At 47.9% G+C, this 55,844-nt stretch carries 59 protein-coding genes and 2 tRNA genes (1 of these 61 only partly in view); 29 read left to right on the forward strand and 32 right to left on the reverse strand.

What is annotated here, in order from left to right:
- A protein-coding gene (locus CD05_RS0113860; RefSeq protein WP_028510980.1) for a tyrosine-type recombinase/integrase crosses the window boundary here: on the forward strand, positions 1-567 show its 3' portion. It extends 846 nt beyond the left edge of the window; 567 of the gene's 1,413 nt are visible here — the last part of the coding sequence; its start codon lies off the left edge, out of view; the stop codon is at positions 565-567.
- A gap of 236 nt (positions 568-803) precedes the next feature.
- Here the strand turns inward: CD05_RS0113860 and CD05_RS0113865 are convergent.
- The 9 genes from CD05_RS0113865 to CD05_RS0113905 all read right to left on the reverse strand — a co-directional run bounded on the left by CD05_RS0113865 (position 804) and on the right by CD05_RS0113905 (position 5,412).
- A tRNA-Arg gene (locus CD05_RS0113865) sits at positions 804-880 on the reverse strand.
- Positions 881-985: 105 nt separating this feature from the next.
- A complete protein-coding gene (locus CD05_RS0113870; RefSeq protein WP_028510981.1) occupies positions 986-1,384 on the reverse strand; it encodes a hypothetical protein in 399 nt (132 codons plus the stop codon).
- A 41-nt stretch (positions 1,385-1,425) separates the two neighbouring features.
- On the reverse strand, positions 1,426-1,596 hold the full coding sequence (locus tag CD05_RS20725) for a hypothetical protein (RefSeq protein WP_156947500.1): 171 nt from the start codon (positions 1,594-1,596) through the stop codon (positions 1,426-1,428).
- Positions 1,597-1,617: 21 nt separating this feature from the next.
- Positions 1,618-2,001: a hypothetical protein gene (locus CD05_RS0113880; RefSeq protein ID WP_028510982.1), complete on the reverse strand. Its 384-nt coding sequence runs from the start codon at positions 1,999-2,001 to the stop codon at positions 1,618-1,620.
- Positions 2,002-2,194: 193 nt separating this feature from the next.
- Entirely contained in the window at positions 2,195-2,764 is a 570-nt protein-coding gene (locus CD05_RS0113885; RefSeq protein ID WP_028510983.1) for a hypothetical protein, read from the reverse strand.
- A 17-nt stretch (positions 2,765-2,781) separates the two neighbouring features.
- Positions 2,782-3,447 (reverse strand): hypothetical protein, encoded by a 666-nt coding sequence (locus CD05_RS0113890; RefSeq protein WP_028510984.1) that lies wholly within the window; start codon positions 3,445-3,447, stop codon positions 2,782-2,784.
- 4 nt (positions 3,448-3,451) lie between these two features.
- Positions 3,452-4,153, reverse strand: coding sequence for an ABC transporter ATP-binding protein (locus tag CD05_RS0113895; protein ID WP_028510985.1), 702 nt, complete (start codon positions 4,151-4,153; stop codon positions 3,452-3,454).
- Between the two features lie 113 nt (positions 4,154-4,266).
- Positions 4,267-4,812 carry a hypothetical protein gene (locus CD05_RS0113900; RefSeq protein WP_028510986.1) on the reverse strand — a complete coding sequence of 182 codons (546 nt, stop codon included), beginning with the start codon at positions 4,810-4,812 and terminating at the stop codon, positions 4,267-4,269.
- Between the two features lie 156 nt (positions 4,813-4,968).
- On the reverse strand, positions 4,969-5,412 hold the full coding sequence (locus CD05_RS0113905; protein ID WP_028510987.1) for a hypothetical protein: 444 nt from the start codon (positions 5,410-5,412) through the stop codon (positions 4,969-4,971).
- A gap of 142 nt (positions 5,413-5,554) precedes the next feature.
- On the opposite strand from CD05_RS0113905, the gene CD05_RS18830 reads away from it, so the two are divergent.
- Positions 5,555-5,875 (forward strand): helix-turn-helix transcriptional regulator, encoded by a 321-nt coding sequence (locus CD05_RS18830; protein ID WP_198021599.1) that lies wholly within the window; start codon positions 5,555-5,557, stop codon positions 5,873-5,875.
- 63 nt (positions 5,876-5,938) lie between these two features.
- Here the strand turns inward: CD05_RS18830 and CD05_RS0113915 are convergent, their stop codons facing one another.
- Together CD05_RS0113915 and CD05_RS20055 are read right to left on the reverse strand one after the other, a co-directional pair.
- Positions 5,939-6,895 carry a dockerin type I repeat-containing protein gene (locus tag CD05_RS0113915; protein ID WP_028510988.1) on the reverse strand — a complete coding sequence of 319 codons (957 nt, stop codon included), beginning with the start codon at positions 6,893-6,895 and terminating at the stop codon, positions 5,939-5,941.
- Between the two features lie 38 nt (positions 6,896-6,933).
- Positions 6,934-11,367 (reverse strand): leucine-rich repeat protein, encoded by a 4,434-nt coding sequence (locus CD05_RS20055; protein WP_051589039.1) that lies wholly within the window; start codon positions 11,365-11,367, stop codon positions 6,934-6,936.
- A 260-nt stretch (positions 11,368-11,627) separates the two neighbouring features.
- Between CD05_RS20055 and CD05_RS0113925 the strand changes: the two genes are divergently transcribed.
- The 6 genes from CD05_RS0113925 (at position 11,628) to CD05_RS0113950 (ending at position 15,991) form a co-directional block, all read left to right on the forward strand.
- Positions 11,628-12,083 carry a MarR family transcriptional regulator gene (locus tag CD05_RS0113925; RefSeq protein ID WP_028510989.1) on the forward strand — a complete coding sequence of 152 codons (456 nt, stop codon included), beginning with the start codon at positions 11,628-11,630 and terminating at the stop codon, positions 12,081-12,083.
- A 121-nt stretch (positions 12,084-12,204) separates the two neighbouring features.
- Positions 12,205-14,115, forward strand: coding sequence for a GGDEF domain-containing protein (locus tag CD05_RS0113930; protein ID WP_028510990.1), 1,911 nt, complete (start codon positions 12,205-12,207; stop codon positions 14,113-14,115).
- A gap of 67 nt (positions 14,116-14,182) precedes the next feature.
- Positions 14,183-14,755: a zeta toxin family protein gene (locus CD05_RS0113935; protein ID WP_028510991.1), complete on the forward strand. Its 573-nt coding sequence runs from the start codon at positions 14,183-14,185 to the stop codon at positions 14,753-14,755.
- Entirely contained in the window at positions 14,752-15,003 is a 252-nt protein-coding gene (locus CD05_RS0113940) for a hypothetical protein (protein ID WP_028510992.1), read from the forward strand. Before CD05_RS0113935 ends, CD05_RS0113940 begins: the two co-directional genes overlap by 4 nt.
- Complete coding sequence (locus CD05_RS0113945; protein ID WP_028510993.1) at positions 15,003-15,446, forward strand: MaoC/PaaZ C-terminal domain-containing protein; 444 nt, start codon at positions 15,003-15,005, stop codon at positions 15,444-15,446. The genes CD05_RS0113940 and CD05_RS0113945 overlap by 1 nt, the downstream gene beginning before the upstream one ends.
- Positions 15,443-15,991: an alpha/beta hydrolase gene (locus CD05_RS0113950; protein WP_028510994.1), complete on the forward strand. Its 549-nt coding sequence runs from the start codon at positions 15,443-15,445 to the stop codon at positions 15,989-15,991. Before CD05_RS0113945 ends, CD05_RS0113950 begins: the two co-directional genes overlap by 4 nt.
- 162 nt (positions 15,992-16,153) lie before the next feature.
- Here the strand turns inward: CD05_RS0113950 and CD05_RS0113955 are convergent, their stop codons facing one another.
- A complete protein-coding gene (locus CD05_RS0113955; protein WP_028510995.1) occupies positions 16,154-17,086 on the reverse strand; it encodes a zinc ribbon domain-containing protein in 933 nt (310 codons plus the stop codon).
- Between the two features lie 268 nt (positions 17,087-17,354).
- On the opposite strand from CD05_RS0113955, the gene CD05_RS0113960 reads away from it, so the two are divergent.
- A tRNA-Pro gene (locus tag CD05_RS0113960) sits at positions 17,355-17,431 on the forward strand.
- Between the two features lie 149 nt (positions 17,432-17,580).
- Positions 17,581-17,937 carry a four helix bundle protein gene (locus CD05_RS0113965; protein ID WP_037323038.1) on the forward strand — a complete coding sequence of 119 codons (357 nt, stop codon included), beginning with the start codon at positions 17,581-17,583 and terminating at the stop codon, positions 17,935-17,937.
- A 293-nt stretch (positions 17,938-18,230) separates the two neighbouring features.
- Here the strand turns inward: CD05_RS0113965 and CD05_RS0113975 are convergent, their stop codons facing one another.
- The gene (locus CD05_RS0113975; protein WP_037323039.1) at positions 18,231-18,956 is read right to left on the reverse strand and encodes a hypothetical protein; all 726 of its coding nucleotides are present in this window, start codon (positions 18,954-18,956) and stop codon (positions 18,231-18,233) included.
- Between the two features lie 369 nt (positions 18,957-19,325).
- Here CD05_RS0113975 and CD05_RS0113980 point away from each other — a divergent pair, with 369 nt between their 5' ends.
- The 3 genes from CD05_RS0113980 to CD05_RS21190 are packed head-to-tail and all read left to right on the forward strand — an operon-like array spanning position 19,326 to position 21,236.
- A complete protein-coding gene (locus CD05_RS0113980; RefSeq protein WP_028510999.1) occupies positions 19,326-19,697 on the forward strand; it encodes a GntR family transcriptional regulator in 372 nt (123 codons plus the stop codon).
- Positions 19,669-20,538, forward strand: coding sequence for an ABC transporter ATP-binding protein (locus CD05_RS0113985; protein WP_051589040.1), 870 nt, complete (start codon positions 19,669-19,671; stop codon positions 20,536-20,538). Before CD05_RS0113980 ends, CD05_RS0113985 begins: the two co-directional genes overlap by 29 nt.
- The gene (locus CD05_RS21190) at positions 20,535-21,236 is read left to right on the forward strand and encodes a hypothetical protein (protein ID WP_028511001.1); all 702 of its coding nucleotides are present in this window, start codon (positions 20,535-20,537) and stop codon (positions 21,234-21,236) included. Before CD05_RS0113985 ends, CD05_RS21190 begins: the two co-directional genes overlap by 4 nt.
- A gap of 41 nt (positions 21,237-21,277) precedes the next feature.
- Here the strand turns inward: CD05_RS21190 and CD05_RS0113995 are convergent, their stop codons facing one another.
- A complete protein-coding gene (locus CD05_RS0113995; protein ID WP_028511002.1) occupies positions 21,278-21,712 on the reverse strand; it encodes an Rrf2 family transcriptional regulator in 435 nt (144 codons plus the stop codon).
- Between the two features lie 117 nt (positions 21,713-21,829).
- Entirely contained in the window at positions 21,830-22,378 is a 549-nt protein-coding gene (locus CD05_RS0114000; RefSeq protein WP_028511003.1) for an NADH peroxidase, read from the reverse strand.
- Positions 22,379-22,692: 314 nt separating this feature from the next.
- Between CD05_RS0114000 and CD05_RS20060 the strand changes: the two genes are divergently transcribed.
- From CD05_RS20060 to CD05_RS18850, 5 genes are all read left to right on the forward strand, one after another.
- Positions 22,693-23,439, forward strand: coding sequence for a hypothetical protein (locus tag CD05_RS20060; RefSeq protein WP_051589041.1), 747 nt, complete (start codon positions 22,693-22,695; stop codon positions 23,437-23,439).
- Between the two features lie 242 nt (positions 23,440-23,681).
- On the forward strand, positions 23,682-25,352 hold the full coding sequence (locus CD05_RS0114010; protein WP_028511004.1) for a formate--tetrahydrofolate ligase: 1,671 nt from the start codon (positions 23,682-23,684) through the stop codon (positions 25,350-25,352).
- Positions 25,353-25,534: 182 nt separating this feature from the next.
- Positions 25,535-26,440 carry a hypothetical protein gene (locus CD05_RS20065; RefSeq protein WP_028511005.1) on the forward strand — a complete coding sequence of 302 codons (906 nt, stop codon included), beginning with the start codon at positions 25,535-25,537 and terminating at the stop codon, positions 26,438-26,440.
- Positions 26,412-26,858, forward strand: a complete 447-nt coding sequence (locus tag CD05_RS0114020) for a CBS domain-containing protein (protein WP_028511006.1) — start codon at positions 26,412-26,414, stop codon at positions 26,856-26,858. Before CD05_RS20065 ends, CD05_RS0114020 begins: the two co-directional genes overlap by 29 nt.
- Complete coding sequence (locus CD05_RS18850) at positions 26,855-28,012, forward strand: serine hydrolase (protein ID WP_051589042.1); 1,158 nt, start codon at positions 26,855-26,857, stop codon at positions 28,010-28,012. The genes CD05_RS0114020 and CD05_RS18850 overlap by 4 nt, the downstream gene beginning before the upstream one ends.
- An 814-nt stretch (positions 28,013-28,826) precedes the next feature.
- Here CD05_RS18850 and CD05_RS0114035 read toward each other — a convergent pair.
- From CD05_RS0114035 to CD05_RS0114055, 5 genes are all read right to left on the reverse strand, one after another.
- On the reverse strand, positions 28,827-29,576 hold the full coding sequence (locus CD05_RS0114035) for a helix-turn-helix domain-containing protein (protein WP_028511008.1): 750 nt from the start codon (positions 29,574-29,576) through the stop codon (positions 28,827-28,829).
- A 316-nt stretch (positions 29,577-29,892) separates the two neighbouring features.
- Positions 29,893-31,314: an extracellular solute-binding protein gene (locus CD05_RS0114040; RefSeq protein ID WP_028511009.1), complete on the reverse strand. Its 1,422-nt coding sequence runs from the start codon at positions 31,312-31,314 to the stop codon at positions 29,893-29,895.
- Between the two features lie 16 nt (positions 31,315-31,330).
- A complete protein-coding gene (locus tag CD05_RS0114045) occupies positions 31,331-32,308 on the reverse strand; it encodes a hypothetical protein (protein WP_028511010.1) in 978 nt (325 codons plus the stop codon).
- A 315-nt stretch (positions 32,309-32,623) separates the two neighbouring features.
- A complete protein-coding gene (locus CD05_RS0114050; RefSeq protein WP_028511011.1) occupies positions 32,624-34,498 on the reverse strand; it encodes a heavy metal translocating P-type ATPase in 1,875 nt (624 codons plus the stop codon).
- Positions 34,499-34,501: 3 nt separating this feature from the next.
- On the reverse strand, positions 34,502-34,720 hold the full coding sequence (locus tag CD05_RS0114055; RefSeq protein WP_028511012.1) for a cation transporter: 219 nt from the start codon (positions 34,718-34,720) through the stop codon (positions 34,502-34,504).
- A 342-nt stretch (positions 34,721-35,062) separates the two neighbouring features.
- Here CD05_RS0114055 and CD05_RS0114060 point away from each other — a divergent pair, with 342 nt between their 5' ends.
- Together CD05_RS0114060 and CD05_RS0114065 are read left to right on the forward strand one after the other, a co-directional pair.
- Positions 35,063-36,361 carry a hypothetical protein gene (locus tag CD05_RS0114060; RefSeq protein ID WP_028511013.1) on the forward strand — a complete coding sequence of 433 codons (1,299 nt, stop codon included), beginning with the start codon at positions 35,063-35,065 and terminating at the stop codon, positions 36,359-36,361.
- 83 nt (positions 36,362-36,444) lie between these two features.
- The gene (locus CD05_RS0114065) at positions 36,445-37,929 is read left to right on the forward strand and encodes a leucine-rich repeat protein (RefSeq protein WP_028511014.1); all 1,485 of its coding nucleotides are present in this window, start codon (positions 36,445-36,447) and stop codon (positions 37,927-37,929) included.
- A 25-nt stretch (positions 37,930-37,954) separates the two neighbouring features.
- Here CD05_RS0114065 and CD05_RS0114070 read toward each other — a convergent pair whose 3' ends face one another.
- The 5 genes from CD05_RS0114070 to CD05_RS18865 all read right to left on the reverse strand — a co-directional run bounded on the left by CD05_RS0114070 (position 37,955) and on the right by CD05_RS18865 (position 41,399).
- Complete coding sequence (locus CD05_RS0114070; RefSeq protein ID WP_242841272.1) at positions 37,955-38,179, reverse strand: DUF1653 domain-containing protein; 225 nt, start codon at positions 38,177-38,179, stop codon at positions 37,955-37,957.
- 449 nt (positions 38,180-38,628) lie between these two features.
- The gene (locus CD05_RS18855; RefSeq protein ID WP_037323040.1) at positions 38,629-39,993 is read right to left on the reverse strand and encodes a fibronectin type III domain-containing protein; all 1,365 of its coding nucleotides are present in this window, start codon (positions 39,991-39,993) and stop codon (positions 38,629-38,631) included.
- 140 nt (positions 39,994-40,133) lie between these two features.
- Positions 40,134-40,838, reverse strand: a complete 705-nt coding sequence (gene rsmG, locus CD05_RS0114080; RefSeq protein WP_028511016.1) for a 16S rRNA (guanine(527)-N(7))-methyltransferase RsmG — start codon at positions 40,836-40,838, stop codon at positions 40,134-40,136.
- Between the two features lie 64 nt (positions 40,839-40,902).
- Positions 40,903-41,238 carry a hypothetical protein gene (locus tag CD05_RS18860; RefSeq protein WP_198021600.1) on the reverse strand — a complete coding sequence of 112 codons (336 nt, stop codon included), beginning with the start codon at positions 41,236-41,238 and terminating at the stop codon, positions 40,903-40,905.
- The gene (locus CD05_RS18865; RefSeq protein ID WP_051589043.1) at positions 41,184-41,399 is read right to left on the reverse strand and encodes a sigma factor; all 216 of its coding nucleotides are present in this window, start codon (positions 41,397-41,399) and stop codon (positions 41,184-41,186) included. Before CD05_RS18865 ends, CD05_RS18860 begins: the two co-directional genes overlap by 55 nt.
- 313 nt (positions 41,400-41,712) lie before the next feature.
- Here CD05_RS18865 and CD05_RS0114095 point away from each other — a divergent pair, with 313 nt between their 5' ends.
- The 3 genes from CD05_RS0114095 to CD05_RS0114105 are packed head-to-tail and all read left to right on the forward strand — an operon-like array spanning position 41,713 to position 43,751.
- A complete protein-coding gene (locus CD05_RS0114095) occupies positions 41,713-43,188 on the forward strand; it encodes an alpha-L-arabinofuranosidase C-terminal domain-containing protein (RefSeq protein WP_028511018.1) in 1,476 nt (491 codons plus the stop codon).
- Positions 43,185-43,436, forward strand: coding sequence for a DUF6171 family protein (locus CD05_RS0114100; protein ID WP_028511019.1), 252 nt, complete (start codon positions 43,185-43,187; stop codon positions 43,434-43,436). The genes CD05_RS0114095 and CD05_RS0114100 overlap by 4 nt, the downstream gene beginning before the upstream one ends.
- A 24-nt stretch (positions 43,437-43,460) precedes the next feature.
- Positions 43,461-43,751, forward strand: coding sequence for a hypothetical protein (locus CD05_RS0114105; RefSeq protein ID WP_028511020.1), 291 nt, complete (start codon positions 43,461-43,463; stop codon positions 43,749-43,751).
- Positions 43,752-43,995: 244 nt separating this feature from the next.
- Here the strand turns inward: CD05_RS0114105 and CD05_RS0114110 are convergent, their stop codons facing one another.
- From CD05_RS0114110 to CD05_RS0114150, 7 genes are all read right to left on the reverse strand, one after another.
- Complete coding sequence (locus CD05_RS0114110; RefSeq protein ID WP_028511021.1) at positions 43,996-44,187, reverse strand: DUF6472 family protein; 192 nt, start codon at positions 44,185-44,187, stop codon at positions 43,996-43,998.
- Positions 44,177-46,069, reverse strand: a complete 1,893-nt coding sequence (gene mnmG, locus CD05_RS0114115; protein ID WP_028511022.1) for a tRNA uridine-5-carboxymethylaminomethyl(34) synthesis enzyme MnmG — start codon at positions 46,067-46,069, stop codon at positions 44,177-44,179. The genes CD05_RS0114110 and mnmG overlap by 11 nt, the downstream gene beginning before the upstream one ends.
- Before the next feature lie 328 nt (positions 46,070-46,397).
- Entirely contained in the window at positions 46,398-47,015 is a 618-nt protein-coding gene (locus CD05_RS0114125; RefSeq protein ID WP_037323045.1) for a TIGR04100 family radical SAM protein, read from the reverse strand.
- Positions 47,016-47,451: 436 nt separating this feature from the next.
- Positions 47,452-47,577 carry a polysaccharide deacetylase family protein gene (locus CD05_RS21195; RefSeq protein WP_242841273.1) on the reverse strand — a complete coding sequence of 42 codons (126 nt, stop codon included), beginning with the start codon at positions 47,575-47,577 and terminating at the stop codon, positions 47,452-47,454.
- A 47-nt stretch (positions 47,578-47,624) separates the two neighbouring features.
- Entirely contained in the window at positions 47,625-48,572 is a 948-nt protein-coding gene (locus CD05_RS0114140; protein WP_242841274.1) for a TIGR01212 family radical SAM protein, read from the reverse strand.
- Positions 48,569-49,456 carry a hypothetical protein gene (locus tag CD05_RS0114145; RefSeq protein ID WP_028511025.1) on the reverse strand — a complete coding sequence of 296 codons (888 nt, stop codon included), beginning with the start codon at positions 49,454-49,456 and terminating at the stop codon, positions 48,569-48,571. The genes CD05_RS0114140 and CD05_RS0114145 overlap by 4 nt, the downstream gene beginning before the upstream one ends.
- A gap of 30 nt (positions 49,457-49,486) precedes the next feature.
- The gene (locus tag CD05_RS0114150; protein WP_028511026.1) at positions 49,487-50,857 is read right to left on the reverse strand and encodes a hypothetical protein; all 1,371 of its coding nucleotides are present in this window, start codon (positions 50,855-50,857) and stop codon (positions 49,487-49,489) included.
- A gap of 285 nt (positions 50,858-51,142) precedes the next feature.
- Here CD05_RS0114150 and CD05_RS0114155 point away from each other — a divergent pair, with 285 nt between their 5' ends.
- The 6 genes from CD05_RS0114155 (at position 51,143) to jag (ending at position 55,435) form a co-directional block, all read left to right on the forward strand.
- Positions 51,143-52,072: an NAD(P)-dependent oxidoreductase gene (locus CD05_RS0114155; RefSeq protein WP_028511027.1), complete on the forward strand. Its 930-nt coding sequence runs from the start codon at positions 51,143-51,145 to the stop codon at positions 52,070-52,072.
- 279 nt (positions 52,073-52,351) lie between these two features.
- A complete protein-coding gene (gene rpmH, locus CD05_RS0114160; protein ID WP_028511028.1) occupies positions 52,352-52,486 on the forward strand; it encodes a 50S ribosomal protein L34 in 135 nt (44 codons plus the stop codon).
- 86 nt (positions 52,487-52,572) lie between these two features.
- Positions 52,573-52,920 (forward strand): ribonuclease P protein component, encoded by a 348-nt coding sequence (gene rnpA, locus CD05_RS18870; RefSeq protein ID WP_037323048.1) that lies wholly within the window; start codon positions 52,573-52,575, stop codon positions 52,918-52,920.
- On the forward strand, positions 52,917-53,168 hold the full coding sequence (gene yidD / locus CD05_RS0114170; protein WP_028511029.1) for a membrane protein insertion efficiency factor YidD: 252 nt from the start codon (positions 52,917-52,919) through the stop codon (positions 53,166-53,168). Before rnpA ends, yidD begins: the two co-directional genes overlap by 4 nt.
- A 23-nt stretch (positions 53,169-53,191) precedes the next feature.
- Complete coding sequence (locus CD05_RS20070) at positions 53,192-54,586, forward strand: YidC/Oxa1 family membrane protein insertase (RefSeq protein ID WP_028511030.1); 1,395 nt, start codon at positions 53,192-53,194, stop codon at positions 54,584-54,586.
- A gap of 48 nt (positions 54,587-54,634) precedes the next feature.
- The gene (jag, locus tag CD05_RS0114180) at positions 54,635-55,435 is read left to right on the forward strand and encodes an RNA-binding cell elongation regulator Jag/EloR (protein ID WP_028511031.1); all 801 of its coding nucleotides are present in this window, start codon (positions 54,635-54,637) and stop codon (positions 55,433-55,435) included.
- Positions 55,436-55,844 lie beyond the last annotated feature (409 nt).

Raw genomic sequence — 55,844 nt, forward strand, 5'->3', positions numbered from 1 at the left:
CACTTACTGATGATTTCAGGGTGCAGGCGTGGTGAGCTGTGCGGCCTGAAATGGGATGCTGTTGATTTTGAGAGAAACAGGATATACATTCACCTGAATATCCTGTACTCGACCGAGATAGGCTTATACGAGGACACGACCAAGACCGAATACTCCGAGCGGTATGTCAGACTGCCCGACGAGTCAATGGATATACTTCGTGAATACAAAGCCTGGTACGAAAAACGCAAAGCCGCCTACGGCGACCGCTGGCACGACAAGGGGTTTCTGTTCTTCCAGGAGAAAACGGGGAACGAGGGTGAGCCGATGTCACCCGACACAGTCACAAGATACCTTGATGAGTTCTCCGAAAAGAGAGGTCTGCCGCACATTAACCCACACGCCTTCCGTCACACAATGGCGAGCGTTATGTGCTTCAACCGCATTGACCCCGTCAGCATCTCACGCAGATTAGGCCACTCAAAGGTCAGCACTACGACCGATTATTATTCCCATATGCTCAAAGACGCAGACGACATCTCGGCTGAGACGATAGCAGATGTTATGCTAAGGCACAAGGGAGCGTAATCCCCACCGACAAATATTTACCGCCCGACAGAAATAATATATCTGTCGGGCGGTTTTTTCTACATACAGCAATATAAAAATTTGAAACCTCCAAAGCCCATATCAGCGGCGTTTGCCGAGAGCCAAAACCAAAAATAGTGCCCTAATAGTGCCCTGAAAGCCAAATTCCCACAAAAAAACACAGCCTCCGCAAAATAGCGAAAGCTGTGAGATCCCGTATCTACGGGCTTTGTCAATGGTGCGCCAGGAGGGACTCGAACCCCCGACCTACTGGTTCGTAGCCAGTCACTCTATCCAGCTGAGCTACTGGCGCACATTCAACTTATATATTATATCATACTGCGCTCAACAAGTCAAGAGAATAGCGGCGGCAGGACGTAAATTTAATAAAACGTTAATATTTGCGCGCGCTATGCCGTCACTTAGCGTCCGCAGCACTCTCATCAAGCAGCTCTATAAACTCCTGCGTGCTGCCTGCGATAAGAAAAGGCTCCTTTATGTTGTCAGAAAGAGATAGATATACCTTGCCGCTTGCGCTGTCCCAGTAGTAGGTGTTGCCGCCCCTGTCTGCGGCGAGCGGATAGAAGGTGCCGGGCAGAAAACCGTCGCTCCTGTCCCAGTCGGCTATCTTCTCAAAGCAGAGATTGTTCGGGGTAATGTGTGTGAGCGCCGATACCTCGCATTCGACTCCGCCGATGTTGAATACGCATAGCTTTATCCTGCCTGTCACACATTCCGAGTATAATTCCTTAAGGCAATACCGCACGACCACCGGCACAAGCCTTTGTACGCCATACACTTGCAGATTTTCCGTCATATCACCCAAATTCACCTTGAAATACGATAGTATTCCTGCGGTTAATTTGGGCAATCTGACAAAAAATCCGACTGCGTGTCTGACGCACAATGGTCGTGCGGTATTGCCTTAAGTGCGCCGGGGAACTCTATGCCGTATTTTTCTTCAAGATGCTTTACCGCCTGCTCTGCCGCCTCTGCGTCAGCCAGTGCGGCCTTCATAAATCTGTGCATTATCCTTGCCCTCCCCTTTTTTCATATCTCCACTTCGAGCGAGCTCGTCGTGTTTTGCTGTACGAATAATACCGTGACCTTGCCGCCGCTCTCCTCGTACATGATGTACGGCATGAAGTCGTCGGAGTATTCAAGCTCTATGTCGGTCAGATGCCTTATGCGTTCACTGTCTTTGTCGATGTAGTATGCATCGAGCTCTATCTTGTCCGACTCGCCCGGCTCGCCTGAGTATCGCAGCGATATCTCGGCCTTGCCGTCAGCGGTCACATAGCTGCTGTATTCCTGCTGGTCGCTGTATAGCCCGGTGTAGTATCTCTGCCGTATCACCAGCCCGATCAGCACCGCCGCAAGTGCTGCCATCACTCCTGCAACAATGTATATTTTCAAGCGTTTTTTGTCTTTCATCCTGTCTCTCCCAGTCACTAAGGCAACACCGCTGGGCCATTGTACGTCAGACACGCAGTCAAATTTTTCGTCAGATTGGCTAAATTTACCGCAGGAATACTAACGTATTTCAAGGTAAATTTGGGTAATATGACGGAAAATTTGCAAGTGGATGGCGTGCAAAGGTATCCGCCGGTGGCCCGGCGGTGTTGCCCTAAAGCATATTTTCATAGTGCTCCCACGCCGCCGGTAGCTTGTTCCTTACAAAACGTGCATACGAACATTCGGGGGCGTTTATCATATCCTTTTCCTTAAGGTATGATGCGACCATTTTGTACCAGCCATCAAGCTGCTCAGGGGTCTTGTCCTCAAACTGGCTCACCCTTAGCCTGCCGTCTGCGATGTAGCGCTGCATCAGCTCATAAGCATCAGGCACCTCTATGCACCCGACCACATCAAGCGGCACGACACCCAGCCTTGTACAGGGAATGTTCTTAAATGGGATATACTCCCCCTCTTTCGCATTGACGGTGTATATGCAGCCGCTCACACCCTGCGATACCTCACGCAGAGCATCGGGGTAAAGCTCGTGATAGACCGGCACATCGCTCCCCTGCTCAAAGCCGTAGGGGAACCAGTAGTACGGCCGCTGCACGGCGTTGCAAAGATACATCGCTGCGACCTGTTCTATTGTCGTAAGATACACATACGGCCTGTCATGGTCTGCCTGCCTGGGGGCAAGCTGCGTCAGCCCTTCGGTGTTGCTGCCGTGGTATAATAGCATTTCCTTCTCCTTGTCGTTTATGAGTTTTCTATCACGATACCCGGATATTTCTCTTTCAGCCTTGCGGTCAGCTCTTCATCAAGCGTTATCCTTTTATGTGCGTCACGGCTTATATCATAGCAGTCAGTTACGCTCAGCTTTGCTATGCTTTTTATCTCAAACAGCCTCTCAGGGTCAAACATCTCATCGTGGACTACCGTAAGCTCCAACGCACTGCACTCTGTATTGTTCAGGCAGGAAAGATCCTGCACGGTACTGTTTGTTATGCTGACCTTTAACAGCCCGCTATCACTGCAAAGCAAGAGCGTCAGCATACCCTCTGAGGGCTCATTATCCTCCATAGCCTTGATAGTTATGTCTTTTTGATACAGGGGAAAAGCACTGTCCTCGCCCAGTTTTGAAACAGCATTCAGAGCGCTCACGGCATCACGCAGCCCGGCCTCGCTCACCTTGCTGCCATTGAGCGCAAAGTGCAGCGTATAGCCGTCGCCCGACCCGGTTATCCTGTCAAATTCTATGCTTTCAAGCTGTCTGTCCTCAATGACTGCGGCTATCTCCTTTTTGTACTTCCACGCAAAGGGGCTGTTTAGCTTACTGTAAACACGCACGCCCACAATGACCGCCGCTGCCACAACTATCACCACCGCTATCAGCAAAGCTGTTTTTCTTTTATGCGATGTCATAGCCCTACCACTCTATCTCATTTACATCAACAGGTGTCGGGTTTAGCTTGACATCGACTACCCTGCTGTTTTTTACCCTTATCACCCTGTCGGCCATAGGAACAATTGCGCTGTTGTGGGTGATGACGATGACCGTCATGCCCTTTTTGCGGCAGGTGTCCTGCAAAAGCGAGAGTATCTGCTTGCCTGTGGTGTAGTCAAGCGCACCCGTCGGCTCGTCGCAAAGCAACAGCTTCGGGTTTTTGGCAAGCGCCCTTGCGATAGACACTCTCTGCTGCTCGCCGCCCGAGAGCTGCGAGGGAAAGTTATCAAGCCTGTCTCCCAGCCCCACGCTCACAAGCACCTCGGCCGGGTCGAGAGCGTCCTTGCATATCTGCGTTGCAAGCTCGACATTCTCCTTGGCGGTCAGGTTATTTATCAGGTTATAAAACTGGAACACGAATCCTATATCAAAGCGCTTATACTCGGTCAGCCCCCTGTTCGAGAGCTTTGTGATGTCAACGCCGTCCACGGTTATGCTGCCCTCGTCGCAGCGGTCCATGCCGCCGAGCATATTGAGTATGGTGGTCTTGCCTGCACCCGACGACCCGAGTATCACGGCAAACTCCCCCTTCTCGACCTCAAAGCACACCCCGTCCGACGCCGTTATCGTCACCTCGCCCATGCGGTAGCGCTTATACACATCTTTAAACTGCACAAATGCCATACTCTCACCTCGATACAATTATAGCAGATTTGGGGAGGTTTGTAAAGAGAAAGCCGAGGGCATAACCCTCGGCTAATATAATTATTTGATCTTTATCTTTACTATATTATCTTTCATAAGCCTTTAGATGCCCAGTATTCATCAATTGCACGGTTAATTTTTCCTATATCCACATTATCGCTTTCACTATAATCCAAATCGGTTTCACTAATTGTCTCTGTTGCACCATTAAGATCAATATAATAATTCTTTCTTTCTGACGAATTTGATATATCTGTACCAATTAGTGTTACATCAAATAATCTTTGACCTTTATCGCCTAAATAATGATGAAATTTATAAATTCTAATACTCATAGGATCCTTAAATCTTTTTGTAACAGTGGCTCTCGTTGCTATTGACTCAAGCAACAAATCCCCATCAACGTTATTAATTACTGATTGATACAATTCGAGTTCTACATCATTTAATTGTTCAAGTGCGGTCTGTGTGAGTGTTGTAATTTCTTTTGTGGTCGTTGTTGTAGTTGCCGATGTAGTATTATTAGGATTTATTGTATCTTTACTCTCATTATCTTTGTCTGAAGTATTCATATCGCAACCCGATAAACACACGATTATAACCAGCAGCATACAATAAATACATATTTGTTTTTTCATAAAACCCCCTCCGTTCTTGGATAAAAAAACTCTTCAAGATTTTTAAGGCTATTACATATTATAAATAGCCTGTGATCAATGCATAAAAACAGCTATCATTACTAATAGCTCTAAAAACCTATAAGTACCATGATCTTTCCCTTGTGTCAGAATTAATCATTCAAAAAAGCTAAATTCTTTTTTACTTAGTACGAGCTTATACACTAAAAATACTGAGCCTTCTTCATCACCTCCTGCAAAGCTTACATATACTTTATCATCATCCACTTCAACAGTCGCTAAACCAAAAGTATATTTTGTTCCCACTATTGTTAATTCTTCTTTGATTTTATCATTTGAATCCGAGAAGGCGTATTCCATATTGTCATCTAATGGTATATCTTCGTCAAACCCAACTAATGTATTATCTTTAATTCTAAACTCTTTATTTTCATAATGATTCTCTATCCTTTCTTTAACGTTATCATATTTTGTTGATGTTGTTGGCGTTATATACGATATATCTGTCATAACATATTTTGTATCAAAATATCTATATCCAAAGAATACAGCAGCTGCTAATACTATTATAGAACATACAATAATAACATTCTTTTTCATCAAAAAAACCTCCTTTTTATTTGAATAAACAACAAATATGTTGTTATACTATAATTATAACATCATATACGCTGTTTGTCAATACATCTAATATGTTGTATAATAAGTTTGTATCAATAAACAAATTCAGGAGGTGTGCTTTGTGCAAAATAATTTATACTTGTATCCAAACCTTGTAAAAGTAAGAAAAAGTAAATATACCCAGTCTGAGCTTGCTGCACTGATAGGCATATCTCAGCAGGAGGTCAGCCGGTATGAGAGCGGCGAGGTCAAAGCGCCGATAAACTACCTGATAGATGTTGCAAACTGCTGCAACGTCAGCGTTGATTATATACTCGGGCGTGAGACCCCGGAATACAACGATAATGATGTTTTTACCCTCTACAACGCCCTGAATGATAAAAACAAGCTGCGTGTAGACGAGCGCATAAAAACACTTCTCGAATTACAGACAAACAAATGACCGACCCGCCCTATAAAAGAGCAGATCGGTCATATTCATTTGCATATCATTGTCAGCCGGGCATTATACAAACGTGACAGGCCATTCGGCGAGATACTGCTGCATAAGTATGCCGTCCTTAAGATCAACCAGCTTGTCGCCGTTTAGATCAGCGTTGGGAAGATATATCTTAACCGGCCACTGTGCAAGATACTGCTTCATAAGCAAGCCGTCCTTAAGATCGACCTTGCCGTCGAGGTTAAGGTCGCCGGTGAGCGTCTTCTCCCCGTCGGGAGCCTGCTCCTCAGTCTCGACTTCCTTTGTCTGCACCTTGAAGTCAGTGTTCTTGAATTTCTCGGAAACATATACAGTAACTCCGGGCTTGTCGCCTGTCGCAGCTGTTGATGCTTCCTCATCAACTGTTGCGTTTACTGTCTCTGTCTGCTTGTGCTCCTCGTTGTTTTTGCAGACTCTTGTTGCAGTCACGGTCTTGTAGTCTTCCGACCATTCGTATGTCGGCTCGCCCCAGTCGTGGCCGAGAGCCGGCACCTCGACTTCCACTGTCTGCTGCTCGAAGGTCTTTATCTCGAACTCGTCAGACACATATACGTTTACTCCCGGCTCCTCGCAGGTAGCAGGAGTTGATGCTTCCTCATCGATGTGAGCATCTACTGTCTCGGAATACTGAGCGCCGCAGTTTGTGCAGGTCTTGACACCTGTTAATGTCGAGTAGTCATCGCTCCATTTGTATTCGGTCTTGTACCATGTGTGCTTTGTGCAGCCTTCGTCGAGATCGGTTTCGTCGGGGTCTTCTTCATGTTCCTCATGGCCCTGTCCTTGGTCGCCGCCCTGATTATCAATGCTGCAGCCACCACCATCGCTTGCACAAGCATCAAGCCGGAAGCTCTGCGGCACTATCGACAGTATCCCTGCCACCGTGCCTCCGAACATTTTGTTAAGCGCCTCCTCCGGCAGAGCGCCGAATGAGAGCAGCCCAACGAGCATGAAAGCAACTAACTTTCTGCCAAAGCTTTTTTTCATATTATATCTCCTCCTTATATTAATAATATTATAGTATACTATTTAAGTGTGACCTTCCAGCCCGAAAGCTTCTGCTTTAACAGTAAGCCGTCCTTAAGATCGACTACACCGTCGCCGGTAACGTCAGCATTTGTCGTGTTTATGCCGACCTTCCAGCCTGCAAGATACTGCTGGAGCATCAGACCGTCCTTAAGGTCAACCACGCCGTCGCCGTTGACATCGCCGGAGAGCTTCTTGCCGTCGCTCTTGACTATCTTGAAGGTTATGGACTTTGTTCCTGTGAAGTTGCCCTTGCCTGTCAGTGTCATTGTAGCTGTGCCGGCGTTTGTGTTGTTCGAGTAGGAAACTGTGTAATCAGTGCCCAAAGTGAGCGTCTTGCCGCCGAACTTGACTGTAGGCGCAGGCTTTATTGCCGAGCCTGTGTATGCATAGGTCGTGTTTACATTTGATACGGCTGTGCTGCTCATGTTTGCTGCGGTTATCTTGAAGGTTATGACCTTTGAGCCGGTAAAGTTGCCCTTGCCGGTGATAGTCATGGTCACTGTGCCGACATTTGTGTTGTTCTTGTATGTCACTGTGTAGTCAGTGCCGGCCTTGAGCGTCTTGCCGCTGTAGGTAACTGTCGGTGCAGGGGTCTGTGCAGCACCTGTGTAGGTGTATGTGGTGTTGAGCCCCGAAACTGCTCCACTGCTCATAGCAACTGTGGTTATGGTGAATGTCATGCTCTTTGTGCCGGTAAAGTTGCCCTTGCCGGTAACAGTAACTGTCGCTGTACCTGCGTTTGTGTTGTTTGAGTAAGTAACTGTGTAATCCGTGCCGGACTTAAGTGTCGAGCCGCTGAATGTCACTGTCGGTGCAGGTGTCAGCGCCGAGCCTGTGTATGCCGTGCTCTTTAATAACGACATAGAAGTGTTGCTCATGCTTGCAGGAGTTATCGTGTAGTTGACTTTCTTGATGCCCGTGTAATTGCCCTTGCCGGTGATAGCTACAGTCGCCGTGCCTGCGTTTACGTTGTTAGAATAGGTCAGCGTGTAGTCAGTGCCGGCAGTGAGCGTCTTGCCGTTCAGTGTCACGGTAGGAGCAGGCGAGTAAGAATAGCCTGTGTATACCTTGCTGCTTATAGCTGAAACCGTTGCATTGCTTACATCGGGCAGAGCATTCTTTGTTATGCTGAATGTCACGCTCTTGGTGCCTGTGTAATTGCCCTTGCCGGTCACTGTTAAGGTAGCAGTACCCACGTTTACGTTATTTGTATAAGAAACTGTATAATCAGTTCCCGATTTAAGCGTTGTGCTGCCGTACTTAACGGTAGGTGTCGGCTTGATAGCCGAGCCTGTGTATGTATAGCTCGTGCTGACATTTGATACAGCCGTGCTGCTCATGTTTGCAGCAGTTATTTTGAAAGTTATCGTCTTTGTGCCGGTATAGTTGCCCTTGCCTGTCAGTGTCATGGTAACTGTGCCTACATTTACATTGTTTGCATACGCAACAGTGTAGTCTGTGCCTGCTTTGAGCGTCTTGCCGTTGTAGGTAACTGTCGGTGCAGGGGTCTGTGCAGCACCGGTGTAGGTGTAGGTCGTGCTGAGCCCTGAAACTGCCGTGCTGCTCATGTTAACAATTGTGGACGGAGCGCTTGTTATGCTGAATGTCACGCTCTTTGAGCCTGTATAGCTGCCAATACCTGTGATAGTTATGGTAGCAGTACCTACATTTGTGTTATTTGAGTAGGAAACCGTGTAGTCAGTTCCCGATTTGAGCGTCTTGCCGCTGCATACTACTGTAGGCACAGGCTTTATTGCCGAGCCTGTGTATGTATAGCTTGAATTTACGCCGGATACAGATGCGCTGCTGATGTTCACTGTTGCCTTTGCGATAGTAAAGCTAACGCTCTTTGAGCCGGTGTAGTTTCCTGTACCTGTTACAGTGAGAGTAGCAGTACCTACATTTGTGTTATTTGAGTAGGAAACCGTGTAGTCAGTCCCCGATTTGAGCGTCTTGCCGCTGCATACTACTGTAGGCACAGGCTTTATTGCCGAGCCTGTGTATGTGTAGCTTGAATTAACGCCGGTTATTGTCGCACTGCTCAGGTTCACGAGTGCATTCTTGGTAATAGTGAATGTCGTCTTTGCCGAGCCTGTGTAGTTGCCCTTACCTGTTACAGTGAGGGTAGCAGTACCTACATTTGTGTTATTTGAGTAGGAAACCGTGTAGTCAGTTCCCGATTTGAGCGTCTTGCCGCTGCATACTACTGTAGGCACAGGCTTTATTGCAGAGCCTGTGTAGGTGTAGTTTGCGCTTATACCTGAAATAGTCGCACTGCTAAGGCTTGCTGCGGTGATAGAGAATGTCGTGCTTTTTGTGCCGGTGAAATTACCCTTGCCGGTAATTGTGGCTGTTGCCGTGCCGACATTTGTGTTGCTTGTGTAGGCCACCGTGTAGTCAGTGCCTGATTTGAGTGTCGAGCCGCTGAATGTCACTGTAGGTGCAGGTGTCAGCGCCGAGCCCGTGTACACCACGCTCTTTACCATAGAAACAGATGTGTTGCTGAAGTTTGCGGGTGTTATGGTGTAGTTTACAGTCTTTGTGCCTGTGTAGCTGCCCTTGCCGGTGATAGTGATAGTCGCTGTACCTGCGTTTATGTTGTTAGCGTAAGCAAGTGTGTAGTCAGAGTTGGCTGTGAGCGTCTTGCCGTTTAATGTGACTGTAGGTGCCGGGGAGTATGAATATCCTGTATACACCTTGCTGCTTATGGCTGCAACTGTTGCATTGGTAATGCTCGTGCCTGACGATGAGCTGCTCGTGATGCTGAAATTAATGCTCTTTGAGCCGGTGTAATTGCCCTTGCCGGTCACGATAAGGGTCGCAGTGCCAACATTTGTGTTGTTTGAATAAGAAACTGTATAATCCGTGCCGGAAACAAGTGTCTTTCCGCTGAGTGTTACAGAAGTCGGAACAGGCTTTATTGCCGAGCCTGTATAGGTGTAGCTTGAATTCACGCCGTTAATTGTCGCACCGCTTATGTTGGTAGTTGTAGACGAGCTGCTCGTGATGTTGAAATTAATGCTCTTTGAGCCGGTGTAATTGCCCTTACCGTTTACAGTGAGGGTAGCTGTGCCGACATTTGTGTTGTTTGAATAAGAAACTGTATAATCAGTGCCGGAAACAAGTGTCTTTCCGCTGAGTGTTACAGAAGTCGGTACAGGCTTTATGGCAGAACCGGTGTAGGTATAGCTTGAATTCACGCCGTTAATTGTCGCACCGCTTATGTTGGTAGTAGTGGACGAGCTGCCTGTGATCTGGAATGTCTTGCTCAACGAGCCTGTGAAGTTGCCTGAACTTGTGGCAGTGACTGTCACAGTCGCAGTGCCGACATTAGTGTTGTTTGAATATGATACTGTATAATCAGAGGTATCGACCTTCTTGCGGTTGTACACGACCGAGGGAACAGGCTGTATAGCCGAGCCGGTATATGTATACGAGGAATTAATGCCACCTATAGCCGCATTTGAAAGATTTTCCTTTGATATCGTGAAGTTAGCAGTCTTCGTGCCGGTGTATGCGCCGTTGCCTGTCAGGGTGACAGTACCTGTACCGACATTTGTATTGTTTGAATACTTGGCCAAATAATCAGCACCGCTGGTGAGCGTCTTGCCGTTTAATGTAACTGTGAGTGCAGGTGTCTGTTCTTTGCCATTGTATGTACACTGTGCCGCTGTAACAGATGCACCGGATATGCTTACAGCTGTTGCATCGATAAGAGTGTATGGAACCGAGTTACTTGCAGCGTATTTCGCAGCCGACGAACCAGAATAGCACTTGAGCTTGAAACCATCGATCAGATCCTCTTCCGAAGCAAAACCTAATGCCTTACCTTTTTCGCCAATTTCGACTTTTTGGGCTATAGTCATTGTCTTAATACCAGTGCAGCCCATAAAGGCTCCTGAACCTATCGATGACAGAGACGACGGGAAGGTAAACGATGTGAGTGAACTGCAATTATAGAACGCATTTGACCCTATATTCACAACGCTGTCCGGTATGTTGATAGTTGTAAGGGATGTACAGTTAGCAAACATTCCTTCCGGGATTTCTTCAAGATTACTCGGCAGAGTAACACTCCTGAGATTTGTACAGTTCGAGAATACATCCACGCCTAAAGTTGTTATCGTACTGGATAAACTTACACTTGTAAGCGACTGGTTGGCTGAAAAGACATACTTCTCTATTGCCTTTACGGGATATCCTCCCAACGTAGACGGGATAATAAGATTGGACGCATTTCCCCGATAGCCAACTATTTTGACCTCACCGTTTTTCACATCACACTCAAAATCATCGTATACTTTATATGGTTCAAAGCCGTCCGCCCGTGCCGTCATCACCTGCACAGGACTGCTTATGCCCGGGAGCTCTGCCCCCACACTTGCTGCAAGCATAGCCGCCGCAGCCATGCCTGATATGAATCTTTTCATCAAATTTCCTCCTTCAAAAAGCTCCTTCAAAATAGGATATTATTCCAATAAGTCATAATTTCCCCATTGTAAAATAGTATACATCTATTATAACATTTTTAACTATATTTCTCAATACGCATATTATACAAACAGAATATTCATTTTTAGGCATATAAACCATTGTTTACAAAAAGCACACATAACATGGCTTGACAAATTTTGTTTGATAAGATATAATTTAATCGGATACATCATCAGATGAAAGGAGCCTGCACCTTATGGATAACATAAAGCCCAACGTCTGCGAGCAGCTCAGACTTGAAAATCAGCTGTGCTTTCCGCTGTATGCAGCGTCAAGACAGATAGTAAACAAATACACCCCTCACCTGAAGCCGCTGGGTATAACCTATACACAGTATCTGGTGTTCCTTGTGCTGGGCGAGTGCGGCGAGATGAAGGTGAGCGAGATAGGCTCAAAGCTGATGCTCGATAACGGCACCCTCTCTCCCCTGCTCAAAAAGCTCGAAAAGGAAGGCTATATCACACGCTCACGCAGCAGCGAGGACGAGAGGATAGTTATGATATCCCTTACTCAGAAGGGCGTGGAGTTCTATAACGGCCTTTCGGATATCCCCGGGAAGATAGGCTCATGCGTCTGCCTTGACAGCAAAAAGGCAGGCGAGCTCTACACGCTTTTGTATGAGCTCTTAGGCTCAATGCAGGAAAATCAGTAAAAATATATGATGTTTTGTCTATAAAAGCATATTTTTTTCAAAAAAAGGATTGCATTTTTGTATTTAATATGATATAATATATTGTGTATAATTATTTCCACTCAAGGAGGTCGCTCATGTTATGAAACGTAAGACTATTGCCGTCTGCGTCACTGGCTACGACGATCAAAACGAAATGATGAAAGTTAAAGGCGCTCTTGACCGCTGCAAAGAACTGGGCTATAACCTTCTGACATTTTTTAATTCGCAGAGAAAGCCGGAGCTCAATCTCGACCTTGTTATCCCCGAGGATATCATAAACGGTGAGATGCAGGTGCTGAGACTTATAAACTATGACCTTATCGACGGTATCATAGTTTTCGGTGAGTCGATGCTCTCGCCCGATATGCTCGGCGAGATAGCCGCCGAGGCTAAGAAGAGGGGCATTCCTATGGTCGATATCGACGACCCGATGTTCGATGTCTGCGAGAAGATAACCCTCTCAAACGAAAATGCCATGGAAGGCGTTATCAGACACCTTGTCGAAGATCACGGCTTCACTAAGATAGACTTTATCAACGGCTTCAAGAACAATCCGCAGTCCGATGAAAGACTTGCCGCATACAAGAAGGTGCTCACCGAGCACGGCATACCGATCGAGGAGCACAGGATACATTACGGCGAGTTCTGGAGACGTGCTATCGTATGTACAAAGAACATAATAGCTCGTGGAGAATTGCCCGAGGCTATAGCCTGTGCAAACGACACTATGGCTATCTACTGTATGGACACGCTGAAGGAAGCAGGCTACCGTATCCCCGAGGATGTCGTTGTAACAGGCTTTGACGCTACTCTTGACAGCGCCCAGTGCAAGCCTACGCTCACCACCGCAAGGCGTGCTATATACGAATCCGGTATCGTAGCTATCGACAAGCTCACAAGAATGATGAACGGCGAGAAGGTCGAGTATGACACCTCTGTTGAATCGGTGCTCGTCAAGGGCGAATCATGCGGCTGTGTGCCCTTTATGCCCCGCAAGGAAGAGACATACGAGGAAAAGTACGAGGTCATCAACCGCTTCAAGCAGTTCAACAGATATATCCTTTATATGAACTCAGAGTTCTCGAACATCAAGAACGCCGAGGAGCTCTATGAGCCTATGACCGAGGGCTGCAGGCTGTTCCAGTTCAAGAAGCTGTATGTCTGCATCAACATAGACATCCAGCACAAGCAGGACCTTGTTGACATAGACGAGAAAAACCCCTGGCAGATACCTGACAGAATGGTCTCGATGTTCAAGCACGGCCACGATATCGAGGACGGCACAGAGTTTGACACGAAGGACCTTATCCCAGGCGGATTTGACGATGAGGACGCTCCGGTGAATTACCTCTTTGCGCCGCTCTATTTCAAGAAGAACTTCCTGGGCTATGTTGCCGTTGTTCCGCCAGAGGGCGGTCTTGAAGGCGAGATGTTCTCGGCGTGGCTGGTAGCAATATCAAACAACGCCGGCTCCTTCTACATGAACAACGAGCTCTCCGAGGCTATCGGCGAGCTGCAGAAGCTCTATCTGCGTGACCCGCTCACAGGCCTTTACAACAGACGAGGGCTCAACAAGTTTGAAAAGCCCTACATCGAGAAAGCTATCAGCGAGGGCAAGATCCCTGTGCTTATCTGCGCTGACGTTGACGGCCTAAAAAAGGTCAACGACAACTTCGGCCACGAGGAGGGCGACAATGCCATCATCAGAAGCTCCTCGGCACTTATCAGGTGCTTCCCGGTGGGCAGTATATGCGTAAGGACAGGCGGCGACGAGTTCCTCGTAATATCGGCATTTGACGACGAGAAGGAGCTCAAAGCGTCTATCAAGGACGTTTACCACAACCTTGAAGAATACAACGCAATAAGCAACAAGCCCTACAAGGTAGGCTGCTCCTGCGGCTATGCGATAGTTCCCAAGGACGAAGAATATGACCTTGACGAGATACAGAAGCTCGCCGACAGGAATATGTACGACGAAAAGATAAAGCGCAAGGCTGTAAGAAAAGACTGATATACCGCCCCTCTGCCGTGTGATAGGCAGGGGGGCGTAATCAAAGAATAAATGAGGTGTTTGACTTTTGAAGATATATACCATAATAGGCGGCATCAACGGTGTCGGCAAAAGCAGCCTTTCAGGTCTTCTGTCTGCCGAGACTACCGAGCTTGGCATGATCGTCGATACTGATAAGCTCAACCTTAAACACGGCGGTGACAGAATGAAAGGCGGCAAGGAAGCAGTCGCCCTGATAAACAGCTGCCTTGACAGCGGCGTGAATTTCACTCAGGAAACTACGCTCTCAGGCGTAAAGACCCTTAAAACGATAAAGAAAGCCAAGGAGCTCGGCTATTACATCAAGCTCTATTATATAGGCGTAAGCTCCTGTAATGAAAGCCTTGAACGTATCGCAAACAGGGTCAGAAAGGGCGGCCATGATATCCCCGCAGAGGACGTGCAAAGGCGTTATGAAAAGCGCTTTGAAGACCTTGACAGGGTGCTGCCATACTGCAATGAGGTCAAGTTCTTTGACAACGAGAACGGATTTTCCGAGGCAGCCGAGTACAGAAACGGCGGCATAATACCCAAATGCGCCGTACTTCCCGACTGGCTCGCAGAATACAAAAAACATTATGAAAGCAGGGAAACGATATGATAGAATTCCGCTACGACACACAGCTGCTGCTCGAAGCTGAGGGCATTGACGAGGACGAGCTGTTTGACTACATCACCGACCACTTCACAGGCGACAGCCTGCTCGTTGTGACAGACGATGACACGACAAAGCTGCACTTCCACACCAACGAGCCCTGGAAGATACTCGAATACTGCGCTTCCTTGGGCGAGATATACGATATCGTCGTCGAGGATATGGACAGGCAGGCAAGAGGGCTCAAGGGATAATGTATTACGAGGATATAAGCACAGGCGACAGGCTCACCCTTGCCCCGGTGACGGTGGATAAGGACGATATGATATCATTTGCAAGGCAATATAACCCCGTGCCGATACACACCGACGAGGAATACGCCAAAGCTGCCCGTGCAGGCAGGCTCACATCATCAGGGCTTTATACCTTTGCGCTCATGTGGGCTGAGTATGTCGTGCAGGACTTTGGCGGCGAGCAGACGCTTGCAGGGCTGTCAATGCGGCTCGATTTCAAAGCGCCGGTGTTTGCAGGAGATGTGCTCTCAGGCACTGCCGAGGTGATACAAAAGCGTGAGCGCAACCCCTACAACGGCATCTTCACTGTCAGGATAGATATTTTCAACTCCTCCGGCTTCCTCGTGCTCACAAGCGAGACTGACACGGTGGTAAAGCGCCGCCCGAAGGAGGGAAACTCATGAAAAAGCTGTGTGTTCTTTTCCCGGGCATAGGCTATCACTGCGACAAGCCGCTTCTCTACTACAGCGGCAAGCTCGCAAGGGCGAGGGGCTATGATGTCATAGCGCTGAAATACTCGGGCTTCCCCGACGGCGCCAAAGGCAACGACGAGAAGATGCGCCTTGCTGCCTCACACGCACTCTCGCAAAGCGAGCAGCAGCTTGAAGGCGTTAGGTTTGAAGATTACGGGCGCATAATATTCATAGGCAAGAGCATAGGCACAGCCGCCTGCCTTGAATACCGGCAGCTGCATAACATCTCCGCCGGAGGTATACTTTTCACACCTCTTGTTTTCACCTTCGGGCATGACACAAAGGGCTTTACCGCCTTTCACGGCACAGCCGACCCCTGGGCAGCCACCGCCGACATAGAGCGTCTTTGCAGCGAGCACTCTGTACCCCTGCACATCTACCCCGGCACCAACCACTCGCTCGAATCCAATGACCCTCTTAGCGACCTGCGCTCGCTTTGTGATATTATGGAAAAGGCCGGGAAGACGATCGTATAAAATAAGAAAGAATATAAAAAAAGAATAATGAATAAAAAGGTATCGGCTACGCCGATGATTTAAATATCATCGGCCGCAGGTCGATACCTCTATTTTTATTTCTTATTTATTCTTTCTTCTTTATTCTTTTAGCAGGCGCTTTGAAAAGCGCCTGCGCATATTTTACCAGTGCTGGTCTACCTTAGTCTCGCCGGTCTCCTTGTTGTATGCAACGCTGTAGCCGTGCTCAGCTGTGTATACATTGTACCATGCGTAGGTCTCGTTCTCGCTCCACATCTCCATAGTGGTGATGTCGCCCTCGACCTGACCTGCAACTGCCGATCTTACAGCCGACTCGTCAGCGGAAGGTGCTTCAGATGTAGTTGTAGTCTCTGTCTCACCGTCTTCGTTGGTGGTGGTCGTAGTAGTTGTCTCATCGTCGGCAGCGGACGTGGTGGTAGTAGTATCTGTGTTGCCGTTCTCGTCGGTAGTTGTTGTGGTAGTAGTATCATCTTCCTTAAGAACGCCTGTTGTAGTTGTCGTAGCAGGTGTGCCGTCGTCGTTTGTAGCCTTTGTCACATCGGGCTCTTCGTCGTCATCGTCTACGCTTGCCGAATCAGCCGGCTCCTCAGAAGCTGCTGTAGCAGCCGCTGTGTTCTTGACTGTTATCTTGCCGGAGTCATTGTTGTTGCCAAACAGCTTTGTAGCAACAGCAAGGCAAACTATAGCCACGACAATGATACCTACTGCGATAACGAGCACCATTATGTAAAGGCGCTTCTTATCGTCGTCATCTTCGTCATCGTCTTCGTCGTCGTAATCATATTCATCATCGTCATCTTCCTCGATGCGGCGGCGTGAAGGTGCGGGAGCTCTTCTCTCTATTCTCTCAGGCTCTTCCTCTACATCATCGTCATCATCATCACCGAGATCTACGCTGCGTGCATATTCCTCACTCTTTGAAGGCTCTGCCTTCTTGAAGATGATAGTATCGCCCTTGGCAGCTGCATCTTCTTCCTCCTCGCTCTGGTCAACGAGCAGCGAGTGGCAGTACTTGCAGAGTATAGCCTCCTTCTGTATCTCTTTTCCGCAGTGCGGACATACTTTTGTCTCCATTTATATATCCATCCTTTCTCAAACGATTAAGTTTATAAAGTCATATATTTCTGCATAATAATATTCTATCACAGTTAAACGCAAAAATCAACCTTTTTTAATGATTTTTTTCTAAAAAGCGGCATATATAGTATATACACGACAAAAAGCGGACTATATTTTGATGTTACATAATATACATTGCACTATCGCAAAGGGTGATAAAAGGGCTGTTTTGCACTTGACAAAGCAGAAAAAGTATAGTATAATAATAAAGTTATGAATACCCCGGGGCGTAACTCAGCTTGGTAGAGTGCTTGGTTTGGGACCAAGATGCCGCAGGTTCAAGTCCTGTCGCCCCGACCAACAGCGCCCCATAGCATTAGCTATGGGGCTAAAATAATAAATAAAAAAGAATAAAGAATAGTGAATAAAGAAATGTGCCGGGCGCTGTTGTATTATTCTTTATTCTTTATTATTTATTCTTTATTCTTCAAAAAAGGAGAGCTCATCAGATGATATATAACAATCCCTTGCTTGAAAAATCGCTCATTTTTGCCGCAAGAATAGTAAAACTCAATCAGTACCTGATAAAAGAAAAGCACGAGACTGTTATATCGAAACAGATCGTCAGAAGCGGTACATCTATCGGAGCAAACGCAAACGAAGCAGTTTACGGTATCAGCAATGCGGACTTTATTTCCAAACTGCAGATCTCACTTAAGGAAACTGCCGAAACAGAATACTGGCTCAGGCTTCTGATATTATCCGAGTACATAGAAAAAAAGCACGGAGAATCTATGCTTGATGATTGTCTTGAACTAAAGAGAATACTTATTGCTTCACTGAAAACTGCTAAGACCAAAAAATAAAATTTCCTTTTTGTTCGTCATTCACTAAAAGACGACGAAGAAGACAAAGAAGACTTCCCTTTTCTTCTTCATTACCGTTATCATTATCATTGTCCTTTTCTTTTTCCTTGTCTTCTTCCTTTACATTATCATTATCTATATCCTTTTCATTATCCTTATCAGTATCGTTTCGTAATACGAAACGATACGGCCGTATTACGCTCGTATATCCGCATAGCATAACAAAAACAGAGGCACCGCCTATTTCAGGGCGTGTACCTCTGTTGCTTTTTTATTTATCCGCAGCCGCTATATCAGTGATTGAAGAAGCTGCTGAGCGAGAAGCCTGTCGGCATCGGGATAGTCAGCATATAAACTGTTGTCAGCACAAGTCCGACCACGCCGATGAACAGCACAGCCGTTCTGTTGGGCAGGCGCTTGAATACACCGACAATACCAAGCAGGAACAGCACTACCGAGTAGATGACATTTACAAGGTTGTAAGCATCGCCGTTTGCGTTGTCCTTCTGGCCTTCTTCGAGCAGCTTCTGAGACTCGTCAAGAAGGTCGTTTGCATCTGCATAGTAGTTGTCTACCATTCCCGGAACGTCAAATGGCGACTGATACTTGCCGGGGTTCTTGTCCATCTCGTCAAATGCGTTCTGAAGGTTCTCAGAACCGTTCTCAGCTATGTAGTTGTCGATCTTTTCTTCAAGTATCTCAGCGGTCTCTGTCTCGCCTTTTGCATTTGCTATATCGAGCTCGTAGCAGTATTCGTTGTAGGTGCTCCATACCAGCTCGTCTGTGATGTTGTCCTGAAAGCCTGAGTTGTACACCGAGTTGCCCTCTGCTGCGAGGTTGTTGCTCTTGGTGTAGTTTGTCGCCTGGTTGCCGCCGTGAAGCGAGCCTATCCACGAAGCCCATGCTGTGAGCAGAGCTGTCACACCGAGGAATATCGCTACGAGCACCTCGATAGCATTCTCACTTAAAAAGGGTTTCTTCTCGCTTTTCTCTGCTGCCTGGTTTTTTTCATCTGCCATTATCTGTTCCTCCTGTTATATTTCATTAAGGCAACACCGCACAACCATTGTACGTCAGACACGCAGTCAAATTTTTCGTCAGATTGGCTAAATTTACCGCAGGAATACTAACGTATTTCAAGGTAAATTTGGGTAATATGACGGAAAATTTGCAAGTGGATGGCGTGCAAAGGTATCCGCCGGTGGTTGTGCGGTGTTGCCTTAAGGTACTCATATTATATCATACGTTCAGCATTATTTCAAGCACTTTTATAAAATATATGATACCCCGAGAAAAAATTTTTCTCCCCCTATTGACAAAAGGGTAAGGGTGTGTTATACTGTATATATCTTAAGATATACAGTATATGCAGAAAGGCCGGTCTGACTATGAAAATAATACTCAAAAACAGCTCTGATGCCCCTATCTACGAGCAGATAGAGGAGCAGTTAAGGGCGCAGATACTTGAAGGCGTGATGCCGGAGGGCGAGCAGCTGCCGAGCATAAGGGCGCTTGCAAGAGACCTTAAAATAAGCGTTATCACGACAACAAGGGTGTATAACGACCTCTGCGAGGAGGGGTTTATCGTCTCTGTCGCAGGAAAGGGCTATTTCGTTGCAGGGCGCAACAACGAGCTGCTGCGTGAGAGAATGCTCTCGGCTATGGAAACAGCACTTGAAACAGCCGTGGAGAGCGGCCGCAGCGCAGGCTTGACCGATGACGAGATAACAGATGCGCTCAAGGCATTTCTGGAGGGGTAGACATTGGATAATATTTTACAGATACAGGGGCTTTGAGCTCAAAGATGTCAGCTTTTCGTTCCCGAGGGGATATATCATGGGCTTTGTCGGGCAAAACGGCTCGGGCAAGACGACGACTATACGTTCGGTACTCAACATGACGCACATAAACAGCGGCAGGATAAGCGTGCTGGGGCTTGACAGCGTTGCAGACGCAAAGCAGATAAAAAACCGCACCGGCGTGGTGTTTGACAGCCTGTATTTTGCAGGGCATCTTAACGCAAAACAGATAGAGCGCCAGCTCTGCGGCTTTTACGACAGCTGGGACAAGGAGGGCTTCTTTAAGCGCCTTAAGGAATTCTCGCTGCCCGACAACAAACAGGTCGGCGACTTCTCAAAGGGCATGAAGATGAAGTTCATGATAGCCGTTGCCCTCTCGCACGGCGCAGAGCTGCTGATACTTGATGAGCCCACCAGCGGTCTTGACCCTGTGGCAAGAGACGAGCTGCTTGAAATACTCTACGATTTCATTCAGGACGAGAACAGGGGCGTGCTCTTTTCAACGCACATCACCGCAGATGTTGAAAAGGTCGCCGATTACATAACCGTCATGCAGGGCGGAAAGGTCTGGTACACAGGGCTCAAGGACGAGCTGCTTGAAAAATACGTCATCATCAAGGGCGACATAAACGACCTGCCCGAGGATAAAAAGAAAGACTGCATAGGCATACGCAGCTACCCGGCAGGCTTTGATGCAATGCTTGAAGCTGACAAGGCGGCGGACTTACCCAAAAGCATAGAATTTGACAGAATAACACTTGACGATATGCTCGTCTACATAGCAAGGGGTGACAAGGAATGAAAAACATAGTAAACATCATAAAGCTCGACCATATCACAGTCAGCAGCAAGACAAGCGTCCTGGTAAGCACGCTTCTGCCTCTGCCGTTTCTGATAATGGGGCCGCAGTTTGGCATTATAATATATATGATGATGTTCGGAAACTTTTATCACGGGGTATTCATTACAGGCGAGAAAAGCGGCTACGGCAACCTTTACGGCGCTCTGCCAATAACCAAAAAGGAGCTCATTGCCGCAAGGTTTATCGAAACTCCCCTGCTGTGTCTTATAGCAGGCGGCCTTGTAACAGCGCTGGGAGAGATATCTATAAGGCTCGGCTGGTCTGAATATCTGTTAAAAAGCATTCACCTCGAAGACCTTGCAGTTTTTTTCACAAAGCAGTCCGACATCTTCGCTCCTGTTGCAGTGGCGGGTCTGTGCTTTGTGTTCAGCTGCTATATGTCATTCCTGTCGCTTGTTGACTTCAAGTGGGGCGTCGCAAAGGAAGGCCCTATATCTGTCCTGTTCACCTTTTCCTGCTGCGCTCTGGCATGGCTGATAATCACGATAACAGATATCGACGTTGCCGAGGAGTTAAAGACCCTTGTGACATATCACCACACAAAGATAGCAGTTATATTTGTTATCATGGGTCTTGTACTTGAAGTGATATTCGCTATAGTCACCTATCTGCTTATCAGAAACGACGATCTGAGATAAAAGAAAAACGGCACCTTAAGCCCGGGTGCCGTTTTGTATTATCATATCGTATAGTCTATCGTCTTTTCCATGTTGTGCTCGATTATGTCACGCAGGGTTATCGTGTCGATAACGCCCTTGACTGCGTCGTTGAGCTTTTCCCACACAAAAAGCGTCGGGCACTCGGTCGCTCTCGGGCACTGGTTCGTCTCGTCGTCAAGGCAGGAAACAGGAGCCATGCTGCCCTCGGTAAGGCGAAGTATCATGCCCACCGTGTAAAACTCCGGCTCATGAGCGAGCCTGTAGCCGCCCTGCGCACCACGCACGCTCTTTACATAGCCTGCACGGTTAAGCAAAATGACTATCTGTTCAAGATACTTGACCGAGATATTCTGCCTATGCGCCACATCCTTAAGAGGCATAGCGCTGCCTGTGTCATTTACCGCCATATCATACATAAGCCTTAAGGCATACCTGCCCTTTGTAGATATCTTCACTGCCCCACCACCTTTTTCATATTTACCTATGTGAATAGTATGTATTTATTATACCCTATTTATCAACATTTGTCAAGCAAAAAACGGCTATCCCTGCGGACAGCCGTTTTAAACTTATCAGCCGAAGTATCTGTCGAGCAGACCCTTGAAAGCCTTGCCGTGTCTTGCTTCGTCTCTTGCCATCTCGTGAACTGTGTCGTGGATAGCGTCGAGGTTGAGAGCCTTTGCTCTCTTAGCAAGATCGGTCTTGCCGTTTGTTGCGCCGTTCTCAGCGTCAACACGCATCTGGAGATTCTTCTTTGTGCTGTCGGTAAGCACCTCGCCTAACAGCTCTGCGAATCTTGCAGCGTGATCTGCCTCCTCAAAAGCTGCCTTCTCGTAGTACATACCAACCTCGGGATAGCCCTCTCTGTAAGCTACTCTTGCCATAGCAAGATACATACCTACCTCAGAGCACTCGCCCTCAAAGTTGGAACGAAGATCCTTCTTTATATCCTCGGGAACGTCAGACGCTATACCTACAACGTGCTCGGAAGCCCATGTCATGCCTGCTTCCTCGTCCATCTTGTTGAATTTCGATGCCGGAGCCTTACATACAGGGCACTGCTCGGGAGCAGCCTCACCCTCAAAAACGTAACCGCATACTGAACATACAAACTTTGCCATAATAATATCCTCCTCTTCTATAAGCATCATCAGCTTATTTTGTATATGAATTATATCATATATTAAGGCGTTTTGTCAACGCTATCTAAAGGTGAGATTATTAACATTTAGTTAACACGAGCTTGCTGTGCTTATTTTTGTTGTGATTTTACACAAAGAATAGACTTTTGTATTGTAAATTATGTCAGGTCGTAAGAAATTTATTTTCACACAGGAAAAATTCCTTGACATTTTGTTAAAAAAATGGTAAAATATCAAACGTTAAAGCAGATTCATATTTTATTATGCACCAAATTGTTTAGGAGGAATTTACTATGAAGAAAATGTTCAGAGTTTCCGCAGTTCTCGCTATGGCTATCGCTATGATGATGTCTATGACAGCTTGCGGTGATGACAGCTCATCCAGCAGCAAGGCAGCAGCTTCCAGCTCCGCAGCAGCAAGCTCGGCAGCAGAGAGCAGCAGCGCAGCAGAAGAGAGCTCGGCAGCAGAGAGCACAGCAGAGAGCACAGCAGACGATGCAAGCTCCGAGGCAGAGACTCCCGCAGCTGACGGCGAAGTTGACACAGCAGCTCTTACAGCTAACGCTTGGACACTCGGTATGCTCGCAAAGGAAGACGGTACTATCGTACAGATCGCTGACTATGCAGCAGAGCTCGGTGTTGAGCCTGAGTCACAGATGGTAACATATGCATTCAGCGCTGACGGCAAGGCTATGTGCGTACAGGTCGGCATGGGCAAGCTCGTTGGTACATACACAATCGAGGGCAAGAAGATCATCACAAACATCAACAACGTTTCCAGTGAGTTCGAGCTCGAGGAAAATGACGGCACTAAGGTACTCACAAACGAGATGCCTGAGTCTGAAGAGTACAAGGGCGCTATCTATGTTGCTAACACATCCGTAGACCTCACAACTGCTTTTGAGGAAGGCGAAGCTGCTGAGGGCACTGAGGAAGGTGCTGAGGGCACTGAGGAAGGTGCTGAGGGCACAGAAGAAGGCGCAGAGGGCACTGAGGAAGGTGCTGAAGACGCTGAGGGCACAGAAGAAGCTGCTGAGTAATCAGTCACTTTCTGTTGCATTTTAGTCAAATAAAAGTAATAAGGGCTCTGTGCTTGATGCACAGGGCTCTTTCTATGCCCTGCATACATAATAACATGGCTTATTTTCAACTATTTGTCACATTTTATAATTGACCTTCGGGTAAATATGTGGTATAATATAGGTTGGAAATTTGTTTTTACAAAACGGGTGAGAGTCTTTTCTCTTACCTCTATATCTTTATCTAAAAGGGGCGGGATATTATGTTAAGCGATATCGAAATAGCACAGCAGGCAAAAATGAAAAGAATAGGCGAGATAGCTGCCAAGCTCGGCATCTCCGAGGAAGACTATGAGCCCTACGGCCACTATAAGGCAAAGCTCTCCGAGAGCCTTTATACAAAGACCAAGGACAAGCCCGACGGCAAGCTCATACTCGTCACAGCTATAAACCCCACACCTGCCGGTGAGGGCAAGACGACTATCTCGGTAGGTTTAGAGGAAAGTATGTCAAAGATAGGCAAAAAGGCTATCCTTGCTCTGCGTGAGCCCTCGCTGGGTCCTGTGTTCGGCATCAAGGGCGGCGCAGCAGGCGGCGGCTATGCTCAGGTAGTGCCTATGGAGGATATAAACCTTCACTTCACAGGCGATATGCACGCTATAACTGCTGCAAACAACCTGCTCTGCGCTATCGCTGACAACTCGATGCACCAGGGCAACCCCCTGAATATCGACCAGAGACGCATACTCTTCAAGAGATGCCTTGATATGAACGACAGAGCTCTGCGTGAGGTCATCGTAGGCCTCGGCTCCAAGGTAAACGGTATCCCGAGAGAGGACGGCTTCCAGATAACCGTTGCTTCCGAGATAATGGCTATACTCTGCTTATCCTCTGACCTTGCAGACCTTAAGGCAAGACTTGAGCGTATACTTGTAGCCTACACATATGACAACAAGCCCGTCTATGCCAAGGACTTAGGCTGCTGCGGCGCTATGACAGCTCTGCTGCGTGACGCATTAAAGCCTAACCTCGTTCAGACGCTTGAAAATAACCCGGCGCTTATCCACGGCGGCCCGTTTGCAAATATCGCTCACGGCTGCAACTCGGTAAGAGCCACCAAGCTCGCACTTAAGCTCGCAGATTTCGTTATCACAGAGGCAGGCTTCGGCTCTGACCTCGGCGCTGAGAAGTTCTTTGACATCAAGTGCCGCTTTGCAGGGTTAAAGCCCTCATGCGTAGTGCTCGTTGCAACTATCCGTGCGCTCAAATATAACGGCGGCATTCCCAAGACAGAGCTTACAGCCGAGAATGTCGAGGCTCTTGAAAAGGGCATCGTGAACCTTAAGACACACATCGAGAATATGCAGAAATTCGGCGTGCCGGTAGTCGTTGCGATAAACCGCTTCGCTTCCGATACAGATGCTGAGATAGCAGTTGTCAAGAGAGTATGCGGCGAGATGGGCGTAGAGGTCTCTCTCGCTGAGATATTCGCAAAGGGCGGCGAAGGCGGCACAGACTTAGCAGAGAAGGTCGTTTCCACGATAGAGAACAAGCCCTCGCAGTATAAGCCCCTCTATGACGAAAAGCTCCCCGTAAAGGAAAAGATAGAAACTCTTGCAAGAGAGATATACCGTGCTGACGGCGTGGTATACACCGCTCAGGCTGAAAAGGCTCTTAAGGAGATAGAGGCTCTCGGCAGGACAGATGTGCCGATATGCGTTGCAAAGACACAGTATTCGCTCTCTGATGACCCGGCCAAGCTCGGCAAGCCTGAGGGCTTCAAGATAACTGTAAGGGATATGCGCTTATCATCAGGTGCAGGCTTTATAGTTGTGTATACAGGCGATATCATGACGATGCCAGGCCTTCCCAAGGTGCCTGCCGCATTCAATATCGACTGCGACAACGAGGGCAATATCACCGGCCTGTTCTGATATATCCGCAGCAGTAAATAGTAACAAATTTAAGACAGAAAAGATGTAGGACTGCACAAAATCTTGCATCTTTCATCTTTTCGTCTGTATTTACTTGACAAAGCGTACAAAATATTGTATAATTGATTTTAGTACCTTTTATGACGGGTCTTTGTGCCATTTTGAGAGGAATATTGACATTTATGTTTGATATAAAGAAAACAGCGCTCACGTTAGCGGCGGTGCTCGCACTGTCACTCGCTTCGTGCAGCAAAGGCAGCAGCAGCTCACAGACAGAAACTACACGCTCAACTGTAAAGCCGCCTGTCGAGGCCGATGTCTCGGTGCCCGACAGCAAGGACGAAACTCCCGAGAAGGATAATATCGGAGACAAGCTGCGTGCAGCATATGATATACTCACCGGCGAAAAATATACCTATAAGCTCACCCTTGAAGCCAACGACCTTCCGCAGGAGGTAAAGATAGAGCGCTACAAGAGCGGCAGCAAGGTGTTTCAGTCGCAGGAGACCGAGCAGGGCAAGAGAGGCTTTCTCTCGCTCGGCAGCAACATATATGAATTTGACTACCTGACATACTCCTATACCGATGAGGGCTTGTTTATGCCCGACGTTATAGAGAGCGTGGTAAAGGAAAACCTCGAACAGACCGCATCTCATATAAAGCCTAAGGACAATGAGGTCGCTGAGGAATACACATATATGGGCGATACATACATCACCGTGTTTGACTTCTATTTCGATAAGAAAAACGGCTCGCTCAAACGCTATACCACCACCTACTCTGTAGAAGGCGACGATGACTACGTTGAGACAAGAACTATCACCGAGCTTTCTTCAAGTGTCGGAGATGAGCGTATATTTGAGCCGACATTTACAACAACACTGACCGATTTCTCGGCATTCTCATCGGCAGACAGGCAGACCTACTGCACTGACCAGTGCAAAAAGTTCGGCATCACCGAACAGAACCTCGTGTCGAACGGAATGACCTATGAGAGCTTTAAGCGGATAAGCTACAACGACTTTGTGGGGCTTATCTACAGACGGGGGGTAAGGCCAAATGAATATGCTTTCTCTCCTGAAGCCTAAGGCACTGCTTGATTACGCATATACCGACCAGTCGGTAAGGCAGGTGCTTGAAAGGCTCAAGAATCACGGCTATACAGCTATACCCGTGATAAACAAAAAAGGCGAGTATATAACGACCGTGACAGAGGGCGATATACTCCGCTTTATGCTGACAAATGATATACTCGACCTGCGAGAGCTTGAAAGAATACCTATTACAGATATAGAGATCAAGGGTAAGAACAAGCCGGTGTATATCACATCAGGAATGGACGAGCTGATACTCCTTTCAATGGAGCAGAACTTCGTGCCTGTCATAGATGACCGAAATGTCTTGAGCGGCATCGTGACAAGACGTGATATATTGCAGTATTGCTATAACACTATTTCCGAATACCGACAAGCGGTTGAGCTTGGTAAAATAAAGGAGAATGAATGACTATGCGAAAGATCACTATGAACCATAAGGGCGGTGCAGGCGTGATAGCGCTCATGCTCGTCATACTTATCCTTGCTGTGGGAACGGCCGTGCTGGTCGTCGTGGACAACGGCAGCATAGGTAAGTCTACAAGTATGGAGGCGGTAAAGATAACCACCAACGATTCCTCCTCCAAGACTGACGACAGCTCAGATGCTATCGACGACTCAGCAGCAGAGCCTGAGCCCGAGCCGGAGCCTGAGAGCCTGCTTCCTACACTCAGCGACGACTACAAGGAAGTAAACGCAAAGAAGATAGACAGTAAATACTGCGTGCTCATAGACGCTGACACAAATCAGATAATCGCCGGCACAGGGTATGATAAGAAGATCTACCCCGCTTCCCTTACAAAGCTGATGACACTTCTCGTGGCTGCTGAGAATATCGACGATATCAAGGGCACATTCAAGTTCACAAACAAGATAATCGAACCGCTCATCGAGCAGGACGCTTCCCGTGTCGGCTTTGAGAACGGCGAGAAGGTCACAATAAAGGATCTGCTTTACGGCTCGATACTGTGCAGCGGCGCAGATGCTACAACAGCACTTGCTATCACCGTTTCAGGCACAGAGAAGGACTTTGCAACTCTCATGAACAGGAGAGCCGAGGAATTAGGCCTTGAATCGACACACTTTATGAACGCAAGCGGTCTTCACGATAAGAACCATATATCCTCCTGCCTTGATATGGCAGCACTTATGAAGGCAGTTATCGAGAACAAGACCTGCAAGAAGATAATTTCCACAGAGAAATACACAACAGGCAAGACAAAGCTGCACCCCGACGGCATAGAGATACAGAGCTTCGTGTTCAAGAATATCTACGAATTCGGCAAAGACCCCGACTTTGAGATCGGCGGCGGCAAGACCGGCTATACAGACGAAGCAGGCACACTTCTTGCTTCCTACCTTGAATATGACGGCAAGACATACATAGCAGTCACAGCGAAGGCTCTCACACAGGCGCAGGCTGTTCTTGACACAGAGTACCTTTACCACAACTACGTTGTAAAGCCTGCAAAGGCAGCAGCAGAGGATAGCGATAAAGACGAGACAGCAGAGACAGCTGACGAGAATGCAGATGAGTCCAGCGAGGACGAAAAGGAAGCTGCATAAAATATAAACAATATATAACAATTAAGCCCGAAGGTTATACGCCTTCGGGTTTTTGTGTTGTGAAAATGAAGAGGAAAAGAACAGAGTGATAAGGAACAAAGGGCAAAAAGGTTTTTTGTCAACCTTTTTTCCTCAAAAAAAGGTTGCGGGTCAAGGGCAGAGCCCTTGCGTGGTTTGGAGCAGAGCTCCATATCGGCGGAGCCGACCGGGCGGCGAACAACGTAAAAAAACCGCTCCACACTTCGAGCCTCAACACCCTTTCCGGAACGAACATTGTTCGCCGCCCAAATGCCGCAAACAGGAGCCGTGCCGAAGGCAGGCGACGCTTTTGCGGCGGCCGCCGCAGGCGGCAATGAGCCGATGCCGAACGGCGAGGCCTTGCCCCCGGAGCGGTGGGCAGCCGGTGAAAGTTGGCAATTCAGGGGGGCTTACCTTCAAGGGTACGCTCTCGCTTTCCTACGGTATGCCTCGCCATTCGGCTTCGTCTTGCCGCAAAGGCGGTCGGTGCCTACGGCACTCTCCCTGTTTGCGGTGGAGGGCGGCGAACATATTCGTTCCGTATGGGGCTTTGCGGCTCAAAGTGTATAGTGTTTCTTTACTTTGTTCGCCGCCCAAGTCGGCTCCGCCGATGTGGGGCCAGCCCCACACCCTGCTGGGCTCCGCCCAGACCCGCAAACTTTTTTTGAGGAAAAAAGTTTGACAAAAAACCTTTTTGACCCTTGTTCTTTATTGGGTCTATCTTTTCTCTTTTATTCCATCTTTTTTCTTTCCTATATACACAAAAACACCGCACGTTATATGTGCGGTGCAATTTTTACGTTTCATGGTTACTCTTCCAATTCACACGGAAGAATTCCTCTCTATACTGTTTCGGTGTTAGTCCTGTATGCTTACGAAACGCCGAGATAAAGTGGCTATGCGAGCTGAAATTAAGGTAATTACCAATATCAATTGACGAATAATCGCTATACTTAAGCATATTCTCCGCCGCCTGTATCCTTCGTGACATTATAAATTCGGAGATCGTCACGCCGACCTCCTGTCTGAACAGCTTCGACAGATACTGCGCCGAGAGCCCCAGTCTGTCAGCAAGCTCAGACACCCTCACGCCGCTATAGATATTATCATAGATAAGGTCAAGGCACATAAGTATATGCTTTGAATACGCCTCGCCCGAGCTTACAGTCTGCATTCTCTTAGCGTATTCCAGGAAAACCTCCTGGTGTATCTGCCCGAGCTCAGCTTCTGTCTCGCTTACATCAAGGCGGTTTATGAATATGTCGCTTATCGTATAGGAAGTCTCTGTAGGCATCCCTGCCTCGATACAGAAGCGTGCGATAAGCGCTATGGTTATTATCAGGTGGTATTTCATATTTCTGATCGGGTCTTCGCTCAGCTTGCCGTAGCCCTCAACAGCAAGCGGCGTATAGAGCGACTTTACACGCTCGATATCACCTGATGCGACCGCACCGTAGAATTCAAGCTCCTTCTCGTATGGCGAGTGCAGCTTGCCGTATTCACGCTGTATGAATTCCCTCTGAGCAAGCTCCTTGTTGATGCTCACAGCAATACCCCCTTTTCCAAATATTCTTACCATGTTTTAGCTATAACCATTATACCACATTTTAAACAATTTGTAAATGGTTATTTCCGTAAATATTTCTCTTATTTGATTATTAATCATTTTACCTTAAAATTACACTCGCATTTTTGATATAAAGTATCATATTTTTGATACGTATGCCGCCCCTTCATAAAGAAGATACCGCACAGCCTGCCTTTTGGGTAAACTGTGCGGTACCATGCTTTGCCGTGACCGGCTAATTGAAGGAAGCTTTATGAAGTCTCTAAAAGCTTAATTAAATAAAGATTTGGCTGAATTACTTCTTAATGGATTCCTGCTCCTTCTGGATGTAGTAATCAAGTGCCTTCTCGTTTTCTTCAACGAGCTCTGTCCATGTGTGTGTACCGGCCGGGTTCATTGTGCCCTTGATTATGTTATCTGTCAGGTTGGAGATATCCTGTGATACGCCCTGAGCGAACTCAAATACAGGATGCTCCTCAGCCATCTTGTAGATCTCGTCTCTCATGTCGAGCATTTCCTGTGTCCAGCCGTAGTCCTCTGCGAGCTGGTCAAGTGTGATCTGATGAGCTGCCTCGTCGATCTCTGCATATCTTGTGCAGTCGAGCCAAGCTGCAACGCCCTCAGGGTTAGAGCAGCCCTTAGCAAGGCAGAATGCGTGTATTCTTGAAGGAATATACTGTGCATCAGAATCAGCTGCACACGGAACAGGAACGAACATTACCTCGTCGTCAGCGATGTTGCCGTAAGGCTCAGTTGACGAAGGAGCGTTCTCAATGCCCCAGAAGCCGATAGGATAGAAGAGTGTAAGGCCGGATGCAAGACCTGTACCGAATACATCGCCTCTTACCTTCCAGTCGTGCTGATCCTTAGGATAAACGACCTCATTCTTCTGAAGCTCATACATCATGTTCTCAGCCTTTGCAAGCTCGGGAGCCTTGATGTTGTTAACTATCTTACCATCCTTCATATCTATGAGCGGGAGGCCTGTAGATTCAAGGAGAGCGTTCTCATAGTACCAGCCGTCGAGAGCGTACTTATCTTCCTCAGCGTTTGTGAAGTCGATGCACATCTCGCTCATGGTATCCCAGTTCCACTTACCCTCTTTCCAGAGCTGAGCAGGATCGTCCATACCGATATCGTCGATTATCTTCTTATTGTAGATCCAGATGTAGCTGGGGTCAACTCTTACAACGCCTACATAGTGCTTGCCGTCGAAGATGAACTTGTCAGCAGCTGTCTTCATAGGTGCCCAGAGCTCACTGGAGTAGTCGATGTAATCCTCTATAGGCTCGATCATTTCCTTGATAGCGCACTTAGGGAATACGTTCATATCATCAGCGCCGATAAAGTCAGGCGATGAGTTAGCCATAACGTTCTTGGCAAGATCATCGAAGTAGTTGTCCCATGTGGTCTGCATCCACTCGATCTTACCGTCATACTTTGTCTTGAAGAGTGCAAGGTCAACACCTATCTCCTTATCCTCGCTCTCTGTGGGGTTGATATCCCAGTGAGAGAACCACTTGATAGTTGTGTTGTCGAGCTTTCTGGGCTCCTTTATGCTGTCAGCAAGACGCTGTACTATCTGCTGCTGATCCTCCTTGAGCTCCTTCTCGGGCATCGAGGAAGAATCGCTTGAGCTGCTGTTGCCGCAAGCTGCTATGCTCAGTGCTGAGGACATAGCCACTACACCGGCAAGGACTCTTTTAAATGCTTTCATTTATTTTCCTCCGAAATTACTTTCTCTTCTTGCTTGCGATCACGCCTGCAGCTGCCATAGCCATAGCTGCGAGTATAGTGTTGGAAGCAACACCTGTTGTTGTGTTACCTGTAGCTGCGCCTGTGCCTGTACCTGTGCTGCCGCCTGTTGTTGTGCCAGCGCCTGCTGTGCTGCCGCCTGTTGAGCCGCCTGTTGAGCCGCCTGTTGACTCGTTAGCGTTGCCGTCATCAGCGTCAGCGTCTGCATCAGCATCTGCATCAGCGTCTGCATCAGCATCAGCATCAGCATCAGCATCAGCGTCTGCATCAGCATCAGCGTCAGAGTCTGCATCAGCGTCTGCGTCTGCGTCTGCATCAGCATCAGCGTCGCCGCCGTCAGCTGCACCGGAGAGAACGCCGTTCGGGTCAAGGTTTATTGTCATAGAGAGAACGCCGCCGTTGAATGCGCCTTCCTTATCCCAGCCTGCGACCTCAGGGCAAGCCTTCTTCTTAACTTCGCCTGTCTCCTCGTCTACTTCGTCCAGCGGACGGATGTGGATTCTGAAGCCGCCCTCAGGATCCTCTGTAGCCTCTGTGATAGCGTTTACTGTATCAAGAACAGTCTCTGTGCCGTCCTCTGCAACGAACTTAGCGTCTGTGATCTCTACATTGTAGGGATAGCCGTCTGCAGGGAGGTTGAGGAGCATGATACCCATATCGCCGAGAGTACCCTTACCGGACATAGTTGTATCTGCCATAGGAGCACCTATGGAGAACTCTACGTTGATAACGCCCTCGTCGTTGATGCCGATCCACTCGCTCTGGTTCCAGTTCCACTTCTGGCTCATGAAGAAGCCCATAGCACCTACGCTGTAGTATGCGTCGTTAACTTCCTTGTTGTCCTCTGTAGGATATGCAACAGAGCCAAGATCTGTAGCAGCCGAAGCGCTTACTGTAAGCATCGAAAGTGCGAGAGCTGCTGCTGTCATACCAACAAAAATTTTCCTCAGTTTCATAGTGATTTTCCTCCAATTAATATAAATTCTCCGCAAGCATTACGGAGTTGCCGTTTGTGAACGATTACATTATACACCAAACTATCACATTCGTATATAAAAAATATAACAACAGTGTCACCGATTTAACCATAACATTATATAAATTTGTATCAATATTTTAACATCATTAACGAATTGTGAACTGCTACAAATTGTAACCATGTATTTTGTGCAGATACACAACAAAAAGACTGCCCCCGTGAAAAGAGCAGTCTTACATCATTTTGTCAGAACATCTTGCCACTATGTCCGCCATGGAAAAACACAGTCGGGTCACTTGTTTTTGGAGAGCATTCTCACAGCGTTGAGCACAGCGAGCACCATTACTCCCACATCTGCGAATATCGCTATCCACATATTGGCTATACCGAGCGCTCCGAGCAGCAGACAGATGAGCTTTACTCCTATAGCGAACACTATATTTTCATAAACTATACACATACAGCGTCTTGAAAGGCGAATGGCCTTTGCTATCTTTACCGGGTCATCGTCCATGAGCACGACATCGGCAGCCTCGATAGCCGCATCAGAGCCGAGAGCGCCCATAGCTATGCCGATATCGGCACGGGTGAGCACAGGGGCATCGTTTATGCCGTCGCCCACGAATGCGAGTGCTGCGCCCGATGGCTTCTGTGCGAGCAGCTCCTCGACCTTATCCACCTTGTCTGCCGGCATAAGGCGGCTGTAGAGCTTGTCAATGCCGAGCTCCTTTGCTGCGGCCTCTGCTGCACGCTCGCCGTCGCCCGTGAGCATGACAGTCTGCGAGATGCCTGCTTCACCGAGCTGCTTTATCGCCTCACGGGAGGTGGGTTTGAGCACATCTGCGACTACTATATGCCCCATATATTCGCTTTCAGAGGATATGTGTATCACGGTGCCTGCGCTGTGACATTCGGTGTAGTCTGCGCCCGCACGCTTCATCAGCTTGTCGTTGCCGACGTATATCTCACGCCCGTCGATAACAGCGCACACGCCCTCACCTGCAAATTCCGAGACCTTTGACAGCCTGCTGCTGTCAGGCAGCGACTTGCAGGCACGCACGATGCTCTTTGCTATCGGGTGGTTTGAATTCTGCTCGGCAAGTGCGGCTATCTCGAGCAGCTTTTCCTCCTCGATGCTGCTGTGGTGGATACCCACGACCTCGAACACGCCCCTGGTCATAGTACCCGTCTTGTCGAACACGACGTATTTTGTCTTTGACAGCGTTTCGATGAATTCGCCGCCCTTTATAAGTATGCCCTCACTGCCTGCACCGCCGATAGCTGCAAAGAAGCTGAGCGGTATGCTTATCACCAGCGCACACGGGCAGCTGATAACAAGGAAGGTAAGCGCTCTTGATATCCACTCGCCAAACATTGCGCTGCTGCCGGTGAGCATTCTCACAAGCGGCACGCCGACACCCAGCAAAAGCGCCGATATGCACACCGCCGGGGTATAGTATCTTGCAAACTTGGTTATGAAGTTTTCCGACCTTGACTTGCGCTCACCCGAGTTTTCAACAAGCTCGAGTATCTTCGACACAGTCGATTCGCCGAAGGGCTTTGTCGTTTTGACTCTAATGAGAGCGGTGAGGTTTATGCTGCCGCTCTGCACATTGTCGCCCTGAATCGCATCAACAGGCATACTCTCGCCGGTGAGCGCCGAGGTGTTGAGCGTCGTGTCGCCCTCGATGATAACACCGTCTATCGGTATCTTCTCGCCGGGCTTGACAACGATAATGCTGCCGACCTCTACATCGTCAGGGTCAGCCTCCTCCACGCCTTGCTCAGTTTCCACAAAGGCGCAGTCGGGGCGGATATCCATGAGCGCTGCGATGTTCTTTCTGCTCCTGCCGACGGCTATGCCCTGGAAAAGCTCGCCTATCTGGTAAAAAAGCATAACAGCCGAGCCCTCACGGTATTCACCGAGCGCCATAGCGCCGATAGTCGCCACCGCCATGAGGAAATTCTCATCGAGCACCTGGCCGTTTAAAATACCCTTGAACGCCTTTATCAGTATGTCATACCCTATCACAAAATAGGGCGCAAGATACATCAGAAGCTGCACATACCACGCAGGCTCTGCAAAATGGTCAACGACCGACACCGCCACGAGCAGCACGAGCGCTATGATTATCCTGGTAAGGGTCTTTTTCTGCTTTCTTGTCATATCTTAAAATTCTATCTCGCAGTCGGGCTCGACCTTTCGGCAGGCTTTGAGCACGCTTTTCATAACTGCCTGCTCATCAGCGCCCTCGTCAAACTCGACCTTCATCTTAAGTGCCATGAAGTTTACCGATGCGTCCTTGACACCCTCGGTCTTCTTGGCTGCCTGCTCCATTTTATGTGCACAGTTTGCGCAGTCTACCTCGATAGCATAAGTCTTTTTCATTATATAGATCATCCTTTCTTGTAACATATGAATACTTGTTCATTTGTTTGATTTTATTATACCATCTTTTACATCATATGTCAATAGCCTTTGAAAAATTTTTCCGCAGCACCTGATAGCCGCCCTATCAGCCCCGTTATTACACGGTGAGAAGCTATTTTGTGTAATAGTTATACAAGGCTGTTTCTTTAATTGTGAATACTGCACCTAAATCTGTGGTGAAATTTGTATAAAATATTACTTGTATATTAAGAGCAAATATAGTATAATATTAAGGTAAGATTTTGTTTTGTGTGCTGCCGTTTTGCACGGCGAAAATATATCCGGAAAGGAATGGTTCTTTTGGCAAGAAAAAACGAAAGCACAAGCGAAAAGATCGTAAGACTTTATAAGGAGGGCTGCTCTGTTGACGAGATCGCCAGAGTTATGGAGATCCCCAAGGGCAATATCCCCAATATACTTGAAAAGCATTTCCCCGATTATCAGAACTATGTGCAGCCTGAGAGAAAGCACGATATAGAGCCTGAAAAGCCTGCAAAGAAGGGCGGCATAGGCGGCTTCTTCGGCAGAGGCAAGAAGGAGGAGCCGGCGGCTGATGCATCAAGCTCGATGCTCAACCTCGATATGGACGATGAGGGCTTTATCGACAGAAGCGTTGCCGGTATAGCATCTATGATAAAGAAGGGCAGGAGCCCGAAGGATATATGCGCATTCCTTAACTGCACACCTGCTGATGTTGCAGCAGTATCTGTAGTTATGGACGAGCATTTCAGACGCAAGGAGGCTGCTGAGACTGCAAAGAAGGAATCCTTCAAGACAGGTCCCGACTACGACGGCCCCAAGGTCAAGGAAAGCACAGACCTGCTCACAGGAAACAGCGCTTCCGATGCTGTGTCTTCTGCACCTGTATCTGTTGCAGACCTTGAACAGGAATATGTTCCCCCTGTATACGATCCCGTTCCGGAGAACCCGACTATGGACGAGCTCACAGTTCCGGACGTGAATGATCTGGTATTTGAATCGGATATCCCCAAGACCCCTGCTACAGCTCACGAGACCGAGGAAGAGGTCGAGAAGAGCATAGAGGAAAGATCTGCTGATAACTTCGAGATCCCAAGCGCTTCACTGCCCGAGATAAGCGATCTTGGTGCTCCGGTGGCTGAAATGGCCGATGCACCTGAGGCAGCCGAGGCAGAAGCACAGGCTGAGGAAACAGCAGAAGCTCAGCCCGAGGAGACAGCAGAGCCCGAGGCTCCTGCATTCACCTCCTCATTCACATCGCCGTTTGCAGCTTCCACAAGCGAGGTTGAGGACAGCGAGGAGGATACTACCGATTATAATATAGAGGAGGACGATTCTATGACACCTATGGAAAAAATGAGGAAGTTCGCAGAGCTTCAGATAAAGGATAACGAGGACAAGATAGCAGAGCTTGAAAAGAAGGCTGAGGACGCTAAGGCAAGCGTTGATTCCGTCGCTGCAAGAGTCGGCGAGATAGAGGCTCAGATAGCCAAGCTCAGAGAGGAAGCAGACCAGATAGCCTCCGAGAAGGTTAAGGCTGAGGCCGAGGCTGCTGACATAGAGTCACAGATAGCTGCCCTCCAGAAGGAGAACGACGAGTTCAAGAGCTACATAAAGTAATAGGATATCGTCTCAGCCCCGATGTGTGTCGGGGCTGTTTTGTCAGATAATAACAGCCGGTATTATAAAAAGGAGTGTTTTGTATGCTTAAGAAGATATTATCATCAGCCCTTGCACTGTGCATGGTTTTCGGTACTGCGGCGGTATTGCCGGAGGGGGCTGTGGAGCTTGGCTCGGATATTGTGGCGAGTGCAAATGATGAGGACGATTATGAAGATGAAGAATACCAAGAGGAAGAAGTCTTGGTATTTGGTGATTATACTTATGGTTTACGTGATGACGGTTCGGTTATAATAAAAGAATATAATGGAAAAGCCCAAACGTTAAGAGTTCCGTCAGAGATAGACGGAAAAAAAGTAACCGCCATAGAAAGCTATGCATTTGAGAATACTAGTCTTACAAGTATAATACTGCCTGAAACTATAACGATCATAGATGCTATGGCATTCAATGATTGTAAAAACCTGAAAAGCATTACTTTGTCTGATTCAATTGAAGATCTGACAATGTATGCCTTTTACGAATGCTCAGCTCTTGAAAGCATAAATATGCCCAAATGCTTAACTAAGATCGGTATAAACGCATTTTTAGGATGTACAAAGCTAAAAAATGTAGTGCTTCCAAGTGGTTTAAAGACCATTGACGGAGGTGCATTTTATGAGTGTAAGAGTTTTACAGATATCGTGATACCTGACGGTGTTACTGCAATATCGGATTATGCATTCTTTGATTGCAATAATCTAAAAAGTATTGAGATACCGTCAAGTGTTACCCAAATAGGTGAAAAGGCAATAGGATATATCTTCGGGGAAAAAACAGACAGATTTACGGGAGAAATATTGAAAAATCCCAATACTGTTATCAAGTGCAAATCCGGTTCTGCCGCCGAAAAATACGCCAAAGAAAATAACATCAAATATGAACTCTTAGACAAGCCTGCCCACACCCATTCCTACACCACCAAGGTCATAAAGCCCACCTACGACGCACAGGGCTACACCCTCCACACCTGCTCCTGCGGTGACAGCTATAAGGACACCTACACTGCAAAGCTTGTCCGCACAAGTATCGCAAAGGCTACAGTAAGCAGTCTTTCCAACAAGACCTACACCGGCAAGGCTATCAAGCAGACCCCTGTAGTCAAGCTCTCGGGCAAGACGCTCAAATCCGGCACAGACTACACCGTAACCTACAAGAACAACAAGGCCGTAGGTACTGCGACTGTCACCATAACCGGCAAGGGCGCATACACGGGCACAGTCAGCAAGACATTCAAGATCTGCCCCAAGAAGACCACCCTCAAATCTGTAAAATCACCCAAGACAAAGCAGCTCAAAGTCACCTACAGCAAGGTCGCAGGCGTGACCGGGTATCAGGTTACTTACTCGACAAGTGCTAAATTTACAAAGGCGACTACCAAGTCTGTAAACGTCAAGGGCACTTCCAAGACGATATCTAAGCTGACAAAGGGCAAGACCTACTATGTCAAAGTCCGCAGCTATAAGACAGTCGGCAAGACAAAGTTCTACAGCGGATACAGCGCAGTCAAGAAAGTCAAGGTAAAATAACAAAAAGGGAGGCATCAGGCCTCCCTTATATTTTTTCAAACCTTTTCCTGCCGCTGCCGTCTGAGGCGGGCTCGTTCCACATATCGGCAGGACGCACCCAGATGCCGCCCTCGCCGTAGAGCGCTTTGTACACGACCACCGTTTCAAGCGTCTCGGTGTGCTTCGCTATTGCCAATACTTCGTATTCATTCCCCTTGAAATGGCGGTAGCGCCCGAGGGGTATCTCTTTCATTGCCTGTTCAACGGTCATAGTGTTCCTCCTTTGTCAGAAGCTGAGTGCCTTTGCAAACGCCTTCATCTCGTCAAGCGTGGTGTCCTTGTCTGCTGCAAAGTGCTGCTAAAAATGCTTTTTTATGGCTGCCTCCTCCTTTTTTTCTCATTATACACCCGATGCCAGTAAATGTCAACAGCCGGTAAACAAAAAGGGCAGACGCTTAAGCGCAGGCGCAATGAAGAAGTTTAATGGGCAGAGCTTTGTTCAGCGCCTGCTAAAAGAAGAAAGAATAAAGAAAAAAGAATAATGAATAATAAAGGTATCGACCTGCGGTCGATGATCAAAAATATCATCGCCGAAGGCGATACCTTTATTTTTATTTCTTATTTATTCTTTCTTCTTTATTATTTTAGCAGTGGCGCATATATAGCCTGATATGCAAATACTTCTTTACCGCCACTGCGCTTATGTCTGCCCCGTGATGCTTATTTTACCTTGACTTTCTTTACAGCCGAATATCCGCTGTAATACTTCTTGCCGTCAACTGTCTTGTAGCTGCGGACCTTGACATAATATGTCTTGCCCTTGGTGAGCTTGCTGATAGTCTTGCTTGTACCCTTGACGTTTACCGACTTTGTGGTAGCCTTGGTAAACTTCGAGCTTGTCGAGTAAGTCACCTGATACCCGGTCACGCCTGCGACCTTGCTGTAGGTCACTTTCAGCTGCTTGGTCTTTGGAGATTTTGCAGTTTTGAGGGTGGTCTTCTTCGGGCATATCTTGAAGGTAGCCTTGACTGTGCCTGTGTATGCGCCCTTGCCGGTTATGGTGACTGTAGCCGTGCCTACTGCCTTATTGTTTTTGTAGGAGACTGTATAGTCTGTGCCTGCTTTCAGCGTCTTGCCGGCGACTTTTACTACAGGGGTCTGCTTGATAGCTTTGCCGGTGTAGTGGCGGTTTTTAAGACCTGATACTTCCGCATAGTTTATGCTTTTTTTGGAAGACCATATCAGGTTCTTTCCGTCTTTGCTGTAAAGCGAACCGTCAATTGACGAAAAATACTTACTACCTTGTCCGACTTCTATTCTTTTTAAGCCCATAGGTTTTACACCCGGGTAACTTTCAAATGCTAACACATTTATTTCTGATAAGCTGTCGGGCAGTTTAATTCTTTTAAGGTTTGTACACCCCTGAAACGCATATCCCTCAATGCTCTTTAAGCTCTCGGGCATCTTTATGGTCTTGACATTTTCACAGCCGTCAAACGCCAAGGGGCAGATAACTTCTATGCCTTCAGGTATCGTTACATTTTCAGGTGCGACCGCAGGAAGACAGCATATGAGCATTTTGGTATCTTTACTGTAAAGCAACCCGTTGCTGAAAACAAAAGCACTGTTCTCTTTGCCCAAATTAATTGTTTTAAGCTTTTTACATTTGTCAAATGGGTAATCACCGATTATTTTCACACTGTCAGGTATTGTTATACTTGTAAGGTTTTCGCAGCCTGAAAATGCGCCTTGGATAATTTCTGTGATGCCATCAGAGATAGTTATGCTTTCGACCTCATTATGGAAGCCAAAGGCAAGATAGCTGATCTTTGTAACTCGTTTACCATTGATGACCGAAGGTATAGTTACAGACGCCGTATCCTTTTTCGTATATCCGGTTATAATAGCAACACTGTCATCGTTTGATGAGTATTCGTATTCAAAGCCGTCATATGTATCGGTGTATACATAATCCGCCCTCGCCTCTATCTGCGTGCCAAACTCCACAGCCCCCTCCGGCAGCACCGCCGCCGTGCCGAATACCATGCACAGCGCAAGGGCTGATGATAATAATTTCTTTACCATAAAATAACACTTCCTTCATAATTAATGTAACTTTATTATAGCATATATAATTAAATTCTTCAAGACGAATTTATCCAAAATACTACTTGTAAAACTGTGAAAATCAAACAAAAACCGCAGACTCACAGCCTGCGGTCTATTTATTTAACTATCTTCGCCTTTGCCCTCGGATATTTTGCAGGGGTCTCGCTTACCTTGCGGACGACGATTAGCGTCCTGCCGTCGCCGTTAGGGAGAGTGTATTCTGTCACCTGCTCGGTCTTGCCGCCGAGGCGCTTTATGGCTTCCTTTGCTTCACCGAGCTCCTCAGCGCCGCTGCTGCCCTTAAGCGCTGTAAACGCACCGCCCACCTTTACAAACGGCAGGCAGTATTCACAGAGCACATACATCGGCGCTACGGCTCTTGCGCAGGCTATGTCAAAGCTCTCACGCAGCGCTGCATTATGTCCGCCGTCCTCCGCACGGGAGTGTATGCACTCAGCCGAGAGGCCGCAGCTTTGCGACAGCTCCTGCAAGAACTTTATGCGCTTGTTCAGGCTGTCAAGCAGGGTCAGGGATATATCGTCCCGCATTATCTTTAGCGGACAGGAGGGAAAGCCTGCCCCCGTGCCGACATCTATCACCTTAGCGCCCTTAGGCACCTCGCACAGCGTGAAGGGGTAAACGCTGTCATAAAAATGCTTGAGCGCTATCCCCTCCGGGTCGGTAATGGCGGTGAGGTTTATCTTTTCGTTCCAATCCACGAGCATTTTTGCATACTCGCAAAAGTAAGCATACTGCCCGGGGGTTATTGTCATTTTGCCCTTTTCAAACAGAGCAGAGAATTCATTTTCGGGTATAAGCATGGCGGTCTCCTTTTTAAAACATATCACTTATTACTTTAGATTATACATCATCGCAAGTGAAATGTCAATCAAATACAAGTGTGAATCCATCATATTCGATATCAGGGTCGCCATAGGAGGTCATGGTCTTTTCAAGTGACTGTTCAAGCAGCGGATCGTTTTTTAATACGCTTTCAAGCCCTGCGCTGACTGTCACTGTCATAGTAAACTCATCACCAGCCGTGTACTGTGCGGTGTTACTGTCGATAATTTCGGTGCCGTTACTGTCTGTCCTTACACCTATAAGCTGCACATCATCGCCGATAGCGTTGTATTCTTTCCACGCTGCAAAGACATTCTGCGGTGTCATTTCCATAAACTCGACAGCAGCTTCGGTCTGTGCGGCGGTATGGCATTCCATGTGCCGAGATACCCGTCATTCACGCACTCCTCAGCGTCCTCACGGGCTGAAAGAATGTTCTTGGCAATGCTCATACAGTAATGCCCGTATTTAGTCTTAGTCTCATCAATTGCTCTTTCATCACGCTCCCAGTAAAGCGCTACTATGTCCTTGTCTTCCATCTGCCATGCACCTCGCTTTCGTGTCTTCTATATATATACACAACTTTTATGCTCATTTCTTACGCTGTTTTTACGCAGCCAATTATAACACAAATTCACCTTTTTTGACAAGTATGATCGGCAGACATTTTTGCAGCCGCACTGATAGCTGCCGGCGCTGCGGCAGATGCTACGGGCAGCAAGTGACAGGCAGCCTTCAATTTTTATGAGAATATTAAATCTTTCACACAGGTGATTTTTGTCTTGCTATCACGGGGAAAATATGCTATAATAACAGCAAGCTATTTTAAAAATCTTAAGGAGGGCTTTTCCAATGAAGGCACTGAAAATGACTATCAACACACGAGACAAAAGATCGCACATAAACCGTGAGATCTACGGCAACTTCACCGAGCACTTAGGCAGATGCATATATAATGGTATATACGTCGGTGAGGACAGCGAGATACCCAACACAAGGGGTATCAGAAACGACATAGTAGAGGCCTTCAAGGAGATAGGTATGCCTGTGCTGCGCTGGCCGGGCGGCTGCTTTGCAGACGAGTATCACTGGCGTGACGGCATCGGCGAAAAATCACAGCGCCCGAAGATGATAAACACCAACTGGGGCGGCGTGACAGAAGACAACAGCTTCGGCACGCACGAGTTTTTTGACCTGTGCGAGCAGGTGGGCTGCGAGCCTTACATAGCAGGCAACGTCGGCAGCGGCACTGTTGAGGAGCTCTCAAAGTGGGTAGAATACATGACCTCCGACAGCATATGCCCCATGGCAGACGAAAGGCGCAAAAACGGCAGAGACAAGGCATGGAAATTAAAATACTTAGGCATCGGCAACGAGAACTGGGGCTGCGGAGGCAATATGACGCCCGAATACTATTCCTCGCTTTACAAGCAGTTCCGCAGCTTTTGCAAGAACCACAGCGGCAACGAGCTCTACCCGATAGCCTGCGGCCCGAGCTCCTCAGACTACAACTGGACAGAGGTAATGATGAAGAACCTCAAAGGCGCTTACGGCTGGCAGGCAAAGGGTCTTGCGCTGCACTTTTACTCTATACCCGACTGGAACAACAAGGGCAAGGCGACAGAGTTTGACGAGGAGGACTATTACAGGCTTCTCGGCACTGTGTATTTCACAGACGAGCTGCTAACACGCCACACCGAGGTCATGAACCGCTACGACCCCGAGGGCGAGGTAGCGCTTATAGTTGACGAGTGGGGCAACTGGTTCGATGTTGAGGACGGCACAAACCCCGGCTTCCTTTTCCAGCAGAACGCCATGCGTGATGCTATAACCGCAGCTATATCCTTAAACACCTTCAACGCTCACTCAAAGCGTGTTAAAATGGCAAACATAGCACAGGCAGTCAACGTGCTCCAGTCGGTGATACTCACCGAGGGCGAGGCGCTTGTCAAGACACCGACCTTCTATGTATTCAAGCTCTTCAAGGGTCATCAGGAGGGCGAGCTCGTTTACAGCCACATTGAAAACGAGACTGTAAGCAGCTTCAACGTGCCTGCTGTTTCGCAGAGCGTGTCGGTAAAGGACGGCGTGATGACAGTTACTCTTTCTAACTGCTCGCTTACAGAGAGCTATGAGATAGAGGCTGACATATTGGGCTTTGATGCAAAGACAGCAGATGCTGAGATAATAACTGCCGAGGTACACGCCTTCAACGACTTTAACAAGCCCGAGCAGGTGACAGCAAAGGCTTACGATGCGCAGATAGTTGACGGCAGGCTCAAGGTAACTCTCCCTGCCTGCTCGGTAGTTGCTGTCACGGTAAAATGAGTGTGATATGCAGGCGATGCCTGCTTGAAGATATGCAGGGTGATGAGCTCTACCGCTCGGTGCAGGAGCGCATTTCCCTGTTGGACGAGTCAGTCAGGACAGACAAGCGCACCTACGCCGAAAGGCTTGAAAAGTGCAGAAGCTGCGACGAGCTGACAAACGGTATGTGCGCTCTTTGCGGCTGCTTTGCCGAGCTTCGTGCAGCGAAAAAGGATATGCACTGCCCCGGTAAACAGAAGCTGTGGTAGTGCGGCCGGTCAACAGGAGACATTATGAAAACAAACATCATTCGCACACTTTCCGTTGTAACAAATCTGCTTATCGGCGCAGTTTCGGTGATATTCTATGCTGTGTTTTACGGCTTTGTTTTCGACAAAGAAGATGTAAAAGACCACAGCATTCAGCTCGGCAGTTTCACGCTGCTTATGTGGCTTTTCATACTGCTTGCGCCAAACCTTTTATTCAGGATACTTGGCTTGGACAAAAAGCGTGATATGCTCACTTTTCAGCTTATCCCGTTGATTGTCGGGGCGGGCGTATATACTCTTTACAGCGTATTCTGATTTTACAGAATTATTTAAGGCAACACCGCACGAAGATTGTGCGCAAATTGCGCAGTCAGCTTTTTCGTCAGATTGCACAGATTTTTCGAAGGAATACTACCGTATTTCAAGGAAAAAATGTGTAATATGACGGAAAAGATGCAAGTAAGTTGCGTACAAAGCCTTCAGGCGGTCTTTGTGCGGTGTTGCCTAAAAAAAATAAGGCGATGCTTTTGCAAAAAGAAAGCATCGCCTTGTTGTATTTTCAGTTTTGTTTTCTTACCACGCCGTACTCATCATCGAGCCTGTAATAAGGGCAGACGTAGTCGGAATGATTGAGCAGCCTGTAGTATTCGTCCTCGTCTAAGTTGACAAGGCAGGTGTATTCCTCGTAGTCCTCGTCGTAAACGAAGTTTACACAGGAATTGCAGTCGGTCGAGCGTTTTTTAGCCGTCATTCCTGCCGCCCCTTTCCTCGTGCGTCAGCCATATCAGCAGCACATTCACATCGGCAGGGTTTACCCCCGATATCCTGCTTGCCTGCCCGACTGATAACGGGCGCATCTTGTTTAGCTTCTCGGCTGCCTCTAACCTCAGGCCTGTCACTGTGCTGTAGTCGATGCCCTCGGGCAGCTTTTTCTCCTCTAACTTTCGCATAGCCTCGACCTGTTCGAGCTGTATCTTGATATAGCCCTCGTACTTGATGTTGAGCTCTGCCTGCTCCTTTACTTCATCGGGCAGCTCTTTCCGCTCGGGGTCAAAGGGTCTTAGTCCCTCATATGTCACCTCGGGGCGCTTTAACAGCTGCGAGAGCTTGATGCCTGTTGACAGCGGCTCTGTGCCTATGCTCTCCAAATACTCGTTTATGCCGCTGTTTGGCGAGAGGTTTACAGTTTTGAGCCTTGCAGTCTCTTTTTCAATAAGCTCCTTCTTTATAAGGAACGCCTGATATCTTTCATCGCTTATAAGCCCAACCCTGTGGCCGTGCTCGGTCAGGCGCAGGTCAGCATTGTCCTCACGCAGGAGCAGGCGGTATTCGCTTCGTGATGTAAGCATTCTGTATGGGTCAGAGCAGCCCTTTGTAACAAGGTCATCAATAAGCGTGCCTGTGTAGGAGGAAGCCCTGTCGAGCACGAGCGGCGGCTCGCCCTTTATCTTCAAGGAAGCGTTTATGCCGGCGATAAGCCCCTGTGCGGCAGCCTCCTCATAGCCGGAGGTGCCGTTGAACTGCCCTGCGCCGTAAAGCCCCTCGAAAGCCTTGAATTCAAGTGTCGCAAGCAGCTCGGTCGGGTCGCAGCAGTCATATTCTATAGCGTAGGCGTTACGCATTATCTCGACGTGCTCTAAGCCCTTTATCGTGTGCAGAAAATCAAGCTGCACCGCCTCAGGGAGAGATGAGCTCATTCCCTGGAGATAATACTCCTCAGTGTCAAGACCCATAGGCTCGATAAACAGCTGATGTCTCGGCTTGTCAGCAAAGCGCATTATCTTGTCTTCAATAGAGGGGCAGTAGCGAGGGCCTATAGCATCTATTCGCCCCGAATATATAGGCGAGAGGTGTATATTGTCCTTTATGACCTTGTGCGTCTCGGCATTTGTGTATGCAACATAGCAGGAGACGGTGTTTTTAAGCTCCCCTGTCGTCTCAAACGAGAATGGCTGTATCTTCTCATCGCCGTCCTGTCTTTCCAAAAGCTCAAAGTCGATAGAGCGCTTGTGTACTCTTGCAGGCGTGCCTGTCTTGAAGCGGCGGATAGTCATTCCCTGAGCCTTTAAGCAGTCGGTGAGCTTTTCGGCAGGGTTTGTCGCATCAGGGCCGCTCTTGTAGGAAACAGCCCCTACGTGTATCATGCCGCCGAGGTAAGTTCCGCTTGCGATTATAGCCGCCTTGCACTCATACTCAGTGCCGAGCTTTGTGCGCACGCCGACGACCTTTTTATCCTCAAACAGTATATCGGTTATCTCGGCCTGCTTAAGGTAGAGATTATCCTGCTTCTCTATTGTGTGCTTCATAAGGTTATGGTAAGCCACCCTGTCTATCTGCGCACGCAGGCTGTGAACAGCAGGGCCTTTGCCACGGTTTAGTATCCTGCTTTGCAGGAATGTCTTGTCCGCCGCCTTGCCCATCTCACCGCCCAGAGCATCTATCTCACGCACGAGATGCCCCTTGGCAGTACCGCCTATAGAGGGGTTGCAGGGCATATTAGCAACACCGTCGAGCGTTATCGTAAAGAGCGCCGTTTTAAGCCCGAGCCTTGCTGCGGCAAGAGCCGCCTCGCACCCTGCATGGCCTGCGCCTATTACGCATATGTCGAAATATTCACGTTTTAGTTCAGTCATTTTTATTCAGTCCTTAAAAGCTATTGACATTTTTGTTTTTTCGTGCTATAATTATAGACAACAAAGAGGCGCTCGTGATAAACGGTCTGCCTCCAATGGTTTAGTTATTATGTAATAACCGCCTTATGTGGAAGTGAGGCGGTTATTTCTTTTTATTGCTGTAAATATCAACAACAAGAGCTATGATGTTTGTTATAAGCAAGAGCAATGTCAATACTTCGATAACACTCATCTTTTCTCACCTCCGTTTCCGGAGGAAGATCAAAACCGCTTACCGTTTTACGAACGCCTGTGACCATTATACGACAGGCGTTTTGTTTTGTCAAACTTATCCGCTTATATACTCCCTCACCCTGAGCCTTATGCCTGCCTTGTCTGCAAGCTGGCGTGAGAGCTCTATCTTGTCCTCACCGATAACATCAACTACCGTGAACATCACCTCGGGAACGTACTTCTTTACCTCCTGCGCAAACTCAAACATCGCAGCAAAGCAGTCAACGTCCTTGAAAGAGGGGCGTGTCACCTCGTCATACTCCTCCTTGGTGGGGGCATTTAGACTAACAGAAACGCTGTCAAGCCTGCCCTTGAGCTCGGGCTCTATGCGCCTTTTGTTTATGATGTTGCCAAGGCCGTTGGTGTTGAGCCTTGTTTTGATGCTGCTGATGCTCTTTATATAGTCAGCAACTCTGAGCATAGTTTCAAGCTCACAGGTCGGCTCGCCGTAGCCGCAGAAGACCACCTCGCTGTATTTTGCAAGGTCTCTTGTCTTTATGCTCTCAATAAGCTCATCGGCGCTCGGCTGATGCTCAAGCCACAGAGGGTCAGAGCCGTAAGCCCCGTCGCCGTTGTTTCTTATGCAGAAGGTGCAGTTGCAGGGGCATTTGTTTGTCACGTTGACATAAAGTCCGCTGCCCACCTCGTAGGTAAGTGTCATTGATCTTTTCATTTTTTATCTTCCTCTCAAATTTATTGACAAATGCGTTTTTGCGTGGTATAATATAGATAACAAAGAGGTGCCTGCGGCAAGCGGTCACCCCCTGAAGTCAATTATTATGTATAATAACCGCCTTATGTAGGAGTGAGGCGGTTATTTCTTTTTGTTATTATAGATCTCAACAAAAAGGGCTGAAATGTTTGTTATGAGTAACAGCAAAGTCAGTACCTCGATAACGCTCATTTTTCCTCACCCCCTTTCAAAAGATCGGGGGTTATATTTGACCGCCTACGCTATGTAGAGTTTTATGGTTTTGCTTGCAAAATCGCCGATGAAATCGGCGAAATAAAACTCTGGAGTGTCCGTAAGGACACTCCATGCACCTGTTGTATATTATACCACAGGTGCTTTGTTTTGTCAATTTATGGCTGTGCTGCCATTGATATACTTATCTGCCGATAAACATGGGCTCTGTAAACGTCACGCACCTTATCCCCTTTTCGTTGAGATAGTCTGCTATCGCAGGGGTGTTGCCTGATGCTATGTCATCTATCGTCAGAACTGCTTTTATCATAATATCGCCGCCTCCTTTTTTCAGGCCGGTCTTATGCAGGAATGTGCTCACCTTGCTTTGTAAGCTGCCCCCTGCCGGCTGTCTCGTCTTGCAAGCTCCATGTCTATCCCGTTAAGGACTGACCTCTTGTCGGTGCTCCATTTCGGCGCTATGAGCTCATCCTTTGCGCCGTCGCCGGTTATCCGCCCTATCACGAACTCCTCCGGGAAGAGCTCTATCTGGTCGCAGACGGTGTTTATGTAGTCGTCCTTCTCCATAGCCGCAAAGCCGCCCTCTGAATACATCCTGGCAAGCCTTGTATTTTTGAGTATATGCAGAAGGTGTATCTTCACCATGTGTATATCGAGCCCTGCTATCTCGCTTGCCGTTTTGAGCATCATCTCATGTGTCTCACCCGGCAGGCCGTTTATTATATGCACGCATACATTCACGCCGTTTTTTCGCAGCAGCTCATAGCCATTAAGGAAATCATCGTATGTATGGCAGCGGTTCATGGCTTTTGCCGTGCTGTCATGCACCGTCTGCAAGCCAAGCTCGCAGACAAGGTATGTCTTTTTAGCATACTCGCCGAGCAGGGCGCATTTTTCAGCATCAAGACAGTCAGCCCTTGTCGCAATGCTTATGCCTGCCGCATCGGGCAGAGCAAGCGCTGTACTTAGCATACGGTCAAGCGTGGCAATGTCGGTGTAGGTGTTAGACCCTGCCTGAAAGTAGGGTATGCACAAGCCCCCTTGCCACTTTTTCTCCATGACCTCTCTGACTTCCCTGTACTGCGAGAGTATGCTCTGCGACGGGTCGCCTGCAAACTCGCCGCTCAGCCTGTCCGAGCAGAATGCGCAGCCGCCCACGCCCTTGCTGCCGTCACGGTTGGGGCAGCCGATGCCGATATTTAGCGGCACCTTATACACCCTCCTGCCGAAGCGGTGCTTCAGGTAGTAGTTGTAGGTGTGGTATCTTTTATTGTCGTCAGAATACCGAAACGCCGGGCGCATCATTCGAGCTCCTGGTCTTCGTCTGTCTCGGGCGGCTCGGTCTCTGCCGATGTATCGGCAGCAGAAGAAGCGGTCGCCTTAGTTGTTGCCTTAGTTGTTGCCTTTGTGGTGGCCTTAGTTGTAGCCTTGGTAGTTGCCTTCGTGGTCGCCTTGGTGGTCGTTGTCTTCGGCGGCTCGGTAGGCGCAGTCGTCACCTTGGTGGTGATATCAGGTGCGGTGTTCTTGGTGGCCGCTGTAGTTGTCGAAGCCTCGGTGGTCGTGGTGGTGGTCGTCGTCCAGCGCTCAGGCTCGGTCGAGGTCATCACCTTTACAGCCGTTGTGACAGATGTGGTGGTCTTTTTAGGCTTCTTGGTCTTCTTTGTCTTCTTGGTCTCCTCGGTGGTGTCCGCAGGCTTTTCTGTCACCACCCTTGTCACTACCTCATGAGGGTCGGTGTCGTTGTTCCTGCTGCCGGGCACGGGTGTCTCAGCCATTCTGAAAGCATTGTCGGGGCGGTCATGCTCCTCATCGTCCTCACGCTCCATAAACTCGTTGCCGATGCCGCAGAACCAGTGCAGGTTGTTGTCCGCCCTGATTATCTCCTCCCTGAGCGAGAGGTGGCTCACAACGTCCTCCTCCAGCGCCCCGAAATACTCGCCCGACATGAAGTTGTCCTTGTCAAGCTGCTGAGTCTCGTTGAGGCTTGTGTAGTCATTTTCTCTGAGCACGAAAACTATCATCGCACAGAAAATGACCGTCAGCGTCAGCACGGCAAGGTTTATAAAGCAGCACTTGCCCTGCTCCTCGCTCTCGCTTATCTTGCTTATCTGCTCCTCGCCCCTCTTGTCCTCGGGCATCTCGGGTGCGCCCTCGGGGGTGAGGTATTTATCGTAATACTTGAATGCCATTGCTATTACCTCTTTATATAATAGGCAGCCTTACATCTTGCCTACGGTTATCATCGCTATGCACATAACGAAAAGTATTGCTTTTATCGCCGTCTTTGTCACCTCAACGAAGGTGTAAAGGCCTGACGACCTGCTCTGTATCTTTTCAAGACCCTTTGTGACGAGCCCTCTTGCCGCAGGCAGGAAATATATGATGCCGACGATAAAAATGAAAAGATTTGAAAAAAGGACCTCTTTGAGCTGCTTCGAGAGGAAATACTTATCCCCGACACCCACGAGCCCCAGCGCCCACTTGCGCCAGCCGTACATCGTGCCGAAATACACAGCGCCGAATATCAGCATCGAAAGCACCGTCAGATAGCTAAATCTCACCGCCGTGGGGAGCTTTCTCAGCTTGTCGCCGAATATCATCTCAAGCACTACCACCGCACCGACAGCCGCACCTGCGATAAATGCAGGCTTTGAGAAGCTGTACCACGCAGCGACGGTCATACAGCAGATGAATGCCGATATCGCATGGAGTATCTTCTTGTCCCTGAAAGGCGAGCAGACAGCCTCCGAGAAAAAGCCTGTTACAGAGCTGTTATATCCCCTGACGAGACCTGTGAAGAGCTCCTTGCTATCAAGGTCGTCAAAATTGCTCTTGTAGGTAAAGCCGTTTAAAAGCCCCATGCCCATGCTCATCTCGCAAAGGCCCGAAAGGGTGAAATATGCATTGCCGAAAAACGCCGCCATGCCGAGCCAGCAGCCTATCAGCGTCATCTCACCAAAGTCGAGCCCGGCGTTTACGACAAGCTGCAATGCGTGCCCTGCCAGAACTACCTTTGCAAGACCTAAAACTATATGGTCAAAACCCGAGCTTAGCATCTTGCCGGTGGGCTTGCGCTCTCTTATCTGCGGTTTAATATCCTTATATCTTACAAGCGGCCCGCACATCATAAAATGGAACGAGGCCATGTATGTCAGCAGGCATAAGGGGTTCTTTTCCGGCTCCTCGCCCATATATATATCATATACATAAGAGAAGGCTCTGAGCACATAATAACCCATAGCAAAGGGTATGAGCGTGCTCTTTACCGTGAGCTTATCGGGCAGGCTTATGACATCTGCTCTGGTGTAGACTATGAATATCGCTGCGTTGAACAGCATATCGAGCATAAGGAAAAACGCCGCAGCTGCTTTGCTTTTGCTCCTGAGCCGCCCGACTGCGAGCCCCATCGCCCAGTCAAACAGAAATGAGAGCAGTATAAGCAGGCAGGCCACCGGCCGACCCCACGATATGAATATCAGCCCTGATATTATCAGCACCATATTCTTGTACTCGGCGCTCTCGTCAAAGAAGGAAAATATTACCGAAAGCGGCAGCAGCGCCAGCAGGAAAAACAGATCAGTGTATAACAATTTTTTATTACTCCTTTACACACATAAAACGGCAAAGAACGTTAAATAATTTTACCATACTATGCAATTAGCAAATTTTCATATAAATATTTTATCACACTTCACAAAGTTAAGCAAGCATTTTTATAAATAAAGTCAAAATTTTTTGAAAACATCTATAAAGTATTTGCAAAAATAAGAAAATGTGTTATAATATTGTATGATAATCGGGTATAGTCTGTACATTTTATATAAGATATGCAGGCAGATTGCCCGTGTTATTTTAGCGGAGAGGGAGTGACAGACTTGGCATCAGTCTTAATAACAGGCGCAAGCGGGATGATAGGTATGTATCTTACGTCTGCATTACTTAAAAAGAAACATAAAGTATTCGGCGTGGATATCAAGTCAAATGAGTTTATCGGGGCTGACCCGAACTATACCTTCGTTCAGTGTGACGCAAACGACAAGGATCGTATAGTAGACACAATAAAATCAAACAGCATCGACACAATAGTTCACCTTGCCTATACCGTTGATAATGATCTCGACCAGTATATTACTGATCTTGAGCTCAAAAACTCCAAGACGACGGATAAGTTCATCTATGCCGCTGCAAGAGATGCAAGAGTAAAGAATTTCATACTTGCGAGCACTACGCAGGTGTACGGTCTGCAAAAGGGCAGAGAGCCTATAAGAGAGACTACATCTGAAAAGGGCAACAGCAACTACAGCGACCTTAAGCTCACAAGCGAGAAGCTCATGCAGAAGGAATTCAAGAAGGGCGATGTTATATCGGTTATAATGAGAATAGCGCCCGTGTATACATCAGAGTATACCCAGAACCTGCTCGACAGAGTCTATGACGCCAAGGAAGACGTTGCTTTCATCTTCAATGAGGGCGACTACGGCTTCAAGTTCTGCTGCGTGTTCAACGTTGTGGATTTTATCTGTGCTATCATCGCAGGCCCCCAGGGCAGATACGAGGGCATATACAATATCTGCGACACTAAGATCACCACTGCCAAAGATATAATCGACCACGAGCGTGAGCACCACAGGATAGGTGCGGTCGTTCAGAGGAGCCCGAATATGGGTCTTTCCATTTCAAAGAGCAAGGCCAAGACGGATTACAGATACTTCGACCCGTCAAACACCTTCATGAACTGGAACTACGACAACACCAAGGCTCAGAGAATTTCTCCCTTCAGGTGGAATTTAGGCAATACAAAGTAATATTTTACCGCCGTCCTGTGTGGGCGGCGGTTTTTGCGCCGAAGGGGTCCGGGGGCGACCGGAAAGCCCCCGGCAAGCGCTGCCATATACATAATTAATAGTGCAGCGAAGCGTTCCCACTCCCTGTATCTCTCCGAACTGTATTGGCAAATTTTAAACATTGTGTGAACGGCCTTGACAAACATCGCTGTATTTGATATAATATTACTCTGTAAGGGTTTCTATAGGTGAAGCCCGAAGTGTCGATTGCCGAGAAGGCAGGCGAAGGGAGGATTTGAAATGAAAAGAACATACCAGCCTAAGAAGCTGCAGAGAAAGAAAGTTCACGGCTTTATGAGCAGAATGTCTACAAGGAACGGAAGAAAGGTTCTCGCAAGAAGAAGAGCTAAGGGCAGAGCAAGACTCAGCCACTGATAAGAATTAAGGACCGAATACCATTCACATATTTGAATAGGTATTGGGTCTTTATTGTTTTATTGGATATGTCGAGGTAGATACCTATGCTTTTTACTGTAAGGCTAAAAGAAAACAAAGGCTTCATGAGAGCCTATAAAAAGGGCTCTTATGTGAGCTGCGGTATGGTCGCGGTGTATTTTTTTGCGAATAATGCCCCGTACAGCAGGCTCGGCATAAGCGTTTCAAAGAAGATAGGCTGCGCCGTTCAGCGCAACCGTGCAAAGCGTATAATCAGGGCAGCATACAGAGAGTGTGAACAGCAGCTGCCTATCGGATATGATATCGTGTTTGTGGCAAGACCCGGCATCGACGGCAAAGGCTCGGCAGATATCACCCGCTTCATCAGATCAAGAGTTATCAAAGAGATAGAGAAAAAAGCAGGTAAGAAATGAAGTATCTGGCTATAGCCCTGATAAGGCTCTACCAAAGGTATATAAGCCCTCTTACCGGGGCACACTGCCGCTATTACCCTACCTGCTCGCAGTATGCGGTCATGGCTTACAAAAAGCATGGCTTTTTTAAGGGGAGCATACTGTCGGCACGGCGTATACTGCGCTGCAATCCGCTATTCAAGGGCGGCGTTGACCCTGTGCCGGAGGAATTCAGGCTGATAAGAATAAAAGAACGTGGGCGCAAATAGCCCCCGTCATTAAGGAGATATATATGTCTGCATTTTTTGGAGTTATAGCGATACCGCTCGGCTGGATAATGAAGTGCTGCTACCTTCTTGTCAAGAACTACGGTATTGCGCTTATTCTTTTTACGATATTAATCAGATTGCTGCTCCTGCCGCTCAATATCAAGCAGCAGAAATCAACAGCAAGAATGGCAAAGCTGCAGCCCGAGCTCAAGAAGCTGCAGAAGAAATACGCCAACAACAAGGAAAAGTATCAGGAAGAGATGATGAATCTCTACGCAAAGGAGAACGCCTCGCCTACAGCAGGCTGCCTGCCTATGCTTATCACTATGCTGGTGCTTTTCGCACTTATCGAAGTCGTATATAACCCGCTTTACTATGTAACGGATATCAATAAGGAAAAGCTCGACGATTCAAATAAGCTCATTTCCAACCTCTACACCGTTTCCTATGAGGTGAGCAAGGCTGAGGATACCGATGATACCACCATTGCCGATATGCTCGCAACTATCGAGAAGGATAACGAGGGCATATCCGAGGCCGACAAGTACAACAAGCTCAAGGACGAGCTTATGGAGTTTGAAAAGATAGAGAAGCTCGAAATGTCCGACACACAGTGGGAAAGAGTTATCGGTGCTATCAAGCTGCATAACGATATCGACACGGATTTCATGCTCAATGAGGATTACATCACAGCAAGCCTTGCAAAGAGCAGGCCTTCGCTTCTCAACTTCAGCTTCCTCAACAAGGCTGACGGCAAGTATGCAGATGTTATCGACCTCGTTGACGATTCAGGCAAGCTGAGAAAGGATATAGACAGCTTTGACTATACCTTCTTCGGCATCAAGCTCGAAAACTTCCCCCAGTGGCACGGCTTCAGCGCTGACAGCGCACTCGTGGCAGTTCCGATACTGTCGTTTGTTTTCCAGCTTATAATGACATTTGTTTCGCAGTATTTCACAAAGAGAAACAACCCCGCAGCAGCAGAGTCTATGGGCGGCATGAAGGTAATGCTCTATGTTATGCCTATATTCTCGCTCGTCATAACATTCAACTTCCCTGTAGGTCTTGGTATCTACTGGGTAATGTCGAGCATTGTGGGTCTTGGGCAGACTGTGTTCCTTAACCTTGTGTACACCCCCGAGCACGTTGAGGAGCTTATCAAGAAGGAAGACGCAAAGAAGAAAAAGAGCGGCAAGAAGTCCTTTATGGAAAGGGCTCTCGAAGCTCAGCAGCAGGGTCTTGAAGGCGCTAAGAAGGCAGCTTCCTCATCGGACGATGACGACGACGATGATGACGATGACAGCCAGGGCGACAAGAAGCTCTCAAAGGCAGAGCTTAAGGAACTGCAGCGCAAAAAGCTCAACGAAGCAAGAAAGCGCATGGCCGAAAAATACGGCGACGAATATAAGGAAGACTAACCGGCAGGCTGAAAAAAGCTCCGTCGGATGAAAGGATAGATAATAGAGATGAAAAAAGAGTTTACAGCCAAGACAGTAGAGGAGGCAAAGGCTCTTGCTGTGGAGGAATTCGGCGTTGCTGAGGAAAAGATAAGCTTCACAGTGATAGAGGAGCCCAAGAAAGGCCTGCTCTTTACTAAGGGAGAGGCAAAGGTAGAGGCAGAGTATGAGATCACCAAGGAAGCAGTAGCAGCAGAGTATATCATCAAGGTGCTCGATAAAATGGGCTTCCATGATGCAAAGGTAGATATCTCCCCCATTGAGAACGGCGCACTGCTCGATATCAAGGCAGAGGGCTTTGAGGAGCTCCTCGGCAAAAAGGGCGAGGTGCTCGATTCGCTCCAGTATCTTGCATCGCTCGTTTCAAACAAGATCAACAGAGACTATTTCCGCATAACAACAGACTGCAACGGTTTCAGGGAAAAGAGAAAGCAGCAGCTTGAAGACCTCGCTGCAAAGATAGCTGCAACTGTAAAGAGAACAGGCAGAACATCTGCTCTTGAGCCGATGAACCCCTACGAAAGACGTATAATCCACGCTAAGGTATCCGAGACTGAGGGCGTAACAAGCCGCTCGACAGGCGAGGAGCCCTACAGAAAGGTAATAATCAGCTCGACTGAAAGACGCAGCGACAGACGTGGCGGCTATAACAGCGACCGCAGAGGCGGCGACAGACGTGGCGGCAGAAGAAACGACCGCAAGCAGAGACCGCACTACGACATAACAACTTCCTTCGAGAAGGACTACAAGAAGCCCAAGCCTGAGGACTCTATGAAATCAGCAGGACTTTACTCCAAGATAGAATTTTAAATAATTCAGACCGCTGTAGAGATACGGCGGTCTTTTTTGTGTGTACCCACGGGCTTTTCGCCTTGCTTACGCAAGGCACGATTTGAAATACGCTTCGCTGTTTCAAATCGGGGGCGGCGAACAATTCATTCTTTTCAGCTCTGTTGTTATCACAGCACTATTGTTCTTTTGTTACTGTGTTCGCCGCCCTTGCGCCTACGGCGTTGGAGCTCTGCTCCAAACCTCGCTGGGGCTCTGCCGTTTTGTTCGAGTTTGCGAGAATAAAACAATACCCGCAAGCCCTTTTTGAGGAAAAGGGCTTGACCCCAAAACCTTCTTATGTTTTTGTTCCCCGTTTTTTGTATCTTTGCTATAAAAAATCTCCCCGAAACTGCCTATTTTCGGGACTTTTCGATTTGACTTTTTTATG

Origin of the sequence: Ruminococcus sp. NK3A76 (assembly GCF_000686125.1) — a bacterium.
GTDB lineage: Bacteria > Bacillota > Clostridia > Oscillospirales > Ruminococcaceae > NK3A76.

Bases quoted from the DNA above. Each gene is read 5' to 3' on its own strand.
- CD05_RS0113870 (WP_028510981.1), bottom strand. From the start codon at position 1,384: ATGACGGAAAATCTGCAAGTGTATGGCGTACAAAGGCTTGTGCCGGTG.
- CD05_RS20725 (WP_156947500.1), bottom strand. From the start codon at position 1,596: ATGCACAGATTTATGAAGGCCGCACTGGCTGACGCAGAGGCGGCAGAG.
- CD05_RS0113880 (WP_028510982.1), bottom strand. From the start codon at position 2,001: ATGAAAGACAAAAAACGCTTGAAAATATACATTGTTGCAGGAGTGATG.
- CD05_RS0113885 (WP_028510983.1), bottom strand. From the start codon at position 2,764: ATGCTATTATACCACGGCAGCAACACCGAAGGGCTGACGCAGCTTGCC.
- CD05_RS0113890 (WP_028510984.1), bottom strand. From the start codon at position 3,447: ATGACATCGCATAAAAGAAAAACAGCTTTGCTGATAGCGGTGGTGATA.
- CD05_RS0113895 (WP_028510985.1), bottom strand. From the start codon at position 4,153: ATGGCATTTGTGCAGTTTAAAGATGTGTATAAGCGCTACCGCATGGGC.
- CD05_RS0113900 (WP_028510986.1), bottom strand. From the start codon at position 4,812: ATGAAAAAACAAATATGTATTTATTGTATGCTGCTGGTTATAATCGTG.
- CD05_RS0113905 (WP_028510987.1), bottom strand. From the start codon at position 5,412: ATGAAAAAGAATGTTATTATTGTATGTTCTATAATAGTATTAGCAGCT.
- CD05_RS0113915 (WP_028510988.1), bottom strand. From the start codon at position 6,895: ATGAAAAAAAGCTTTGGCAGAAAGTTAGTTGCTTTCATGCTCGTTGGG.
- CD05_RS20055 (WP_051589039.1), bottom strand. From the start codon at position 11,367: ATGAAAAGATTCATATCAGGCATGGCTGCGGCGGCTATGCTTGCAGCA.
- CD05_RS0113925 (WP_028510989.1), top strand. From the start codon at position 11,628: ATGGATAACATAAAGCCCAACGTCTGCGAGCAGCTCAGACTTGAAAAT.
- CD05_RS0113930 (WP_028510990.1), top strand. From the start codon at position 12,205: ATGAAACGTAAGACTATTGCCGTCTGCGTCACTGGCTACGACGATCAA.
- CD05_RS0113940 (WP_028510992.1), top strand. From the start codon at position 14,752: ATGATAGAATTCCGCTACGACACACAGCTGCTGCTCGAAGCTGAGGGC.
- CD05_RS0113945 (WP_028510993.1), top strand. From the start codon at position 15,003: ATGTATTACGAGGATATAAGCACAGGCGACAGGCTCACCCTTGCCCCG.
- CD05_RS0113950 (WP_028510994.1), top strand. From the start codon at position 15,443: ATGAAAAAGCTGTGTGTTCTTTTCCCGGGCATAGGCTATCACTGCGAC.
- CD05_RS0113955 (WP_028510995.1), bottom strand. From the start codon at position 17,086: ATGGAGACAAAAGTATGTCCGCACTGCGGAAAAGAGATACAGAAGGAG.
- CD05_RS0113965 (WP_037323038.1), top strand. From the start codon at position 17,581: ATGATATATAACAATCCCTTGCTTGAAAAATCGCTCATTTTTGCCGCA.
- CD05_RS0113975 (WP_037323039.1), bottom strand. From the start codon at position 18,956: ATGGCAGATGAAAAAAACCAGGCAGCAGAGAAAAGCGAGAAGAAACCC.
- CD05_RS0113980 (WP_028510999.1), top strand. From the start codon at position 19,326: ATGAAAATAATACTCAAAAACAGCTCTGATGCCCCTATCTACGAGCAG.
- CD05_RS0113985 (WP_051589040.1), top strand. From the start codon at position 19,669: ATGCGCTCAAGGCATTTCTGGAGGGGTAGACATTGGATAATATTTTAC.
- CD05_RS21190 (WP_028511001.1), top strand. From the start codon at position 20,535: ATGAAAAACATAGTAAACATCATAAAGCTCGACCATATCACAGTCAGC.
- CD05_RS0114000 (WP_028511003.1), bottom strand. From the start codon at position 22,378: ATGGCAAAGTTTGTATGTTCAGTATGCGGTTACGTTTTTGAGGGTGAG.
- CD05_RS20060 (WP_051589041.1), top strand. From the start codon at position 22,693: ATGAAGAAAATGTTCAGAGTTTCCGCAGTTCTCGCTATGGCTATCGCT.
- CD05_RS0114010 (WP_028511004.1), top strand. From the start codon at position 23,682: ATGTTAAGCGATATCGAAATAGCACAGCAGGCAAAAATGAAAAGAATA.
- CD05_RS20065 (WP_028511005.1), top strand. From the start codon at position 25,535: ATGTTTGATATAAAGAAAACAGCGCTCACGTTAGCGGCGGTGCTCGCA.
- CD05_RS0114020 (WP_028511006.1), top strand. From the start codon at position 26,412: ATGAATATGCTTTCTCTCCTGAAGCCTAAGGCACTGCTTGATTACGCA.
- CD05_RS18850 (WP_051589042.1), top strand. From the start codon at position 26,855: ATGACTATGCGAAAGATCACTATGAACCATAAGGGCGGTGCAGGCGTG.
- CD05_RS0114040 (WP_028511009.1), bottom strand. From the start codon at position 31,314: ATGAAAGCATTTAAAAGAGTCCTTGCCGGTGTAGTGGCTATGTCCTCA.
- CD05_RS0114045 (WP_028511010.1), bottom strand. From the start codon at position 32,308: ATGAAACTGAGGAAAATTTTTGTTGGTATGACAGCAGCAGCTCTCGCA.
- CD05_RS0114050 (WP_028511011.1), bottom strand. From the start codon at position 34,498: ATGACAAGAAAGCAGAAAAAGACCCTTACCAGGATAATCATAGCGCTC.
- CD05_RS0114055 (WP_028511012.1), bottom strand. From the start codon at position 34,720: ATGAAAAAGACTTATGCTATCGAGGTAGACTGCGCAAACTGTGCACAT.
- CD05_RS0114065 (WP_028511014.1), top strand. From the start codon at position 36,445: ATGCTTAAGAAGATATTATCATCAGCCCTTGCACTGTGCATGGTTTTC.
- CD05_RS0114070 (WP_242841272.1), bottom strand. From the start codon at position 38,179: ATGACCGTTGAACAGGCAATGAAAGAGATACCCCTCGGGCGCTACCGC.
- CD05_RS18855 (WP_037323040.1), bottom strand. From the start codon at position 39,993: ATGGTAAAGAAATTATTATCATCAGCCCTTGCGCTGTGCATGGTATTC.
- rsmG (WP_028511016.1), bottom strand. From the start codon at position 40,838: ATGCTTATACCCGAAAATGAATTCTCTGCTCTGTTTGAAAAGGGCAAA.
- CD05_RS18860 (WP_198021600.1), bottom strand. From the start codon at position 41,238: ATGGAATGCCATACCGCCGCACAGACCGAAGCTGCTGTCGAGTTTATG.
- CD05_RS18865 (WP_051589043.1), bottom strand. From the start codon at position 41,399: ATGGAAGACAAGGACATAGTAGCGCTTTACTGGGAGCGTGATGAAAGA.
- CD05_RS0114095 (WP_028511018.1), top strand. From the start codon at position 41,713: ATGAAGGCACTGAAAATGACTATCAACACACGAGACAAAAGATCGCAC.
- CD05_RS0114100 (WP_028511019.1), top strand. From the start codon at position 43,185: ATGAGTGTGATATGCAGGCGATGCCTGCTTGAAGATATGCAGGGTGAT.
- CD05_RS0114105 (WP_028511020.1), top strand. From the start codon at position 43,461: ATGAAAACAAACATCATTCGCACACTTTCCGTTGTAACAAATCTGCTT.
- CD05_RS0114110 (WP_028511021.1), bottom strand. From the start codon at position 44,187: ATGACGGCTAAAAAACGCTCGACCGACTGCAATTCCTGTGTAAACTTC.
- mnmG (WP_028511022.1), bottom strand. From the start codon at position 46,069: ATGACTGAACTAAAACGTGAATATTTCGACATATGCGTAATAGGCGCA.
- CD05_RS0114125 (WP_037323045.1), bottom strand. From the start codon at position 47,015: ATGAAAAGATCAATGACACTTACCTACGAGGTGGGCAGCGGACTTTAT.
- CD05_RS21195 (WP_242841273.1), bottom strand. From the start codon at position 47,577: ATGATAAAAGCAGTTCTGACGATAGATGACATAGCATCAGGCAACACC.
- CD05_RS0114140 (WP_242841274.1), bottom strand. From the start codon at position 48,572: ATGATGCGCCCGGCGTTTCGGTATTCTGACGACAATAAAAGATACCAC.
- CD05_RS0114145 (WP_028511025.1), bottom strand. From the start codon at position 49,456: ATGGCATTCAAGTATTACGATAAATACCTCACCCCCGAGGGCGCACCC.
- rpmH (WP_028511028.1), top strand. From the start codon at position 52,352: ATGAAAAGAACATACCAGCCTAAGAAGCTGCAGAGAAAGAAAGTTCAC.
- rnpA (WP_037323048.1), top strand. From the start codon at position 52,573: ATGCTTTTTACTGTAAGGCTAAAAGAAAACAAAGGCTTCATGAGAGCC.
- yidD (WP_028511029.1), top strand. From the start codon at position 52,917: ATGAAGTATCTGGCTATAGCCCTGATAAGGCTCTACCAAAGGTATATA.
- CD05_RS20070 (WP_028511030.1), top strand. From the start codon at position 53,192: ATGTCTGCATTTTTTGGAGTTATAGCGATACCGCTCGGCTGGATAATG.
- jag (WP_028511031.1), top strand. From the start codon at position 54,635: ATGAAAAAAGAGTTTACAGCCAAGACAGTAGAGGAGGCAAAGGCTCTT.